Origin of the sequence: Paractinoplanes hotanensis, assembly GCF_023717965.1 — a bacterium.
In the GTDB taxonomy this organism is placed as follows: domain Bacteria; phylum Actinomycetota; class Actinomycetes; order Mycobacteriales; family Micromonosporaceae; genus Actinoplanes; species Actinoplanes polyasparticus.
Genome location: NZ_JAMQOL010000026.1, coordinates 57672 through 115342, shown reverse-complemented (window position 1 = coordinate 115342; position 57671 = coordinate 57672). Strand labels below are relative to the sequence as shown.

49 protein-coding genes (2 of these 49 cut by a window edge) are annotated in these 57671 nt (G+C 71.4%); 28 read left to right on the top strand and 21 right to left on the bottom strand.

Annotated features, from left to right (window positions below; all coding sequences use genetic code 11):
* From LXN57_RS20440 to eno, 7 genes are all read right to left on the bottom strand, one after another.
* Nucleotides 1–438 carry the 5' portion of a DUF1700 domain-containing protein gene (locus LXN57_RS20440; RefSeq protein WP_251799758.1) on the bottom strand. Its footprint begins 519 nt before the window's first position, so only the first 438 of its 957 coding nucleotides appear in the window; the start codon lies at nt 436–438; its stop codon lies off the left edge, out of view.
* Nucleotides 435–764: a PadR family transcriptional regulator gene (locus tag LXN57_RS20435; RefSeq protein ID WP_221376724.1), complete on the bottom strand. Its 330-nt coding sequence runs from the start codon at nt 762–764 to the stop codon at nt 435–437. Before LXN57_RS20435 ends, LXN57_RS20440 begins: the two co-directional genes overlap by 4 nt.
* Before the next feature lie 71 nt (nt 765–835).
* Nucleotides 836–1741: a Ppx/GppA phosphatase family protein gene (locus LXN57_RS20430; RefSeq protein WP_251799757.1), complete on the bottom strand. Its 906-nt coding sequence runs from the start codon at nt 1739–1741 to the stop codon at nt 836–838.
* Complete coding sequence (locus tag LXN57_RS20425) at nt 1738–2232, bottom strand: amino-acid N-acetyltransferase (protein WP_251799756.1); 495 nt, start codon at nt 2230–2232, stop codon at nt 1738–1740. Before LXN57_RS20425 ends, LXN57_RS20430 begins: the two co-directional genes overlap by 4 nt.
* Nucleotides 2233–2733: a DUF501 domain-containing protein gene (locus LXN57_RS20420; RefSeq protein ID WP_251799755.1), complete on the bottom strand. Its 501-nt coding sequence runs from the start codon at nt 2731–2733 to the stop codon at nt 2233–2235.
* The gene (locus tag LXN57_RS20415) at nt 2730–3302 is read right to left on the bottom strand and encodes an FtsB family cell division protein (protein ID WP_251799754.1); all 573 of its coding nucleotides are present in this window, start codon (nt 3300–3302) and stop codon (nt 2730–2732) included. The genes LXN57_RS20420 and LXN57_RS20415 overlap by 4 nt, the downstream gene beginning before the upstream one ends.
* An 89-nt stretch (nt 3303–3391) precedes the next feature.
* A complete protein-coding gene (eno, locus tag LXN57_RS20410; protein ID WP_221376729.1) occupies nt 3392–4675 on the bottom strand; it encodes a phosphopyruvate hydratase in 1284 nt (427 codons plus the stop codon).
* Nucleotides 4676–4831: 156 nt separating this feature from the next.
* Here eno and LXN57_RS20405 point away from each other — a divergent pair, with 156 nt between their 5' ends.
* The 4 genes from LXN57_RS20405 (at nt 4832) to LXN57_RS20390 (ending at nt 7254) form a co-directional block, all read left to right on the top strand.
* Entirely contained in the window at nt 4832–5461 is a 630-nt protein-coding gene (locus tag LXN57_RS20405; protein WP_251799753.1) for a PilZ domain-containing protein, read from the top strand.
* A 50-nt stretch (nt 5462–5511) separates the two neighbouring features.
* Entirely contained in the window at nt 5512–6189 is a 678-nt protein-coding gene (locus tag LXN57_RS20400) for a hypothetical protein (RefSeq protein WP_251799752.1), read from the top strand.
* Between the two features lie 115 nt (nt 6190–6304).
* Nucleotides 6305–6817, top strand: a complete 513-nt coding sequence (locus tag LXN57_RS20395; protein ID WP_251799751.1) for an RNA polymerase sigma factor — start codon at nt 6305–6307, stop codon at nt 6815–6817.
* The gene (locus tag LXN57_RS20390; RefSeq protein WP_251799750.1) at nt 6814–7254 is read left to right on the top strand and encodes a hypothetical protein; all 441 of its coding nucleotides are present in this window, start codon (nt 6814–6816) and stop codon (nt 7252–7254) included. Before LXN57_RS20395 ends, LXN57_RS20390 begins: the two co-directional genes overlap by 4 nt.
* Before the next feature lie 156 nt (nt 7255–7410).
* Here LXN57_RS20390 and LXN57_RS20385 read toward each other — a convergent pair whose 3' ends face one another.
* The 5 genes from LXN57_RS20385 to mfd all read right to left on the bottom strand — a co-directional run bounded on the left by LXN57_RS20385 (nt 7411) and on the right by mfd (nt 15538).
* Nucleotides 7411–8220, bottom strand: coding sequence for a phosphotransferase family protein (locus tag LXN57_RS20385; protein WP_251799775.1), 810 nt, complete (start codon nt 8218–8220; stop codon nt 7411–7413).
* 211 nt (nt 8221–8431) lie between these two features.
* Complete coding sequence (locus LXN57_RS20380) at nt 8432–10048, bottom strand: DUF885 domain-containing protein (RefSeq protein WP_251799749.1); 1617 nt, start codon at nt 10046–10048, stop codon at nt 8432–8434.
* 10 nt (nt 10049–10058) lie between these two features.
* Nucleotides 10059–11015 (bottom strand): nucleoside triphosphate pyrophosphohydrolase, encoded by a 957-nt coding sequence (locus LXN57_RS20375; RefSeq protein ID WP_251799748.1) that lies wholly within the window; start codon nt 11013–11015, stop codon nt 10059–10061.
* A gap of 118 nt (nt 11016–11133) precedes the next feature.
* On the bottom strand, nt 11134–11880 hold the full coding sequence (locus LXN57_RS20370) for a hypothetical protein (RefSeq protein ID WP_251799747.1): 747 nt from the start codon (nt 11878–11880) through the stop codon (nt 11134–11136).
* A gap of 34 nt (nt 11881–11914) precedes the next feature.
* Entirely contained in the window at nt 11915–15538 is a 3624-nt protein-coding gene (gene mfd / locus LXN57_RS20365) for a transcription-repair coupling factor (RefSeq protein ID WP_251799774.1), read from the bottom strand.
* 177 nt (nt 15539–15715) lie between these two features.
* Here mfd and LXN57_RS20360 point away from each other — a divergent pair, with 177 nt between their 5' ends.
* The 6 genes from LXN57_RS20360 to LXN57_RS20335 all read left to right on the top strand — a co-directional run bounded on the left by LXN57_RS20360 (nt 15716) and on the right by LXN57_RS20335 (nt 26633).
* Complete coding sequence (locus LXN57_RS20360) at nt 15716–17470, top strand: hydrogenase maturation protein (protein ID WP_251799746.1); 1755 nt, start codon at nt 15716–15718, stop codon at nt 17468–17470.
* Entirely contained in the window at nt 17470–19209 is a 1740-nt protein-coding gene (locus LXN57_RS20355) for a glycosyltransferase family 2 protein (RefSeq protein ID WP_251799745.1), read from the top strand. The genes LXN57_RS20360 and LXN57_RS20355 overlap by 1 nt, the downstream gene beginning before the upstream one ends.
* Nucleotides 19206–21155, top strand: a complete 1950-nt coding sequence (gene glxA / locus LXN57_RS20350; RefSeq protein WP_251799744.1) for a radical copper oxidase GlxA — start codon at nt 19206–19208, stop codon at nt 21153–21155. The genes LXN57_RS20355 and glxA overlap by 4 nt, the downstream gene beginning before the upstream one ends.
* Nucleotides 21155–22159 carry a glycoside hydrolase family 6 protein gene (locus LXN57_RS20345; RefSeq protein ID WP_251799743.1) on the top strand — a complete coding sequence of 335 codons (1005 nt, stop codon included), beginning with the start codon at nt 21155–21157 and terminating at the stop codon, nt 22157–22159. The genes glxA and LXN57_RS20345 overlap by 1 nt, the downstream gene beginning before the upstream one ends.
* A gap of 155 nt (nt 22160–22314) precedes the next feature.
* Nucleotides 22315–25110, top strand: coding sequence for a phosphoenolpyruvate carboxylase (gene ppc / locus LXN57_RS20340; RefSeq protein ID WP_251799773.1), 2796 nt, complete (start codon nt 22315–22317; stop codon nt 25108–25110).
* Between the two features lie 137 nt (nt 25111–25247).
* A complete protein-coding gene (locus LXN57_RS20335; protein ID WP_251799742.1) occupies nt 25248–26633 on the top strand; it encodes a cellulase family glycosylhydrolase in 1386 nt (461 codons plus the stop codon).
* 6 nt (nt 26634–26639) lie between these two features.
* Here LXN57_RS20335 and LXN57_RS20330 read toward each other — a convergent pair whose 3' ends face one another.
* The 4 genes from LXN57_RS20330 to LXN57_RS20315 form a co-directional block, all read right to left on the bottom strand.
* Entirely contained in the window at nt 26640–27434 is a 795-nt protein-coding gene (locus tag LXN57_RS20330; protein WP_251799741.1) for a hypothetical protein, read from the bottom strand.
* A gap of 39 nt (nt 27435–27473) precedes the next feature.
* Nucleotides 27474–27932, bottom strand: coding sequence for a hypothetical protein (locus tag LXN57_RS20325; RefSeq protein WP_251799740.1), 459 nt, complete (start codon nt 27930–27932; stop codon nt 27474–27476).
* Nucleotides 27929–32137 carry a polymorphic toxin-type HINT domain-containing protein gene (locus LXN57_RS20320; protein WP_251799739.1) on the bottom strand — a complete coding sequence of 1403 codons (4209 nt, stop codon included), beginning with the start codon at nt 32135–32137 and terminating at the stop codon, nt 27929–27931. The genes LXN57_RS20325 and LXN57_RS20320 overlap by 4 nt, the downstream gene beginning before the upstream one ends.
* Before the next feature lie 61 nt (nt 32138–32198).
* A complete protein-coding gene (locus LXN57_RS20315; RefSeq protein WP_251799738.1) occupies nt 32199–32699 on the bottom strand; it encodes a hypothetical protein in 501 nt (166 codons plus the stop codon).
* 175 nt (nt 32700–32874) lie between these two features.
* On the opposite strand from LXN57_RS20315, the gene LXN57_RS20310 reads away from it, so the two are divergent.
* The 5 genes from LXN57_RS20310 (at nt 32875) to LXN57_RS20290 (ending at nt 36899) form a co-directional block, all read left to right on the top strand.
* Nucleotides 32875–33789: an ABC transporter ATP-binding protein gene (locus LXN57_RS20310; protein ID WP_251799737.1), complete on the top strand. Its 915-nt coding sequence runs from the start codon at nt 32875–32877 to the stop codon at nt 33787–33789.
* Entirely contained in the window at nt 33782–34645 is an 864-nt protein-coding gene (locus tag LXN57_RS20305; protein WP_251799736.1) for an ABC transporter permease, read from the top strand. The genes LXN57_RS20310 and LXN57_RS20305 overlap by 8 nt, the downstream gene beginning before the upstream one ends.
* Nucleotides 34642–35553, top strand: a complete 912-nt coding sequence (locus tag LXN57_RS20300; protein ID WP_251799735.1) for an ABC transporter ATP-binding protein — start codon at nt 34642–34644, stop codon at nt 35551–35553. Before LXN57_RS20305 ends, LXN57_RS20300 begins: the two co-directional genes overlap by 4 nt.
* Complete coding sequence (locus LXN57_RS20295; RefSeq protein ID WP_251799734.1) at nt 35553–36263, top strand: ABC transporter permease; 711 nt, start codon at nt 35553–35555, stop codon at nt 36261–36263. Before LXN57_RS20300 ends, LXN57_RS20295 begins: the two co-directional genes overlap by 1 nt.
* Nucleotides 36264–36329: 66 nt before the next feature.
* Nucleotides 36330–36899: a DUF4352 domain-containing protein gene (locus LXN57_RS20290; protein ID WP_251799733.1), complete on the top strand. Its 570-nt coding sequence runs from the start codon at nt 36330–36332 to the stop codon at nt 36897–36899.
* A gap of 2 nt (nt 36900–36901) precedes the next feature.
* Here LXN57_RS20290 and LXN57_RS20285 read toward each other — a convergent pair whose 3' ends face one another.
* Nucleotides 36902–38239, bottom strand: a complete 1338-nt coding sequence (locus tag LXN57_RS20285; protein WP_251799732.1) for a glycoside hydrolase family 26 protein — start codon at nt 38237–38239, stop codon at nt 36902–36904.
* A gap of 131 nt (nt 38240–38370) precedes the next feature.
* Between LXN57_RS20285 and cysC the strand changes: the two genes are divergently transcribed.
* The 8 genes from cysC to LXN57_RS20245 all read left to right on the top strand — a co-directional run bounded on the left by cysC (nt 38371) and on the right by LXN57_RS20245 (nt 48512).
* Nucleotides 38371–39891 carry an adenylyl-sulfate kinase gene (gene cysC / locus LXN57_RS20280; RefSeq protein ID WP_251799731.1) on the top strand — a complete coding sequence of 507 codons (1521 nt, stop codon included), beginning with the start codon at nt 38371–38373 and terminating at the stop codon, nt 39889–39891.
* A gap of 99 nt (nt 39892–39990) precedes the next feature.
* Nucleotides 39991–41766, top strand: coding sequence for a Wzz/FepE/Etk N-terminal domain-containing protein (locus tag LXN57_RS20275; RefSeq protein ID WP_251799730.1), 1776 nt, complete (start codon nt 39991–39993; stop codon nt 41764–41766).
* A gap of 5 nt (nt 41767–41771) precedes the next feature.
* Complete coding sequence (locus LXN57_RS20270; protein WP_251799729.1) at nt 41772–43136, top strand: hypothetical protein; 1365 nt, start codon at nt 41772–41774, stop codon at nt 43134–43136.
* A complete protein-coding gene (locus tag LXN57_RS20265; RefSeq protein ID WP_251799728.1) occupies nt 43133–44362 on the top strand; it encodes a hypothetical protein in 1230 nt (409 codons plus the stop codon). The genes LXN57_RS20270 and LXN57_RS20265 overlap by 4 nt, the downstream gene beginning before the upstream one ends.
* An 11-nt stretch (nt 44363–44373) precedes the next feature.
* Entirely contained in the window at nt 44374–45249 is an 876-nt protein-coding gene (locus LXN57_RS20260) for a sulfotransferase family protein (protein ID WP_251799727.1), read from the top strand.
* On the top strand, nt 45249–46790 hold the full coding sequence (locus LXN57_RS20255; RefSeq protein WP_308206639.1) for a lipopolysaccharide biosynthesis protein: 1542 nt from the start codon (nt 45249–45251) through the stop codon (nt 46788–46790). Before LXN57_RS20260 ends, LXN57_RS20255 begins: the two co-directional genes overlap by 1 nt.
* On the top strand, nt 46787–47521 hold the full coding sequence (locus LXN57_RS20250; RefSeq protein ID WP_251799726.1) for a methyltransferase domain-containing protein: 735 nt from the start codon (nt 46787–46789) through the stop codon (nt 47519–47521). Before LXN57_RS20255 ends, LXN57_RS20250 begins: the two co-directional genes overlap by 4 nt.
* Nucleotides 47508–48512, top strand: coding sequence for a glycosyl hydrolase (locus LXN57_RS20245; RefSeq protein WP_251799725.1), 1005 nt, complete (start codon nt 47508–47510; stop codon nt 48510–48512). The genes LXN57_RS20250 and LXN57_RS20245 overlap by 14 nt, the downstream gene beginning before the upstream one ends.
* On the opposite strand, the gene LXN57_RS20240 is transcribed toward LXN57_RS20245, so the two are convergent.
* Both LXN57_RS20240 and LXN57_RS20235 read right to left on the bottom strand, forming a co-directional pair.
* Nucleotides 48502–48867 (bottom strand): VOC family protein, encoded by a 366-nt coding sequence (locus LXN57_RS20240; RefSeq protein ID WP_251799724.1) that lies wholly within the window; start codon nt 48865–48867, stop codon nt 48502–48504. The two genes, LXN57_RS20245 and LXN57_RS20240, sit on opposite strands and share 11 nt — an antisense overlap.
* 73 nt (nt 48868–48940) lie before the next feature.
* On the bottom strand, nt 48941–49753 hold the full coding sequence (locus tag LXN57_RS20235; RefSeq protein WP_251799723.1) for a WecB/TagA/CpsF family glycosyltransferase: 813 nt from the start codon (nt 49751–49753) through the stop codon (nt 48941–48943).
* A gap of 63 nt (nt 49754–49816) precedes the next feature.
* On the opposite strand from LXN57_RS20235, the gene LXN57_RS20230 reads away from it, so the two are divergent.
* From LXN57_RS20230 to galT, 4 genes are all read left to right on the top strand, one after another.
* A complete protein-coding gene (locus tag LXN57_RS20230; protein WP_251799722.1) occupies nt 49817–50749 on the top strand; it encodes a sulfotransferase in 933 nt (310 codons plus the stop codon).
* Complete coding sequence (locus LXN57_RS20225) at nt 50746–51660, top strand: glycosyltransferase family 2 protein (RefSeq protein WP_251799721.1); 915 nt, start codon at nt 50746–50748, stop codon at nt 51658–51660. Before LXN57_RS20230 ends, LXN57_RS20225 begins: the two co-directional genes overlap by 4 nt.
* Before the next feature lie 93 nt (nt 51661–51753).
* Nucleotides 51754–52530 carry a DeoR/GlpR family DNA-binding transcription regulator gene (locus LXN57_RS20220; protein ID WP_221376760.1) on the top strand — a complete coding sequence of 259 codons (777 nt, stop codon included), beginning with the start codon at nt 51754–51756 and terminating at the stop codon, nt 52528–52530.
* Complete coding sequence (galT, locus tag LXN57_RS20215; protein ID WP_251799720.1) at nt 52527–53615, top strand: galactose-1-phosphate uridylyltransferase; 1089 nt, start codon at nt 52527–52529, stop codon at nt 53613–53615. Before LXN57_RS20220 ends, galT begins: the two co-directional genes overlap by 4 nt.
* A 422-nt stretch (nt 53616–54037) precedes the next feature.
* Here the strand turns inward: galT and LXN57_RS20210 are convergent, their stop codons facing one another.
* Nucleotides 54038–55252 carry an NADP-dependent isocitrate dehydrogenase gene (locus tag LXN57_RS20210; RefSeq protein ID WP_221376762.1) on the bottom strand — a complete coding sequence of 405 codons (1215 nt, stop codon included), beginning with the start codon at nt 55250–55252 and terminating at the stop codon, nt 54038–54040.
* A 213-nt stretch (nt 55253–55465) separates the two neighbouring features.
* Between LXN57_RS20210 and LXN57_RS20205 the strand changes: the two genes are divergently transcribed.
* Nucleotides 55466–57217, top strand: a complete 1752-nt coding sequence (locus tag LXN57_RS20205; protein ID WP_251799719.1) for a SpoIIE family protein phosphatase — start codon at nt 55466–55468, stop codon at nt 57215–57217.
* Between the two features lie 119 nt (nt 57218–57336).
* On the opposite strand, the gene mdh is transcribed toward LXN57_RS20205, so the two are convergent.
* Nucleotides 57337–57671, bottom strand: the final stretch of a protein-coding gene (gene mdh / locus LXN57_RS20200; protein WP_251799718.1) for a malate dehydrogenase. 616 nt of this gene lie beyond the right edge of the window; 335 of the gene's 951 nt are visible here — the last part of the coding sequence; its start codon lies off the right edge, out of view — the gene reads right to left on this strand; it ends in the stop codon at nt 57337–57339.

Genomic DNA, 57671 nt, shown 5'->3' with positions numbered 1-57671 from the left:
CTGGGTGGACTGGCCGTCCACGAAGTAGGCCAGGGCCATCGCGGCCAGGTAGCCGCGCAGCACCCACCAGGCGGGGCGCAGCAGCTGGAGGAAGTCGCTCGCCTTGGGGTAGCCGAGCACGGGGCCGACCCGGACGTCGGCGCTGCCGAGCACCCGCATCACGTCGGCCCGGGCCGCGAGAAGGGGGTCGAACCGGCGCTTGGGCGGGTCGGGGAAGCCACCGACGAAGGCGGCCGCGGTGGCGCGCAACTCGGCCGCGTACGCCTCGGGGGCGCCCAGCCGGTCGGTCAGGGTGACCGTGTCCTCGGCGCGGATCTCGGCCAGGTGCTCGGGCAGATCTTCGAGCAGCTCGGCCCGGGTGGCCTCGGGCAGGTCGGCCAGCGCCGCGCGGACCCGCTCGACGTACTCGGTTATCTCGTCCTGTGCCGTGGAGTTCACGCCGTCTCCCGCTCGCGAAGCAGATCGTCCATGGTGGATGCGAAGCCCTGCCACACTTTGCCCGACCGCTGCAACTCGGCGTGGCCGGCGGCGTTGAGGCCGTAGTACTTGCGGTGGGGGCCCTCGTCGCTGGGTACCACATAGGTGTTCAGGAAGCCGCCGGCGAACAGGCGGCGCAGGGTGCCGTAGACCGAGGCGTCACCGACCTCGTCGAGGCCGGCGGCTCGCAGGCGGCGGAGGATGTCGTAGCCGTAGCCGTCACCGTCACGCAGGGCAGCGAGCACGGCGAGGTCCAGGACACCCTTGAGCAGCTGAGTGGTATCCACGCGAGGGACAGTACTTCGCAATGCGAAATACCGTCAAGAGCACAGTACTGCCGCCCTGGTGTGGACGAGCGTCAGGCGAGGCTGTGACAGATGCCGTCGAGGATGTCGTGCTCCGAGGCGACGACCTCGTCGTGGCCCGAGCGCTCCATGATGGTGCGCAGGATCAGCGCGCCGGCCCCGATCACGTCGGCCCGGCCCGGATGCATCACCGGCAACGCCCGCCGCTGCTCGACGGTCATGGCCAGCAGCTCGGCGGTCACCCGGGACACGTCGGCCCGGCTCACCGCGCTGTGGTGGACGCGCGTGGAGTCGTACGCGGGAAGGTGAAGAGCCAGAGCGGCGACAGTGGTGACCGAGCCGGCCAGCCCGACCAGCGTTCTGGCGTCGCGGCCGGGAACAGCGGTCAGGGCGATGTCGACCGCGGCCGTGATGTCGCGCTCCGCATTGTGGATCTCGGCCGCGCTGGGCGGGTCGCTGTGGAGGTGCCGCTCGGTCATCCGCACGCAGCCGATGTCCATCGAGATGGCGTGGTCGACCTCGGCCGCGCCGGTGACGAACTCGGTCGAGCCGCCGCCGATGTCGACCACCAGGTAGGGACGCTCGGCGGTGAGGCCGGCGACCGCGCCCGTGAAGGAGAGCCTCGCCTCCTCGTCGCCGCTGATCACCTCGGGGTCGATGCCGAGCACACCGCGGACCATGTCGCGGAACTCCTGGGCGTTCTCGGCGTCCCGCGACGCCGAGGTGGCACACATCCGCACCCGGGTCACGCCCAGTTCGGCGATCTCGGCGGCATAACCGAGCAGAGCTTTTCTCGTACGCGCCATCGCGCCCTCGGAGAGGCGGCCCGTACGGTCCACGCCCTCCCCCAGGCGCACGATCTCCATGCGACGCGCCACGTCGGTCAGACCGCCGTCACTGCTGTCGGCGATGAGCAGGCGGATCGAGTTGGTGCCGCAGTCGATCCCGGCGACCCTCATAGGTGCAGCAGCATTCGAGTGTTCCCCAGGGTGTTGGGCTTGACCCGTTCCAGGTCGAGGAATTCGGCCACACCCTCGTCGTACGAGCGCAGCAGTTGCTCGTAGACCGCGTGCGGCACGGGGGCGCCGTCGATCTCGGTGAACCCGAACGAGCCGAAGAACCGGGTCTCGAACGTCAGGCAGAAGACCCGGGCCACCCCCAGCTCGCGAGCCACGTCGAGCAGGCGCTCGACGATCCGGTGACCGATCTTCTGACCGCGGCTGGCCGGGTCGACCGCGACCGTGCGGATCTCGGCCAGGTCTTCCCACATCACGTGCAGGGCGCCACAACCGAGCACCCGGTCGTGGTCGTCGGTGGCCACCCAGAACTCCTGCACCGACTCGTACAGGGTGACCGTCGCCTTGCTGAGCAGCCGGCGGTCGGCCGTGTACTCGTCGACCAGCGACCGGATCGCCCGGATGTCCGTGGTGCGCGCGCGGCGGATCTCCACTTATTCGGCTCTTCCCACGCAGGGGCCATCGGCCCACCACGGTTCGACCGCGTCGCGGACCTCGTCCCCGAAAGGATTCACGCCCCGGCCCACAGCCAGCGCGTGCCCGAGGTGGACATGCAGACATTTCACTCGATCGGGCATGCCGCCCGCCGCCACGTGGGCGATCTCGGGCACGTCCTCGATCGCCTTGCGCCGGGCCAGGTAGTCCTCGGTGGCCTTCGCGTATTGCGCGGCCAGCTCCGGATCGGTCGACAGGCGCTCCTGCATGTCGCGCATGACGCCGGCCGACTCGAGCCGGCTGCACGCGGCGGTGGCATGCGGGCAGGTCAGATAGAACAGCGTCGGGAAGGGGGTGCCGTCGTCGAGACGCGGCGACGTCTCCACGACGTCGGGGTTGCCGCAGGGGCAGCGGTGCGCGACCGCTCGGGTGCCACGCGGACGGCGACCCAGTTGGGCCTCCACGGTGTCGAGGTCGGCCTCGGTTGGCTCTTCGCTCACTGGTTGGGGGACTCCGCGTCGGCGGCTCGGACGCTGCTCCACAGCGTGTCGTACCAGCGGTCGGGTGCGGCCGCCGGCTGTTTCTGACCGGCCTCGGCTGCCGCGCCGGCCGGATCGTTGCGCACGACGAGCGGGACCTCGCCCTCACGCACGTAGAAGAGTCTCTCCCGCGCCTGGGCCCGCAGGTATTCCGGGTCTTTCCACTTCTGCAGCTCCTGCGACTTCTGCGCGATGAGCTGCCTCTCCTCGGCCTGCTCGGCCTCGAGCTGGGCGAGTTGCGACTCCTGCGCGAGATAGACCCGCAGCGGGTAGGTGTAGGCGAGCGCCAGCGCGACGAAGACGACGATCAGCACCATCGTGCGGCCGGTGATGGCTCTCGGTCGCGGGGCGGCGGTGCGCTTGGTGGCGCCCCGGCTGCCGGTGACCGTACGCCTGTTCCGGCTGCTCTTCTTGGGCACCGACCCCGTATTGCGCACGGCCCGGGTGCGGACGGCCCCGGTGGTGCGGACACGCGACGAACCGGGGCGTCGGGCCGGGCCCTGACCGCTCGGTGCTCGTCGCTGTGTCACCCTGACCCCTCCGTCATGTGCTGTGGCGCCCGCTCGAAACCTATGCCCGTTTCGGCGGACGCCACAACTCCATGATTAGCGGGCGTTCGTCACGCCGTGCGGTAACGCGGGAAAGCGCCCGCACCGGCGTACCGGGCCGCGCTCTCCAGCTGCTCCTCGATGCGCAGGAGCTGGTTGTACTTCGCGACCCGGTCGGACCGGGCCGGGGCGCCGGTCTTGATCTGGCCGCTGCCGACCGCGACGGCCAGGTCGGCGATCGTGGTGTCCTCGGTCTCGCCCGAACGGTGGCTCATCATCGTCTTGAAGCCGGCCCGGTGGGCCAGGTCGACGGCGTCGAGCGTCTCGGTCAGCGAGCCGATCTGGTTCACCTTGACCAGCACGGCGTTGGCCGCGTTCTCGGCGATGCCCCGGCCGATGCGGGTCGGGTTGGTGACGAACAGGTCGTCGCCCACGATCTGGATCTTGTTGCCGAGCTCGGCCGTCATCGCGCTCCAACCGGCCCAGTCCTCCTCGTCGAGCGGGTCCTCGATCGAGACGATCGGGTACTCGGCGGCGAGCTTGGCGTAGTAGGCGATCATCTCGTCGGTCGACTTCGGGCTGCCCTCGAAGACGTACGCGCCGTCCTTGTGGAACTCGGTCGCCGCCACGTCCATGGCCAGCACGATGTCGCTGCCCAGGGTGAAGCCGGCGGCCTGCACGGCCTCGGCGATCAGGTCGAGGGCCGACGCGTTGGACGGCAGGCTCGGCGCGAAGCCACCCTCGTCGCCCAGGCCCGTCGAGAGGCCCTTCTTCTTCAGCACCGACTTGAGCGCGTGGTAGACCTCGGCGCCGGTGCGCAGGGCCTCGCGGAAGGTCGGGGCGCCGATCGGCGCGATCATGAACTCCTGCACGTCGACGTTCGAGTCGGCGTGGGCGCCACCGTTGAGGATGTTCATCATCGGCACCGGCAGGACGGCCGCGTTGGGGCCGCCCACGTAGCGGAACAGCGGCAGCTCGGCGGAGAGCGCGGCCGCCTTGGCCACGGCCAGCGAGACGCCGAGGATCGCGTTCGCGCCCAGCTCGCTCTTGTCGGCCGTGCCGTCCAGGTCGAGCATCTTCTGGTCGATCAGGCGCTGCTCGCTCGCCTCGTAACCGACGAGCTCGTCGGCGATCTTGTCTTCGACGTTCGAGACGGCATTCTCGACGCCCTTGCCCAGGTAGCGGCCCTTGTCGCCGTCACGCAGCTCGATCGCCTCGAAAGCGCCGGTGGAGGCGCCCGACGGTACCGCGGCGCGGCCGACCGTGCCGTCGTCGAGCCCGACCTCGACCTCGACGGTCGGGTTGCCCCGGGAGTCGAGAATCTCGCGGGCGACGATTGCTTCAATGGTGGCCATGTGTCGTGTCGCTCCCTCTGTTAAGGCTGCAGTTCACCGACCGCGACCCTGCGGCCGACCACGACACTGAGCGTATCGACCCGCGATGTCGGTCGTACGCGCGGCCGGTGAACTTCTCCTCAAGCCGGGCCGATGGCTGCCGATCTCGGAGTCACTATGAGCACACCCATGCTTCCCGCCGACGGCTCGTACATCGAGCTGACCTCGTACGGCGAAACGTTGCCCGATGTGCGAGTCGTGCAGGCCACGGCCGCGCTGATCACGCTCTCCCTGGCCCTCGACGACCTGCCGGCGGCCGACGCGGAGGTGACGCTGCGCTGGGCGGCGGCGCCGCGCGGCCGGTACGCCGTCGCGGGCAACGTGGCCGCTGTCGACGGCAACCGGGTGCGGGTGACGCTGTCCGGTGAGCCCGCGATCGAGCAGAGCCGCGGCTACGTACGCGGGGGTGGCGGCGAGCCGATCGTGCTGATCCTGCCCGGTCAGGCCGCCGCCGAGGGCACGATCCACGACCTCAGCGAAGGCGCGGTGCGAGCCCACTTCACCGACGTCGAGGTGGCCGCCGGCGATGACATCACTCTGCGTATGCAGGTGGGCGACGAGATCGTCGAGTTCCCGGCCCGCGCGGTCAAGGTGAACTCGGTGCGGCAGCAGATCCCGCGGCGCGGCCCCCTGATCGTCGAACTGGTGGCCGTCTTCACCACGGCGGACGAGCACCAGGCCCGGATCATCCGGCGCTACATCTTCTCGCAGCAACTGAAGGCCCGGGCCGCCGCCCGCGGTAGCTGAAACGGAATCTCGTTTGCTCCGGGTTGCGCCCATGGGCTTAGGTGTCAGGCGTGTCCACCGTTCCACGCCTGACGCTCGCCGGTCTCGCCGTCCTGAGTACGGCGCTGCTCGGCACGTCCGGCTGCGGTGAACTCGACGAGGCCAGCGCCGCCCCGCTGACCAGGGAAAACCTGATCACCGAGACGGCCGGCCAGCTGGCCGCGGGCGCGGCCCTCAGCTACACCGCGAAATACCAGGTGGCGGGCGGCGAGACGGCAACCGTGAGCCGGGCTCAGAAGCCGGCCCGGGCCTCGTACGTCTATCCGGGCGGCCGCCTCATCACGACGACGACGGTCACGATCCGCTGCGCCGGCAATTCCTGTACGTCGACGACGGCCGACCCGGCCGCGGCGGCCGCCCTGGCCGCGGCGCCGCTGATCTCGCCCGAGGCGGTGCAGGCGATGCTGGCGACGGCCGCCCTCGACCCGGGCGTCCAGACCGACCAGCACGACACGACGATCACCGGCCGCCATGCCACCTGCCTGACCCTGCGCCAGGTGCACGGCACGCCGACCCCGACGTTCGACCTGTGCGTGACCAACGAGGGCATCCTGGCCAGCTTCGCCGCCACGATCGACGGCGAGCGCATCGACCAGGCCCTGACCGCCTACTCGGAAACCGTCCCACCCGACGCGTTCCTGGTCCCCACGGGCGCCACCCTGGCCGACGAATCCGCGAACACGAAGTAGCTCCGCCCTCCCCCGGCGGCGGTCGCCTCGCCCCGTGAACCTTCCTTCGCCGGCGCGCGACTGGACAGGGTGAGGAGGGACGCATGAACGAGCTTTTCGACGGCGACCGGTGCGGATGAGTGACGAGCTGATCGTCGTGCGGTGCCAGCTGGGTGAGCGCGATGCCTTCGCCGAGCTGGTCGGGGTCTGGCACGGGCGGGTGGAACGCTACGTCGGCCGCATGCTCGGCCGCGCGGACGACGACGTGGTGCAGGAAGTGTGGCTGGCCGTCGTGAAGGGGCTGCCCCGGCTGCGGCAGCCCGACCGGTTCGGGCCGTGGCTGTTCGCTATCGCCCGGCGGGCCGTGATGAACCGGCTGCGCGACGCCTACGCGAGCCCCGAGCCGCCGCCGGTCGAGGACGGGCCCGACGAGGCCGCGGCCGTCGTCGACCGGGAACTGGTGGCTGTGGCGCTCTCGGCCCTGCCGCCCCGGGAGCGGGAAGTGTTGCTGCTGTTCCACCTGGAGGACCTGTCGCTCGACACGTGCGCCCAGATCTGCGCGGTGCCGGTCGGCACAGTCAAGTCGCGGCTCAACCGGGGCCGCCGGCTGTTGCGGGAAGAATTGCTGCGAAAGGGGTACGAGGGATGACGCCGGAAGACCTGCTCGGCCGGCTCGACGCCCGGCTGTCGTTCCGCAGGCGTATCGCGTACGCCGCCGTGGCCTTCGCCGGCCTGGCCGGCAGCGCCCTGATCGGTGTTCTGTGGGCGACCGAGCCGCACCTGCCGCCGCGCACCCAGGTCGCGTTCGGCGTGCTGGTGGTCATCGGGGCGGCGTGGGCGGTCTTCGGCGGTTGGGCGGTCACGCGCCGGATGCCGCTGTTCGCCCGCGACCGGGTGGTCGCCGGCTGGCTCGGACTGGCCGCATGGACGGTGTTCGCCGTAGGGGCCGCCGTGGTCGCCCCCACCGTGCCCAGCTGGCTGATCGTCATCGTGTGCACGCTCGGCGTGACGGCGGCGGCCAATCTGGCGCTGGCGCTACGGGCCCGAGCCACTCTGCTGCGCCGCCGAGCCGAACTCACCGAATGAGCCCGCCGAACTCCGCCGCGCCCCGGCGGCGCTTCGTGACGTCCGTTCCCGACCCACGCGTCTCCGATTGACAACCGCCCGCCGGCGCCCGCTGTCCACGCCCGGCCGAGTTCGGCGAGCAGGACCCGGCCGCCGGCAGTGCGCGGGCGCCGGCGGTCAGATCAGCGACGCGAGGAGCGGGCGGATCAGACGAGCGCGTTCGCGTTGCCACGGACGCAGAGTGGGATGACCGGGCGGGGCGGGCAACGTGGATCGGTAACACCACATGCCGGCCAGCGCGGCCACGAAACTGGCGGCCTCGTCCGGCAGGCCTGCAAGAATTCTGCTAGCGGATCGCAGGCCGGCCGCGGGCCCTTCACGGTGGCCGGCGCCGACGATATCCGCTGCGAGGCGGGCGCGGTCGAGCCAGGAAGCGCCCGCACACCCGAAGCTCCAGTCGACGAGCACGGCCCGACCCGCGGGGAGGTCCACCATCGCGTTGTCGGCCCGGACATCCTGATGGACCAGCGTCGTGCCGGTCGTCCACTCCGGCCACCCGGCGGCGAGGCCGGCCAGCACCGTGACGTGCCGGCGTTCCCAGTCGTCGAGCAATGCGGGCTCACCGGCGGCCAGACGCTCCCAGCCGTCGAGGTCAGTGATCAGCTGCCCGATCGGCGGCACCACAGCCGGAGCGCGCAACGAGGCGACCACCTCGCAAGCCGCATTCACCAGACGAACCCCGTCATCACTCCACGGCGGCCCGGCCGGAACCCCTTCGGCAACGGACATCACCAACGCGCACCAACCGCCGACCTCGACCGAGCCCACCAGAACCGGCGCCGGAGCCTCCGCCGGCAGCGCCGCCAAGGCAACGGCCTCCCGCCGATAAAAGCGGTACGAGGGTTCACTGGCCGTCCGCGACACGGCCTTGACGAAGACCCGCCGCCCATCGTCCAGCAAGAGAACCGCAGCCGGCCCAGGCGACATCCCACCGTGCACGTCCAGGCTGCCGACCACCGGCGCCCCGCAGACCCGCCTCACACCCACCGCCACCGCCGCAGGCACAACTCGCCACGAAGGCCGTTCCGCGAACAATGCGCATCCCTTCGAAGCCGCCCGAACTCCCACGTCGGGCCGGCTACGGCCCCGGCCGTCCCAGCGCAAGAAAGCCGCGGTTTTGAACAGCAAGCCGCCTGGGTCAGACGCCGAGGAGGGTGCGAAGGTGGCGCGGCGGTGGGGAGCCATGGGCGAGCATGGCGTCGTGCCAGGCCTTCGGGGTAGCGCCGAACGGCCGGGCGGCGGCGATGGCGGCGACTTCGGTGTAGCCGACGAAATACGTGGAGAGCTGGGTAGAGGTCAGCAGGGCGCGGCGCCACTTGCCGGCGGCCTCGCCCTTTTCCTGGAAGCCAGGGCCGGTCATCAGAGCCATGGCCTCGTGCTCTTCCATCTCTTCGCAGTGGACCAGCTGGTCGATGATGGCGTTGATGCTCATGCGCAGCTGCATCTTGAGCTGCTGGAGGCGTACGGGAAGGCCACCGAAACCGAGGTCGGCCATCGCCTCTTCGGCGTAGACGGCCCAGCCCTCGACGAACGGGCCGGACCAGCCCAGCGCGCGCACGCGGGTCGCGGCGCGGAAGCGGCGGCTGTGGGCGAGCTGGAGGAAGTGGCCGGGCATCGCCTCGTGAACGGTGAGGTCGCGGAGCATGTGGTCGTTGTATTCGCGGTAGAACGACTCGACAACTTCGGGCGACCAGTCGGACGGGGTGGGCGCGATGCAGTAGAACGTGGGCAGCTCGGCCGTCTCGAGCGGGCCCGGCGGGTCGCAGTAGGCGACGGCGACGCCGCGGGCGAACTCGGGCATCTCTTCGATGAGGCACGGGTCGTCGAGCAGGGTTACCAGGTCGTGCTTGCCGACGAAGCCGGTCGCCTCGTCCATGGTGGCCCGGGCCAGGGCGACGATGGTGTCGTTGGTGGGGTGTTGCGCGCCCAGGGTGTCGAGCGCGCGGCGGACCGTCTCGTCGGTGGCGGGGCCGCCGGTCAGCTCGGCGGCGGCCGCGCGCAGGCGCTCGCCGACGCTTTCGAGGTTGGCCCGGGCCCGGGAAAGCACCTCGGCCGCGGGGAGTTCGGTGTCGAGCGTGTGCCAGAGACGGGCCTCCCACAGGCGGCGGCCCAGGCGCGGGTCGCGGCCGGGCTCGCCGCTGTCGACCAGGGCGCGCAGCCAGCCGTCGAACTCGGTGAGCGCGGCGAGGGCGGCGGCCGACGCGGGCTCGACCCGGGCGCGCAGGCCGGGCGCCTGGTCGAGCAGGGCGGGCAGCTCGTCGCGGATCAGCGCGGCCGTGCCCGCGAACTGGCCGATCGCCGTCTCGGCGTGGATGCGGGGAACGTCGCGCAGCTGGGCCCGGGCGGTGGCGAGCGCGTCAGGGATGGCCGCGAGACGGCCGGCGAGACTGGTCAGGCGTTCGTCGACGGGGGCGAACGGGCGGGCCATCAACGCGTGCAGCAGCGGGCCGGGGTTGTGGTCGAGCGGGTTCCACTCGTGTTCGCGCACGTCGCTCAGCTCGAACAGGCCACGCTCGGCGAGGGCGCTGAGGATGGCGTGGTCGACCTGGTCTTCGGGCGGCAGCGCGTCGGCGTCGACGCCGGACAGCGCATCGGTCGCGTCGCGCAGCATGGCCAGGCGGACCTGGGTCGCGCCGGGCGACAGGTCGGGCAGGCGGTCGTCGAACCGGTGGTCACCGGTGTAGGTGGCCAGCCCGGGCGAGCTCTCGAGGATGGCGTCGACGATGCTCTCGGCGAGGGGTACGAACTCCGGCATGCCGTGAAAGTTACTCGTCCGGTCCGACATTTTTCGGCTCCGCCGCTCGCACGTCCTCCGCGTACTTCAGTGCCGCGCGACGGAGTTCCTGCTCGGCATCGCCGCCCTCGGCCACGATGCGGAGCAGGCGGGACCCGAGATCGGCGCCGGTGGGCAGCGGCACGTCGAGACCGGCTCGATGCGTACGCTGAAGGATCTTGGCTGCCAGGGCCAGGGCGGGCTGGCTCAGGGCGATGCCGTCGAGCGCCGAGTCGCGGGATTTCTCGGCCTTCTTGATGCGGTCCCAGTTCTCGGTGATCTCTTCGAGCCCGGTCACCTCGGCGCCCGCGTAGACGTGCGGGTTGCGGCGCACCATCTTGTCGACCAGCCCGCCGGCCACGTCGTCGATGGTCCACGCCTCGTCCTCGGGCAGTTCCTCGGCCAGCCGCGAGTGCAGCACGATCTGCAGCAGCACGTCGCCCAGCTCCTCGCGCAGCGCGCCGGTGTCGCCGGCCTCGATCGCGTCGTACGCCTCGTAGCTCTCCTCGAGCAGGTAGGGCGCGAGGCTGCGGTGGCTCTGTGCCCGCTTCCACGGGTCGCCGCCGGGCGAGACCAGCTGGTCCATCACCGCGACCGCGTCGAGCAGGCGGGCTCCCGGCGGGTCCCACGAGCCGTACATCAGCTCGAGCTCGGCCAGGCCGGGCTCGCGGGCCAGCCGCAGGCCGAGGCTGCGGGCGAAGCCCTCGTCGCCGGCCGGCCCGGCCAGCCAGACGACCGCCTCGCCGCTGCGAGCCAGCTCGGCCAGCAGCAGCTCGGGGTCGCTCTCGATGACCGTGACCGGCACGCCGCTGCGGCGGAGCGCTTCGGCCTGTTCGGAATCGCCGGCGGCGAAGACCGGGTACGCCCGCAGGGCGTCCCAGGCGGCGGCGGTGAGCAGGCCCGCGGGCAGGCGCGGCGACGTGACGAGCAGAACGATCCGAGCGGTCATGGTCGCAACTCTGCCAGCCCGTGAGCCACCGCCTCCCCCGCCCACCCAAGGGTGAGAGAAGGTGGCAGCACGCTATCGCCTGTCAAGCGGACGCGAGCGGGTTGTCCACAGGCAGTGGCTATGAGACGTCGGTCACCGGGTTGCCGTCGGGGGTGGCGCCCAGGGGCACGCTCACCAGCGGCTTGAGGGCGCCGTTCTGGGTCTGGAACTCGAGGACCGGGATGGTGAGCGGCTGGTAGCGCGGGTTCACCGTGATCTTCATGGCGTCGGTGGTCTCGGCCACCTCGGCCCGGACGGCCGCGGCCGTCTTCACCAGGGCCAGGTTCTCGGCCGGCAGCTGCGTCTTGAACTGATCGAACGTCGTGCCGGCGGGCACCTCTTGGGCCGAGACGAGCACGTCGAACACCTCGCGCAGGTCGTCGTCGGTCACGTCGGACGCGGCCGCCTGCACCTTGGTGCGCAGCGCCCGGATCAGCGCGTCGGACTCGGCGTAGAGCCGCACGTATTCCGCGTCCTGCGGGAGCCGCAGCTGGGTCGCGTAGTCGCCGAGCGGCAGTTCGGCCGGCGCCGCCACGGATTCGCGCTGGGCCACCTCGGTCAGCACGTTGTTGCTGACGAGCGTGCGCACGACGTCGGCCCGGGTGATCGACAGGGTCGCGGGCGGCGCGCTGGCCTCGGCCTCGGCGTTGGCCGTCTGCACTGCGGCGAACGCGTCGTCCCAGACCTCCTGCACCCGCTTCTCGGTGATCCGGGTGTCGTCGCCGACGTAGGCGGCCACGGACGGCTCGGACCGGCAGGCGGTGAGCCCGCTCAGCCCGAGGGACGCAACGACGGCGATGGATGCGAGTCGGCGAGCACGGTGCATGGCATTGACTCTCTCACGTCGGGTATGAGCGAGATCACGCGACCCCGGCGGAAGCCGGCGCCGGGACCTCGCCCAGAACATCTTTGAGGAGCTGGGCGCACCACTCGAGCAGGGCCTGGTCGCGCAGCGGTTCGCCGCCCACCCGGCGGGTGCTGGGCCGGGGCACGCTGACCTGGTCGGTGGCGTGCTTGTAGACCGAGTCGGGGTGGTAGCGCTTGAGCCGCAGCTGCTTCGAGTCGGGCAGCGGCACCGGGCTGAACCGGATGTGCTTGCCCTGCATCGACACGTCGGTGAGGCCGTACGCCCGGGCCACCTGGCGGAAGCGGGCGACCGCGATGAGGTTGGCGACCTGGGCCGGGGGCTCGCCGTAGCGGTCGGTCATCTCGGCCACGACCTCGTCGAGCTTCGCGTTGTCGCGGGCCTCGGCGAGCTTGCGGTACATCTCGAGGCGCAGGCGCTCGACCGAGATGTAGTCGACCGGCAGGTGCGCGTCGACCGGCAGATCGATCTTGACCTCGGGCTCCTCCTCGGGGCGCTCGCCCTTGAACGCCTGCACGGCCTCGCCGACCATGCGCACGTACAGGTCGAAGCCGACGCCCTCGATGTGGCCGGACTGCTCGCCGCCGAGCAGGTTGCCGGCGCCGCGGATCTCGAGGTCCTTCATCGCCACGTACATGCCGGCGCCGAGCTCGGTGTGCTGCGCGATGGTGGCCAGCCGCTCGTGGGCCTGCTCGGTGAGCGGCTTCTCGCGCGGGTACAGGAAGTAGGCGTACGCCCGCTCGCGGCCGCGGCCGACCCGGCCCCGGATCTGGTGCAGCTGGGCCAGGCCGAGCAGGTCGGCCCGCTCGACGATCAGCGTGTTCGCGTTCGGGATGTCGATGCCCGACTCGACGATGGTGGTGCAGACGAGGACGTCGTACTCCTTCTCCCAGAAGCCGACCATCACCTTCTCCAGCTGTTCCTCGCTCATCTGGCCGTGCGCCACCGCGACCCGGGCCTCGGGCACCAGCTCGCGCAGCTTGCGGGCCGCCTTGTCGATCGACTCGACCCGGTTGTGCAGATAGAACACCTGGCCGTCGCGCAGCAGCTCGCGGTGGATGGCCGCGGCCACCTGCTTGTCGTCCTGGGCGCCGACGAAGGTGAGCACCGGGTGCCGTTCCTCGGGCGGGGTGGCGATGGTGGACATCTCGCGGATGCCGGTGATCGCCATCTCGAGCGTCCGCGGGATCGGCGTGGCCGACATGGTCAGCACGTCGACCGAGGCGCGCAGGGCCTTGAGCTGTTCCTTGTGCTCGACCCCGAAGCGCTGCTCCTCGTCGACGATGATCAGGCCGACGTTCTTGAACTTGGTCGAGTTGGACAAAAGGCGGTGGGTGCCGATCACGATGTCGGCCGTGCCGTCGGCCGCCTGCTCGAGGGTCTGCTTGGCCTCGGACGGGGTCTGGAAGCGGGACAGCTGCTTGATCGTGATGGGGAACTGGCCCATCCGGTCGGTGAACGTGTTGAAGTGCTGCTGGGCCAGCAGCGTGGTCGGCACCAGCACGGCGACCTGCTTGCCGTCCTGCACCGCCTTGAACGCGGCCCGGACGGCGATCTCGGTCTTGCCGTAGCCGACGTCGCCACAGATCAGCCTGTCCATCGGGACGGACAGCTCCATGTCGTGCTTGACCTCGGAGATCGCCGACAGCTGGTCGGGCGTCTCCTGGTAGGGGAACGCGTCCTCCAGTTCGCGCTGCCACGGCGTGTCGGGGCCGAACGAGTGGCCCTTGGACGCCTGCCTGGCCGCGTAGAGCTGGATGAGCTGGGCCGCGATCTCGCGCACGGCCTTGCGGGCGCGGGCCTTGCTCTTCTGCCAGTCGGCGCCGCCCATCTTGTGCAGCGCGGGCGACTCGCCGCCGACGTAGCGGGACAGCTGGTCGAGCTGGTCGGTGGGCACATAGAGCCGGTCGCCGGGCTGGCCCCGCTTGGACGCGGCGTACTCGAGCACGATGTATTCGCGGTCGGCGCCGTTGACTGTGCGCTGCACCAGCTCGACATAGCGGCCGATGCCGTGCTGCTCGTGCACCACGAAGTCGCCCGGCTTGAGCTCGAGCGGGTCGATGGTGTTGCGCCGCCGGGACGGCATCTTGCGCATGTCCTTCGTGGACGCGCCGCGACCGCCGGTGATGTCGTTGCCGGTGATGACGGCGAGCCGCGAACCGGCGTCGATGAAGCCGTGGTTGAGCCCGCCGCAGGTGACCAGCAACTGGCCGGACTCGGGGGCGGACTCGATGGAATCAGCCGGGGTGACGCCGAGGCCTGCGTCGCGCAGCACCTCGGTGGCCCGCTGGGCGGTGCCGTGGCCCTCGAAGACCAGCGCGATGGCCCACCCGGCGGCGGCCCAGTCGTGCAGATCGGCCGCGAGCTTGGCGGTGTCGCCGTGATAGAGCGGCACGGGCTGGGCGGCCAGGGCCACCGCGTCGCCGGCATCCGGGCTCACTTCGACGGACGGCGACTCGAGCCAGGGTTGATCGTCTTCCGGCGAGGGGGAGGATTCCGCGAGGCCGAACGGCGAGATCGTCCACCACGGCTGCTTCAGGGTGGCGGCGTGCGAGCGTACGTCAGCCAGGGTCTTGAAGGCGGCGGCGCCCACGTCGATCGGCGCCTGACCACCGACGGCCGCGGCCGCCCACGACGCCTCGAGGAACTCGTCGGAGGTGCGGGTGAGGTCGTGGGCCCGGGTGCGGATGCGCTCGGGGTCGCAGAGGAGCACGTGGGTGCCGGCCGGCATGGTGTCGATCAGCAACTCCATGCTGTCGGTGCCGTCGAGCAGCGCGGGCGCCAGCGATTCCATGCCCTCGACCGGAATGCCCTCGGCCAGCTTGTCGAGGATCTCCCCGATCTCGGGGTGCTCGGCGGCCAGTTCGGCGGCACGGCGGCGCACGGCGGGGGTCAGCAACAGCTCGCGACAGGGCGGCGCCCACAGAGCGGGAACCGGGTCGATCGTGCGCTGGTCGGCGACGGCGAAGGTGCGGATCTCTTCGACCTCGTCACCCCAGAACTCGACCCGGGACGGGTGCTCGTCGGTGGGCGGGAAGACATCGAGGATGCCGCCGCGCACGGCGAACTCGCCGCGCTTGGTGACCAGGTCGACCCGGGCGTACGCCATGTCGGTGAGCCGCCGCGCGATCTCTTCCAGTTCCGCCGAGCCGCCGGTCGTCAGCTCGACCGGTTCGAGGTCGCCGAGACCCTTGAGCTGCGGCTGCAGGAGCGATCGGACGGGTGCCACGACCACCTGGACCGGCTCGGAGCCGGGGTGGGCCAGCCGGCGCAGCACCGCCAGGCGACGGCCGACCGTGTCGGAGCGCGGCGACAGGCGCTCGTGGGGCAGCGTTTCCCACGAGGGGAAGACGGCCACCCGGGACGGGCTGATCAGGCAGCCCAGCGCGTCGGCCAGGTCGTCGGCCTCGCGGCTGGTGGCGGTGACCGCGAGCACCGGCTTGCCGGCGCCGCCGAAGTCGGACGCGCCGGCCACAGCGGCCACGACGAAGGGGCGCAGCGAGGCGGGCGCGGTGAGGTCGAGCGCGTCGGACTCGGCGAAACTCTGGCGCGCCAGATCGCGGGCCCGCGCGAGACCACGGTCGCGAAGAGCGGCGGGGATGAGACCGGACAGCTGCATGAACTCAAACACCTCGTACACGTCGAAAAACCCCAAACGCCCTGAGGGGGCGGGGGTGCGTCGTCGAGTTTAGTCCGTGCCACCGACATTTATGCGCGACGCACAAATCGTCCGACATATGCATCGATACCGGGTCAATAGTGGGCAGCGGCGGAAAGCATTCCCTGGGGAGGCAACGTGCGAATCCTGCTGCTCGTTACGGCGTTCAACGGCCTGAGCCAGCGCGTCTGGTGCACGCTGCGCGAGGCCGGGCACGACGTCGGAGTGCAGCTGGCCACCAGCGCTGCCGACATGATCGAGGCGGTGCGGGCCACGAACCCCGACCTGATCCTGTGCCCGTTCCTCAAGCAGCGGGTGCCGGCCGAGGTCTGGACGAGCCGGCGCACGGTGATCATCCATCCCGGTCCGGTCGGCGACCGCGGCCCGTCCTCGCTGGACTGGGCCATCGCCGACGGCGTGCGCACCTGGGGCGTCACGGCGCTGCAGGCCGTCGAGGAGATGGACGCGGGGCCGATCTGGGCCACCCGTTCCTTCCCCTTGCCCGCCGCTCCCCCGCGCAAGTCGTCGCTCTACAACGGGCCGGTGGCCGACGCCGCGCTGGAGTGCATCCTCGAGACGGTGGCGAAGGCGGCCGACAAGAGCTTCAAGCCGGTGCCGGCCGACCAGGCGCCGACTGAGGCGCCCGGCGCCCGCCCGCGGCCGCTGATGAAGCAGGACGACCGCGCCTTCGACTGGTCCGACCCGACCGAGCAGATCCTGCGCAAGATCCGGGCGGCCGACGGCGCCCCGGGAGTGCGCACCGTGCTTGCCGGGCGGCCGGTCTTCGCGTACGACGCCACCCCCGGCCTGGCCCGGGCGGCGCGGCCGGGCCAGGTGCTCGGCCGCCGGCAGGGCGCCGTGCTCGTCGGCACCGGCGACGGCAGCATCTGGATCGGCCACCTGCGGGACGCCGAGGCCGGCATCAAGCTGCCGGCGACCACCCTGCTCGGCTCGCGGCTGCGCGGCGTGCCCAACTCGCCCCTGCCGGTCGGCGCCGAGCCCGAGTCGCCGTCCGCGTACCGCCAGGTGCGCTACCGCCGCACGGGCCGGATCGGCTGGCTGGCCTTCGACTTCTACAACGGCGCGATGGCGCCGGGGCACTGCCGGCGGCTGCTGGCCGGGTTGCGGCACGCGACCGCCCAGGACACCGAGGTGCTGGTGCTGCGCGGCGGCACCGACGCGTTCAGCAACGGCATCCACCTCAACGTGATCGAGGCGTCGACCGATCCGGCCGGCAGCGCCTGGGCCAACATCCGGGCCATCAACGACGTGTGCCGCGAGCTCGTCACCTGCACCAAGCAGGTGGTCGTGGCGGCGTACGCGGGCAGCGCGGGCGCCGGCGGCGTGATGCTCGGCCTGGGCGCCGACCTGGTGGCGGCGCGCGCGGGCATCGTGCTCAACCCCTACTACGACATGGGCCTGTACGGCTCCGAGCTGCACACCTTCACGCTGCCCCGCCGCGTCGGCGAGGAGCAGGCGCAGCGGCTGGTCGACGACAAGCTGCCGGTGAGCGCCGAGCAGGCGGCCCGGATCGGGCTGGTCGACGAGGTCGGGCCGCGCCACCCCGAGGCGTACGCGGAATGGCTGACCGCCCTGGCCGAGCGGGAGAGCGACCCCCGCACCGCCCGCCGCCGCCGTCAGGCCAAGGCGAAGCGGCTGGCCGGCGAGCGTGTGCCGCTCGAGGTCTACGAGGCCCGCGAGCTGGCCGAGATGAGCCGGGACATGTTCGGCGACCGCAGTGGGTTCGCCGCCGCGCGGCACGACTTCGTGACCAAGGCGCAGCCGGTCGAGACGCCCGAACGCCTGCGGCTGATCCCGGCCAACGTCAGCCGGATCGCGCCCAAGGAGAGCCGCCGGCTCGCGGTGCGCCCTGCTGTGCCCCTGTCCGCCTGATGAGCACGCTCCAGAAGAAGGTCCCCACCGGCCGGGTCCGGGTCAGCGCCGCGCTTCAGGCAGCCACGATGCTGCTGCCCGCGCGCTACAACTACAGCGCCTACAGCGTGCTCGCCGGTCCGGCTGATCCGCCGCCGGCCGAGGGCGAGGCCTATTCCGTACGCATGAAGCGCCTGTCCCGGCGCCGGCCGGCGCTCGCCGTCCTGATCACGTTGTTCGCGTTCGCCTTCGAGAGCACGTTCTTCGGCTGGCTGATCGCGTCGATCGAGGTCCCCGACCGGCGGCTGAACCCGGTGCTCTACGGCGGGGCCGTCGTGATGATCGGCGCGACCGCCACCATCGAGCTGTTCCGCCTGGTCAATGTGGTCACGCTCTGCCTGGCCACGTGGTGGGCGCGCGATCCGGTGCCGGTGGTGCCGGACACGCGGTTGCGGGTCGCGTTCCTGACCACGATCGTGCCCGGCAAGGAGCCGGTGGCGATGGTCGAGCGAACGCTGCGCGCGGCCCGCAACGTGCGCTACGGCGGCACGTACGCGGTGTGGCTGCTCGACGAGGGCGACGACCCCGAGGTCAAGGCCATGTGTGAGCGGCTCGGGGTGCGGCACTTCAGCCGGCGCGGCATCGAGAAGTTCAACACGCCGTCGGGCGCCTTCAAGGCGAAGACCAAGCACGGCAACTACAACTCGTGGGTCGACGTGCACGGCGACGACTACGACGTGTTCGTCTCGGTCGACCCGGACCACGTGCCGCTGCCCAACTTCTGCGAGCGGCTGCTGGGCTACTTCCGCGACCCGGCGGTGGGATTCGTGGTGGGGCCGCAGATCTACGGCAACTACGACAACCTCGTCACGCGCTGGGCGGAGTCGCAGCAGTACCTGTTCCACTCGCTGCTGCAGCGGGCCGGCAACCGGCGCGGGATCGCCATGCTGGTGGGGACGAACAACGCCGTACGCATCTCGGCCCTGAGATCCATCGGCGGCCTGCAGGACTCGATCACCGAGGACATGGCGACCAGCCTCGCGCTGCACGCCGCCGACTGGCGGTCGGTCTACACGCCGGACGTGCTGGCCGTGGGCGAGGGCCCGTCGTCCTGGACCGACTACTTCACCCAGCAGCACCGCTGGTCGCGCGGCACCGACGAGGTGGTGCTGAGCAAGTTCGCCGGGCTGGTCCGCAAGCTCGGGCCGGGCCGGGCGCTCCACTATGGCCTGTTGATGTCGTACTACCCGCTGACCGCGCTGGCCTGGCTGCTCGGCGCGCTGAACGCGTTCTGCTACCTCGCGCTCGGCGCCCAGGGCGTGCACGTGCCGCAGGAGGTGTGGCTGATGCTCTACATCGACGCCGCGCTCTTCCAGGTAGGGCTGTACGTCTTCAACCGGCGGCACAACACGAGCCCGCACGAGGAGGCCGGCTCGTCCGGGCTGACCGGCATGGTGGCGTCCACCCTCTCGACGCCGATCTACGTCTCGTCCTTCGTGGGCGCGGTGCTGCGCCGCAAGGCCGGCTTCGTGGTCACGCCGAAGGGCGACTCGACCAGTCCGGACCGGCTCGCCACGTTCGCGCCCGGCCTGCGCTGGGCGGTGTTCTTCGTCGCGCTGCTGATCGTCGCCGAGGTCACCGGGCACGTCGACAACGCGATGTTCGTCTGGCCCGCGCTCAACCTGCTCATCTGCCTGACCCCGCCGGCGCTCTGGTTCGTCCTGCGCCGCCGAAGTAGACCCGAGGAGTTCACCGTATGAAGCCCCGCCCCCGCCCCAGTCTCGCGCGCCGGATGGCCAGCGGAACAGTCGCGGTGGTGGTGCTCGCCGTGGTCGCTTTCGCGAACCGCCCGGTCCTCGCGGCCGGATCCGAGGCGCTGCACAACTACTCGATCAACCGGCAGTCCTACAAGGAGAAGTTCGGGCACTGGGCCCGGTTGCCGGTGCCGTCCGGCTTCAAGGTCAACGCCATCCACGCCGCCCTGCTCAGCACGGGCAAGGTGCTGATCGTGGCGGGCAGCGGCAACAACCGCGACCAGTTCGAGGCGGGCACCTTCCGGACGGTGCTCTACGACCCCCGCACCGACAAGTTCAGCGAGGTGCCGACGCCGACCGACGTGTTCTGCGCCGGGCACAGCTTCCTGCCCAGCGGCAACCTGCTGATCGCCGGGGGCACCAAGTCGTACGAGGTGCTCGAGAAGGACGTGCGGCGGGCCGGCGGCGTCATGAAGGTCAAGAACGAGTCGCCCGATCACGGCCCGCGCGCCTTCGGCAAGGGCACCGTGTTCCGCTCGGCAGCCGGGCACGAGTACGCCAGCCGCACCGCGTTCACGGTTCCGGCCGCCCGCAAGGTGGTGCACGGTCCGCACGTCGCGGTCACGGCGGGCGAGGTCGAGGTCTGGGTCGACGCCGTACGCCCGGGGGACGCCGCCGTCGTCCGCGCGGGTGCGCAATATCGGATCGCCGGTCTGACCGGCCCCGACGGCAATAACGTCTACGGCGTGGCCGACAAGATCACGCGGGAGAAGCAGGAGTACGGCGGCGACAAGACGTCGTACGAGTTCGACCCCCGCACCGAGCGCTATCACAAGACCGGTGACCTCAAGGAGCACCGCTGGTACCCGACGCTGGTGACGCTGACCGACGGCGACGTGCTCGCGGTCTCGGGCCTGGACGAGTTCGGCCGGATCATCCCCGGACGCAACGAGGTCTACGACTCCAGCACGCGCACCTGGTCGGCCGCGCCCCAGTTCCAGCGCTACTTCCCGACCTATCCGAGCCTGCACGGGATGGCCGACGGCCGCCTGTTCTACTCCGGCGCCAACAGCGGCTACGGCTCGGACAAGGAGGGCCGTACGCCCGGGATCTGGAACCTGGACGGCAACCGCTTCCAGCCCGTGCCGGGTCTGCGGCAGCCGGAACTCAACGAGACGGCCACCTCGGTCATGCTGCCGCCGGTGCAGAACCAGCAGGTGATGATCTTCGGTGGCGGCGGGGTCGGTGACTCGCCGGTCTCGACGGCCCGCACCGACATCGTCGACCTGCGCGACAAGAAGCCGGTCTACCGCCCCGGCCCCGACCTGCCGAAGCCGGCACGCTACCTGTCGACCGTCGTGCTGCCCGACGACACCGTCTTCACCAGCGGTGGCTCGTCCGGCTACCGCGGTGGCCCCTACCACGGCGCGAAGCAGAGTGACCTGTTCAACGCGCAGTTCTACGTGCCCTCGTCGAACTCGTTCCGCACCGCCGCCGAGTCGACGGTCGGGCGCAACTACCACTCCGAGGCGATCCTGCTGCCCGACGGCCGGGTCATCACGATGGGCAGCGACCCGCTCTACGACCGCACGGGCCGGGCGCCGGGCACGTTCGAGCAGCGCATCGAGGTCTACAGCCCGCCCTACCTGTTCCGGGGCAAGCGACCCGCGATCGGCCACGCGCCGGGCGAGGTCGCGCGGGGCAGCGTCTTCGGAGTGGGCTCGCCCGACGCGGCCCGGGTGGCCTCGGCCCGGCTGGTCCGCCCCAGTTCGGTCACCCACGGCACCGACACGGACCAGCGCTCGGTCGCCTTGGGCCTGACCCGGAAGGGCGGCCGCCTCGAACTGCGGGTGCCCGAGCAGGCCGGGGTCGCGCCCTCCGGCTGGTACATGCTCTTCCTCGTCGACGACCGAGGGCTGCCGTCGGTGGCCCGCTGGATCCGGGTCCGGTGATGGCCCGCCGCATCCGGGTGTCCCTGATCGTCTCGGCCGCCCTCGTCGGCCTCGGCACCGTCGCCGTTGCCGCCGGGGCCCGCGAGCGCGACCCGGAGTTGCTGACCCCGCCACCGCCGCGCGCCGTCAGCCCGCACCTCTACGTCGACCCGTCGGGCGCGGCGGTAGCGGCTGCCCGCGCGCTGGAGCGGGCCGGCCGACGGCCCGAGGCGACGATCATCCGGCGCATCGCCGACCAGCCGGCCGCGGTCTGGTTCACCGACGACTCGCCGGGCTACGCCGACCGGGCGCGACGGCTGGCCGCGGCGGCCACGGCGGCCCGGCGGATGGCCGTTCTGACGCTGTACTTCATTCCACACCGGGACTGCTCGGGGCACTCGGCGGGCGGGGCGGCCGACGCCGTCGCGTACCGGAGGTGGGTGACCGCGCTGGCCGGGGCCCTGCGCGGCCACCGCGCCATCGTGGTGCTCGAGCCCGACGCGGTGGCCCAGGCCGTACGCGGGTGCCTGACCCCGGCCCGCCGCACCGAGCGCCTGGCCCTGCTGCGGCACGCCATCGCGACCCTGCGGACCGCGCCCGGGGTGCGCGTCTATCTGGACGCCGGCAACCCGACCTGGATCCCGGCCGCTGAGATCGGGCCGGCGCTGCGCACGGCCGGGGTGGGCGCGGCAGCCGGGTTCGCGCTCAACGTGGCCAACTTCGAGACCACGGGCGACAACGTGCGGTACGGGCTGACCGTGTCGCGGACGGTCGGCGGCAAGCACTTCGTCGTCGACACCAGCCGCAACGGGAACGGGCCGGCCCAGCGCGGCGCGGGCGACCGGCACTGGTGCAACCCGCCCGGGCGCAGGCTGGGGCCGGTGCCGACCCTTTCCACCGGCTTCTCACTGGTCGACGCGTACCTGTGGGTGAAACGTCCCGGGGAGTCCGATGGCGCCTGCGCCCCGGGGCAGCCGCCGGCCGGTCGGTGGTTCCCGGCGTACGCCCTGGGTCTCGCTCGGTGAGGTCGGGTCTCGCTCGGTGAGTGCGGTAGGTGAGACTTAACTCAAAGTCCCCCTCAGTGGGGGTACGCCGATACGATCGGCGAAGTCGGGACAGCGCTGTCCTGGAGCACCTTTGAGGCGAAGGAGCGCCCCCGATAATGAGCGCGCAACAGCATATGCCCGACCAGCACGGCCAGCTCGACCCCGACGGCCCCGATGCCGCTCTGCGCGCAGATATCCGGCGTATCGGCACGTTGCTCGGGCAGACGCTGGCCCGCCAGGAAGGCCGCCCCCTCCTCGACCTGGTCGAGGAGATCCGCGCCCTGGTCCGGCAGGACCCGCAGGCCGCGGCCGACCGCCTGGCCGCCATGGACGTCACGACCGGCACCAAGCTGGCCCGCGCGTTCTCCACCTATTTCCAGCTGGCCAACATCACCGAGCAGGTGCACCGCTCGCGCGACCTGCGCCGGCGGCGTGCCCACGACGGCGGCTGGCTCGACCAGGCGGCCAAGCTGATCGCGGAGCGCGGGGTGCCGGCCGACGAGATCGCCGCGGCCGCCCGCCGCCTCGCCGTCCGCCCGGTCTTCACCGCCCACCCGACCGAGGCGTCCCGCCGCTCGATCCTGTCGAAGCTGCGCCAGCTGGCCGACGCGCTCGACGCCGAGGCGGCCGCCGCCGTGCTCTACGGCCAGGCCGACACCACCGCCTCGACGCGCAAGTTCGCCGAGCTCATCGATCTGCTGTGGCAGACCGACGAACTGCGGCTGGACCGGCCGGAACCGACCGATGAGGCGCGCAACGCCGTCTACTACCTGCGCGACCTGTACGCCGAGGCCGCCCCGCAGGTGCTGGCCGACCTGGCCGAGACGCTGCGTCAGCTCGGGGTCGAGACCGCGCCCACGGCGCGTCCGCTGACCTTCGGGTCGTGGATCGGCGGCGACCGCGACGGCAACCCGTTCGTCACGCCGGCCGTCACCCGGGACGTGCTGATGATCCAGCACGAGCACGGCATCCAGGCCACCGAGGCCGCGATGGACCAGCTCATCGACATGCTGTCGGTGTCGCGGCGGCTGCGCGGGGTCTCGCTCGACCTGTCGGCGTCGCTGGCCAAGGATCTCGACAACCTGCCCGAGGTGGCGCCGCGGTTCCGCCGCACGAACGCCGAGGAGCCGTACCGGCTCAAGGTGCGGGCGATCAAGGCGAAGCTGGCCAGTACCCGGTCCCGGCTGCGCAACGGCACCGCCCACGTGCCCGGCCGCGACTACCTGGGCAGCGACGAGCTGATCAGCGACCTCGAGCTGATCCGGGCCTCGCTGGCCCGCAACTCGGGTCAGCTCACGGCGGTCGGCGTGGTGGCTTCGGCGATCCGTACGGTGTCGGCCTTCGGCCTGCAGCTGGCCACGCTGGATGTGCGGGAGCATGCCGAGAAGCACCACGAGGTGCTGCAGCAGATGTACACGCAGGTCGGCGAGGTGGACGACTACGCCGTGCTCGACCGGGCCGACCGCACCAAGCTGCTGGCCACCGAGCTGACCGGGCGGCGGCCGCTGAGCAGCGCCGACACCCCGCTCACGGACTCGGCCCGCAAGACGTTCGACGTGTTCAACACGATCCGCGACGTGCAGGACAGGTTCGGCGCCGACGTCATCGAGACGTACATCATCTCGATGACCCTGGGCGTCGACGACGTGCTGGCGGCGGCCGTGCTGGCCCGCGAGGCCGGCCTGGTCGACATCCACACCGGGCGCGCCCGGGTCAACATCGTGCCGCTGCTGGAGACGCCGGCCGAGCTCGACGCGGGCGGCGACCTGCTCGACGAGATGCTGTCGCTGCCGGCCTACCGCGAGATCGTGCGGGCCCGGGGCGACGTGCAGGAGGTCATGCTCGGCTACTCCGACTCCAACAAGGAAGCCGGCATCACCACCAGCCAGTGGCGGATCCACAAGGCGCAGCGCTCGCTGCGTGACGTGGCGGCCCGGCACGGCGTACGGCTGCGGCTCTTCCACGGCCGCGGCGGCACCGTCGGCCGGGGCGGCGGCCCCACCCACGAGGCGATCCTGGCCCAGCCGTACGGCACGCTGGACGGCGCCATCAAGGTGACCGAGCAGGGTGAGGTCATCTCCGACAAGTACACGCTGCCCGCCCTGGCCCGCGAGAACCTCGAGCTGACGGTGGCCGCCGTGCTGCAGGCGACGCTGCTGCACACGTCGCCCTCGGTCGACCTCGAGCGGCTGGCCCGCTGGGACGCCACGATGGACTCGGCCTCGGACGCGGCGTTCACGCAGTACCGCACGCTGGTCGAGAACCCGGACCTGGCGGCCTACTTCTGGGCGGCCACCCCGACCGAGTTGCTGGGCGCGCTGAACATCGGCTCCCGCCCGGCCAAGCGGCCCAACGCCGACGCCGGTCTGGGCGGACTGCGGGCCATCCCGTGGGTGTTCGGCTGGACCCAGACGCGGCAGATCGTGCCGGGCTGGTTCGGCGTCGGCACCGGCCTCAAGGCGGCTCGCGAGGCCGGCCACACCGGGACGCTCCAGGAGATGTACGGCAACTGGCAGTTCTTCCAGACGTTCGTGTCGAACGTCGAGATGATGCTGACCAAGACCGACCTGACCATCGCCCGGCGCTACGTCGAGACCCTGGTGCCGGAACACCTCCGCCCGATCTTCGCCACCATCGAGGCGGAGTACGAGCTGACGGTGCGCGAGATCCTGGCCGTCACCGGCACGTCCGAGCTGCTGCAGAACCAGCCGGAGCTCAAGCGCACCCTCGACGTGCGGGACACGTACCTCGAGCCGCTGCACCACCTGCAGGTGGCGCTGCTGCGGCAGTACCGCGAAGCGGGCGAGGCCGACCGGCAGAGCGTGGTGGCGCCGGGCTCGCGGCGGGTGGTGTCCGACTCGACGGCGCTCGAGCGGGCCCTGCTCACCTCGGTCAACGGTATTGCCGCGGGGATGCGCAACACCGGCTGATTTGGTCCACTTTGAACGGGTCCGGGAGCTGATCCCGGGCCCGTTCAGTGTTTGCGGAGCCATCGAGAGACGGCTATGGTGCGACGTGGGAGCGCTCCCACATCCCCTTTCCCCTCCCCGATGGAGCCCCGATCCCCATGCGCAGATGGAGACTTGCCGCCGGCGTCGCAGTCGCGATCGCCGCCGCCTCGGTGGCCACGGTCATCGCCCAGCCGGCCAACGCCGAGACCGCCGCCTTCACGGTGACGGGCTCGTGGAGCAACGGCTACCAGGGCCAGGTCGAGGTCCGGAACAACACGTCGTCCACGATCAACACCTGGCGGGTGCAGCTCACCCTGCCCGCCGGCACCACGATCGTCAATTCCTGGAGCGCCACGCAGTCGGCGTCCGGCTCGACCTGGACGTTCACGCCGGCCGGCTGGAACGGCACGCTGGCCGCGGGCGCCTCCACCTCGTTCGGCTTCATCGCCAGCGGCACCGGGCGGCCGACCTCGTGCTCGGTCAACGGCGCCAGCTGTGACGGCTCGTCCGGCCCGACCACCCCGCCCGTCACAACACCGCCAACCACGCCGCCCACCACTCCCCCGACGGGCACCACCCCCGTCGCGCAGAACGGGCAGCTGCGGGTCTGCGGCGTGAAGCTGTGCAACGCGGCCGGCAAGGCGATCCAGCTGCGCGGCATGAGCACGCACGGCCTGCAGTGGTTCGCCGACTGCTACAACGACGCCTCGCTCGACGCGCTGGCCGACGACTGGAAGGCTGACCTGCTGCGGGTCTCGATGTACGTGCAGGAGGGCGGCTACGAGACCAACCCGGCCGGCTTCACCGCGCAGGTCAACAACCTGGTCGAGGAGGCCACCCAGCGCGGGCTCTACTCCATCATCGACTTCCACACGCTGACCCCGGGCGACCCGAACTACAACCTGGCCCGGGCCAAGACGTTCTTCGCCGAGGTCTCGGCCCGGCACGCTTCGAAGAACAACGTCATCTACGAGATCGCCAACGAGCCCAACGGCGTCAGCTGGGCCGGCATCAAGAGCTACGCCGAGCAGGTCATCCCCGTGATCCGGGCCAACGACCCGGACGCCGTGGTCATCGTCGGCTCGCGCGGCTGGTCCTCGCTGGGTGTCTCGGAGGGCGCGACCTCGAGTGAGATCACCGCCAACCCGGTCAACGCGTCCAACATCATGTACGCGTTCCACTTCTACGCCGCTTCGCACAAGGACAACTACCGCGCCGAGGTGCAGCGCGCCGCGGCCTCGCTCCCGCTGTTCGTCACGGAGTTCGGCACGGTGACCTACACCGGCGGCGGCCAGGTCGACCTGGCCAGCACCGCCACCTGGCTCGACCTGCTCGACCGCCTGCAGATCGGCTACGCCAACTGGACGTACTCCGACGCCGACGAGAGCAGCGCCGCCTTCCGCCCCGGCACGTGCGGCGGCCCGACCTACGCCGGCACGGGTGTCCTCACCGAGTCCGGCACCTACCTGCGCAGCCGCATCAGGACCGCCGACAACTTCTGATCGGCCTCAGACCACGTGCGCCCCGGGCTTCCCACCAGGCCCGGGGCGCACGTGTTCCCGGATCAGCCGCTCGCCGATCACGATGGACGGCCTGGTCCAGGCGGCCAGCAGGGCGTCGAGGTCGGGGGTCTCGGTCAGGAACCACCCGGAGTAGAAGGTGCCGGTCGTCCACTCCCGCACCTGGGACAGCCGGGCCACCTGGTTGAGCCGGGCGCCGAGGCCGAGCCGCCGCGACACGTAGACGTCGGTGCCGAGCTGCTGCCCGCCGGCGAGCGCGGCCGGCGTCGGGGTCGAACCCTCGGAGTGCAGGACGGCGTAGGCCGGGTCGAGCGCCGCGCAGCAAGCCTCGAAATAGCGCAGCACGACCTCCTCGCGCACCTCGGCGGCGGCCCGCTCCCGCTCGTCCCAGATTGATCGCGGCAGGGCGAAGGCGCCCGCCTCGACCGTGACGTCCACCGGGTGCCGCCCGGCCGGAAGCTCCTCACCGGGCGTCGCCTCGAACGAGACCGCAGCCTGCCCCACGCCGGGCAGGTTCATGGCCACCCGGTACGCGCACCCGTCGCGCAGACCGCGGCGCACCTCCCGGGCCGACCGAGCCCCGGCGTACGAGATGCCCGGCGCATCCGGCACCCGCGAGAACGCGAGCCCGGTCGGGCCGAAGAACATCGCGCCGCTGTAGGTCCCGCCGCACTGCTCCAGGACGTCGGCGACCGCGGCCAGGGCGGGCTCGTCCAGATCCCGCCCCGGCCAGAGCCCGAACGAGAGGAAGACCCCACCCGGCCACATAGACGTATGCCCCATGTGTTGAGGAACGCTTCGACCGCCGTCGAGGATGTGGGTTCAGCCCGGGCTGCTGCCCCACGGCAAGCCGGCCACCCGCGCGTGTTCCTCGACGCAGGCGGTGAAGCTCGGCCATTCGGCCGCGACGCCGGCGTCCCCCTCCTCGTACAGCTGCACCGGTGGATCGTCGAGCGCCGCGTCGGTCAGCCAGTGGACGGCGTAACCACCGTGGATGCCGATGACGACGGCGGTGTCCGGCAGAAGTTCCGGGTGGCCCTCGGACTCCAGCAGCGCCCGCGCCTCGTCCTTGAGCTCGACGAGGTACGGATAGCTCTCGATGCCGGCGATCAGGCTGAAGCTCTTCGGCCCGCCGAGGAACCTCAGGTATTCCTCGTACCTCGCCGGGAGCCGGTCGAGGCCCTGACCCAGGGTGATCTCGCGGATCTCGTCAGCGGTCAGACCGCTGACTCGTCCGCCCGTCTCGATGATCACCCGGGCCAGGGCTTCGAACGACGTCACTTGGGCTTTCGCTTGTCCCTCAGTGCCTTCTGCATCTCTTCCGGAGTCTCCCAGGTGTACGAGATGTCGAGCTTGATGTGGGGGTACTTGTTCTTGAACTGCTGGATGACCGACGAACAACTCGGACAGGGCGCAGCCTCGGTGTAGAGCTTGATCGTGCCACGCGCGTCGGCCGGCAGGAACGACGCGTAGTGCTCCAGGATCTGAGCCTCGGAGTCCCACTCCTTGCCGGGCGGGGTCGAGAACTGGCGCGCCGCCGGCGCGTCGACGGTGCCCGGGTTCCGGTGCTTCCCGCTCACGCTGTAGAGCGTGTCCATCTCGCCGAACAGGTCGTGCTGGGCCACGGCGATGTTGCGGTTGATGCCGGCGCCGTTGTTCTGGTTCGCCCGGTAGGCGGCGGCGAGGTCGCTTCCCTGGCAGTTGTGGACGAGAACCGGGGTGGCGCCGGCCTTCACGTAGTAGGTCGGGATGCCCGCGACGCTCAGGTTGTAGACCCGCGCCTCGGCCGTCCGCGCCTCGACCGCCTCGACCTGGGCCCACGTCCCGCTCGCGGTGCGCAGCCACTGGCCCGCCTCGAGGGAGCCGGCCGGCACCCAGGCCCGCAGGTCGGCCACCCAGAACGGGTGGTTCGACGTCGCCGTGACTGCGCCGCCACCGGCGACCTTCACGGCCACCAGGCTCTTGGTCCCCGAGCCGACGATGGTGTCGGTGACCGGCCGGGCCCCGCTCCGCCCCGTCTCGGGGTCGGTGGCCAGCACCTCGTCGCCCTTCTCGACCTCGTCGATGGGCTGCTCGGTGCCGTCGGCCATGACGACCGGCGTGTCCTCGGTGAAGCTGTTCTTACATCCGCCCATCAGCGTGCGCACGATGTTCTTGATGTTGCGCAGCTTGTCGGAGTTCTTGAGCATCTTGGCGCCCGAGGCCAGCCAGCCGAAGACCGGCACGGCCGCACCGACCGACAGCAGGCCACCCAGGACGTCGCCGCGTCCGAAGGAGATCGCCGCGTCCGCCGCGTCGCACGCCTCGCCGACGCCCGGAACCATCCCGCACAGGCCGAGGACGAACTGGAGCATGTCCATCAGCAGGTCGGGGTTGTCCTGCACGAAGGTGTTGAGGTCCTTCAGCATGTCGCAGCCGAGGTTGCGCTCGGTCGTCGAGGCGCACTGCTGCGGGTTGACCAGCGCCTTGGCGAAGTCCTTGTAGACCCCGACGCAGTTGGCGCTCAGCGCGTCCGTGGAGGCGAGACAGCCCCACGACTTGTGCTCGTCGAGCGCGGCGCCGTCGCCCCCGAACGCGGTGCCCGCCTGCGTGCTGCGCCGCAGGGCCTCGTCCTCCTTGAGCGCCTGCGTGTAGATCGCGGACGCTTCCTTGGCGGCCTGGTCAGCCGCGGCGGCGTCCCGGCCGGCCGCGAGGGCCGACTGCTTCGCGTCGTACGCCGCGTTGGCCGCGTTCCGCGCGTCGCCGGCCGCCCGGCGGGAGGCCGCGGTGGCCGTCGCCGCCGATCGCGCGGCGCTCTCGGCGCTGGCCTGGGCACGGTTCGCCGCCGACTTGGCGGTCTCGGCCGACTGGGCCGCCTGGTTGGCCGACGCCTTGGCCGCGTTGGCCGACTGACGGGCGTCCTCGGCGTACTCCCCGGCCTTCGTCGCCGATGCGGCCGCCTTCTGCCGCCACGACTCGGCCTCGGCCGACGCCTTGCGGGCCACCGCCGCGACCCGGCTGGCCTCGGCCGCGTCGGCGAGCGCGGTCTCGGCGTACTGCTGGGCCTGGACGATCAGCGCCCGCACGGTGCTGACGTGCGCCGCCTGCTCGGCGTCCCGCTGTGCCGCCTTGTAGCGCGTCACGTTCAGGAAGTACGAGATGTACGAGACCGGCCCCGCCAGCGCCACCTGTCCGGCCGCCTGGACCTCCGGGCCGCCGGTCTCCATGACGCGGTAGACCTCGAACCGCTCGTCGGCCGCGCGTGCCGCGAACTGGCCGCTGCGCAGGAACTGGTGCAAGTCGGCGCTGGTGCCGCCGAGCGCCCGCTCCCCCGCGGCCTTGACGTTGCCGTCGGCCGTCTCGAGGATCCGGTAGATCTCGGCTCGGTCCTTGACGGTCTTGCCCGCGTAGCTGCGGGTGCGCAGGAAGCGGTCGACGGTGGCGTCATCCCCGGCCAGCGCGGTGCGGGCCGCGGTCTTCTCGGCGCCGTCGGGCAGTGTGTCGATCAGGCGCCAGGCGCGGGCCCGGTCGTCCTGGCCGGAGGCGAGCCGGCGGCCCTCGGTGAGCCACGAGCGCATCTCGACCTCGCCGCCGGACAGCACGTCCTGCGCGGCGATCTTCGACCAGTCGCCGCCGGTCTTCGTCAGGTCGAGGGCGGCCCGGCGACCGTGCTCCATCATCACCGCGGTCGGCGCGCCGACCGCGCTCGCCGTGGTCAGCAGCGCCCGGGTGGCCGGGCTGACCCGGTCCTCCTCGGGGGTGTCCCAGGTCAGGTTCCGGTTCCACTCGGCGATCTCGCCGCCCACGGCCTTCGCCGCCTGATCGGCCGCGAGCGCGTCCTCCGCGGCCTCGACACCCTGCTCGGTCGCCTCCGCGAGGCGGGCGATGTCCTCCTGGCGGGCCAGCTTCTCGAGCTCCACCGCCTGGTTGGCCGCCTGCACGGCCGTGTTGGAGGCCTCGATGGCCGCCGCGGCGTGCCGGGTCGACTCGGCCGCCGCCTTCGAGGCGTCGTAGGCCGAGTCGGCCGCTTCCATGGCCGCGGCTGCGGCCCGTTCGGCGTGCTGGGCCGCGGACTCGGCGAAGCGGAACGCCTCGTCGGAGGCCTTGGCGGCGGCCCGCGCGAGCGAGATCGCCCGGTCGGCGGCGCGACCGGCCGCGGCCGCCTGCCGGCGTGCCCGCTCGGCGGCGTCCCGGGCCCGCTGGGCCTGGGCGGCCGAGACGCCGGACTGGTTGCCGGCTTCGGCGGCGGCGGTGGCCGCGGCCGCCGCCTGCCCGCTCGCGTCCTTCGACGCCTGCCCGGCGGCCTCGGCCTGGGCCAGCGCCCGGTCCCGTTCGGCCTTGATCTGGTCGAGCTGCCGCGCCTTGGCGGCCGCGTCCCGGGCCTGCTGCGCGGCCTGCCGGGCGGCCGCGGCCTTGCTCGCGTCGGTGCGCGCCAGGGCCGCCGCCTGCTGTGCCCGGGCCGCCGCCTGCGCCGTCAGCGAGGCGGCGGTGGTCGCCTTGCGGGCCGCGTCGGACGCGATCCGGGCCGCCCGCATGGCCGCGTTGGACGCGCTGACCGCTTCCCGTGCCGCCTCGGCGGCTCCGGCGGCCGCGTCCGCGGCTCGTCCGGCCGCGGCCGAGGCCTTCGCCGCGTCCCGGCCGGCCGCCTTGGTCTCGGCCGCGGCCACCTGGGCCTGCTTCTTGGCCTCGGCCGCGGCGTTGACGGCCCGCGTCGAGGCCTCCTGAGCGGCCAGCGACTCGCGGGCCGTCGTCTCGCCGGCCTCCTTGGCCTGCTCGGTGAGCTTGGTGACGGACGCGAGCTCCGCGTCGCGGGCCCGGGCCACGAACTGGCCCGTCGCCAGGAATTCGGTCAGGTCCTCGGCGGCGCCGGCGAGCGCGCGCTGGGCCGCCTGGTCGAGGATCGGCCCGCTGTTGTTGCTGCCGCCGGTCAGCATCCGCGTCGCGGCCAGGCGGTCGTCGGCATGCTCGGCCGACTCGCGGCCGGACGACAGGAACTGATTGAGCTCCTCCGGCGTGCCGGCCAGCGCTCGCTGGGCCGCGGCCCTGGTCGTCGGGCCGCCGGACTCGGCGACCCGGAAGACGCGGACGCGCTCGTCCGCCTTCCAGGCAGCGTCGTAGCCGCCCTGCACAAAGGCCCGGATGTCGTCGACGTCGCCCGACAGCGCCTGCAGCGCCGCCGCCCGCGTCGACGGGCCGTCCATGCCGGCCAGCACCTCGGCGCCGGCCCGCAGGTCGGCCTCGACCGCCGCTTCGCGGGCGCCGTCCTGGTAGGCCTGGAACTCGGCGTCACCGCCGAGCAGGACGGCCTCGGCCGCCCGGCTCAGTGACGGGCCGCCGTCCATCATGTCGTCGACGACGACGGAACGGTCGTACCGCGGCTCGTCGGCCCAGGCGGGCGCCTGGGCCGTCAGCAGCTGCGCGGCCATGGTCAGGGCGGCCACCGAGGCGATCCGGCGCAGCCAGGAAGCTCCCGCGCGCCGGGCGCGCGGGAGTGCGACGTCATTCATGAATTCCCCCGTGGAAATCATCACCGGGCGAAAGGACCCGGGAACTACTCGGTGCGGTCGATCAGCCGTTCAGACGGAGTTCGACGAGGACCGCCTGCGGCAGTTCGTCGTCCGTGCCCGGATAGATCGGGACGGGCCGGTTGGCCGGCACGTCGTACGTCTTCTCGCCCTCGGGCGTCGAAGCCGTCGCCTCGACCGGGACGTTGCCGGCGCGGACGCCGAACGTGCTCGGCACCTCGAGCGTGAGGAAGCCGCTGGTGCCGATGGTCTTGAAGCAGTACAGGTAGCTGTACGGGTCGACGTCGACCATCTGCTCGATCTGGATCTCGGCCGTGGCGCACTGGCCGTCGACGTCGATGTTCTTGCGCTCGGTGAACATGATGTGGCCGTCGCCCTTGAAGACCTTGAGCCCGTACTGCGCGAGGATCTGCTCGCTGCCCGGGTGCACGTAGTCCTCGACCAGTGACGGCGGTTCGTCCGCCGCCTGCGCGAGGTTGCCGGTGACCAGGACGCCCGCGGCGACGGCAACCGTCGCCGCGCCGACCCAGGGAAGGATCCGCATTTTCTTTTACCCCCGTCGATCTATCAAGCCGGGAGCAATTTATCGACTACGAGCGATGGATACAACACCGGGCCCCGCCCCGGCGCGAAAGCTGAGAGGAAGCTGAGAGAGCCTGAGAGTGTCTCAGGGTTTCGCCGGATCCGATCGGGTGCGCCGACTTCCTAGGCTGAGTGCCGTGACCATCATCGCGACACAGTCGCTCACGAAGACGTACGGCGGCGGGGTGACCGCCTTGAGCGAGCTCACCGTCGACGTCGAAGCGGGCGTGATCGGGCTGGTCGGCGCCAACGGGGCCGGCAAGAGCACGTTTATCAAGATCATGCTGGGCCTGACCGCGCCCACCAGCGGGGACGTGCGGGTGTTCGGGCTCGACCCGGTGACCGAGACCGACCAGGTGCGGGCGCGGGTCGGTTACATGCCCGAGAACGACTGCCTGCCTCCGGACGTGTCGGCCGCCGAGTTCGTGACCCACCTCGGCCGGCTCAGCGGGCTGCCGAAGACGGCCGCGCGTGAACGGGCCTCCGAGGCGCTGCGCCACGTCGGCCTCTATGAGGAGAGGTACCGCCAGATCGGCGGCTACTCGACCGGCATGAAGCAGCGTGTGAAGCTCGCCCAGGCCCTGGTGCACGACCCCGACCTGCTGCTGCTCGACGAGCCCACCAACGGCCTCGACCCGGCCGGCCGCGACGCCATGCTCAGCCTGGTGCACCGCATCGGCAACGAGTTCGGCATCTCCGTGGTCGTCTGCTCCCACCTGCTCGGCGAGGTGGAGCGCATCTGTGACTCGCTGATCGCGATCGAGGCCGGCCGCCTGCTGCGGGCCGACCGGATCTCGGCCATGACGGGCGCCTCCGACGTGCTGGCGGTCGAGGTCAGCGAGGGCACGGACGAACTGGCCGAGGCGCTGACCCAGCTGCAGCTCACGGTGACCCGCGAGGGCCGCCTGCTGCTGGTGCCGCTCACGGCGCAATCGGACTACGACGCCATCCTGCGTGCCGTGGCGGAGCTCGACCTGCCGTTGCACCGCCTCGACCAGCGACGCCACCGGGTGGCCGAGCTCTTCACCGCGAAGGAGACGGCCGATGTCTGACGCCGGCGTCATCCATGACATCGGGTACCAGCGCTACGAGGGCCCCCGCCTGGGCCGCACCGCGGTGTTCGGAGCGATCTACCAGCACGGGCTGCGCGCCTCGTTCGGACTGGGCCGCTCGGCCAAGGCCAAGATCTTCCCGTGGCTGGTGGCGGGCATCGTCCTGCTGGTCGCGGTGATCAACGCCGCGGTGAAGGCCCAGGCCAACATCATTCTGTTCGACTACTTCTCGTTCGACGACACGATGAGCTGGCTGGTGATCTTCTTCGTCGCCATCGTGGCGCCGGAGCTGGTGTCACGGGACATGCGCTCGGGCGTGCTGCCGCTCTACTTCAGCCGGCCGCTGCGCGCCTTCGACTACATCGGGGCCAAGTTCGTCGCGCTCGCCACCGCGGTGTTCCTGCTGCTCGGGGTGCCTCAGCTGATCATGTTCCTGGGCGGGGCGTTCACCACCGACGACGGCGCCAAGGGCGTGTGGAACGAGTTCCTCGACCTGCTGCCCGGCTGGGGTTACAGCCTGCTGTGGGCCGTGCTGTTCGCCTCGATCAGCCTGCTGATCGCCTCGGTCACCGGCAAGCGGGCCTTCGCGGCCGGTGGCGTCGTCGCGTTCTTCCTGATGACCACGCCGGTCGTCGGCGTCCTGAGCATCCTGCCCTCGACCACCGCCCAGCACCTGGCCGGCCTGGCCAGCCCGATGTCGCTGCTCGCCGGCGTGCAGTCGTGGCTGCGCGGCCAGAACAGCATGGACCTGGACATCGGCGAGTTCGGCGTGATCTACGGCATCGAGCTGTTCTGCCTGGTCCTCGCGGCCATGCTGTTGTTGCTGGCCCGCTACCGGAAGGTGGCCTCGCTGTGAGCGTCGTCCAACTCGAGAACGTCTCCCGCTGGTACGGCAACGTCGTCGCGGTCAACGACATCAGCATGACCCTGGAGCCGGGCGTGACCGGCCTGCTCGGCCCGAACGGCGCCGGCAAGACCACGGTGCTGCACATGATGGCCGGCTTCCTCGCCCCGTCCAAGGGCTCGGTCACCATCGACAACGCGCCGACCTGGCGCAACCCCGGGATCTACCGCACCCTGGGCCTGGTCGCCGAGCGCGAGGCCGTGCACGGGTTCCTCACCGCGTACGAGTTCGTGCTGGCCTGCGCCAAGATGCAGAAGCTGCCCGACCCGGCCGCGGCCACCCGGCGCGCCCTGGAACTGGTCGAGATGACCAGCGCGCAGGACAGGCGGATCGGCACCTTCTCCAAGGGCATGCGGCAGCGCACCCGGGTCGCCGCCTCGCTGGTCCACGAGCCGCAGGTGCTGCTGCTCGACGAGCCCTTCAACGGCATGGACCCGCGCCAGCGCGTGCACATGATGGAACTGCTGCACCGGCTCGGCGACGAGGGCCACACGATCCTGTTCAGCTCGCACATCCTGGAAGAGGTCGAGCAGCTCTCCGGCCTGGTCCAGGTGATCGTGGCCGGCCGGCTCGCGGCCTCGGGCGACTACCGGCGCATCCGGCGGCTGATGACCAACCGGCCGCACGTGTTCGCCGTGCAGAGCTCCGACGACCGGCGGCTCGCGGTCGCGCTGATCGGCGAGAAGTCGGTGAGCGGCATCGAGGTCGAGGCGACCGGCCTGACCGTGCGAGCGTCGGACTACGGCAGCTTCACCCGCGCGCTGCCGCGCATCGCGCTCGGCGAGGGCATCCGGCTGCGCAAGCTGCTGCCGTCCGACGAATCCCTGGAGAGCGTCTTCTCCTACCTGCTGGAGGCATGATGTCCACGGTCGCCTACATCACCGCGCGCGGTCTGTTCGGCCGCCGCCGGGTGCTTCTGCTGCTGCCCCTGCCGTTGCTGCTGATCGGCTTGGCCGCTATCTGCAAGGCGTACGACGTCAGCCCCGACCAGTGGGGGCAGCCGGTCGTCGTGGGGCTCGGCCTGGCCGTCGTGCTGCCGGTCATCTCGCTGATCGTCGGCACCGGCGTGCTCGGCTCCGAGGTCGACGACGGCACGATCGTGCACATCCTGACCAAGCCGCTGGCCCGCCGCGACATCATCCTGGCCAAGCTGCTGGTGGCGGCCGGGGTCAGCGCGGTCACGGCGGCGGTGCCGCTGTTCGTCGTCGGGGCCCTGGCCAACTCCGTGCGCTTCGGCCTGGCCCTCGCGGTCGGCGCGGTGGCCGGCGCCATCGCCTACTCGGCCCTCTTCCTGCTGCTGAGCCTGGTCTCCCGCCGCCCGGTGCTGCTCGGGCTCGCGTACATCCTGGTGTGGGAGGGTTTGCTCGGCCGGTTCGTCAGCGGCACCCGGGTGCTCTCGATCGAGCAGTACGTCATCACGATCGCCGACAAGATCGCGCCGACCGGCATGCTCGACGGCAAGGTCTCGGTGCCCGTCGCCATCGTGATGAGCGCGATCTTCGCCCTGGGCGGGACGATCTACGCGATCAACCGGCTGGGCTCGTTCAGCGTGGCCGGGGAAACCAGCTAGAAATCTTAGTCACTTCTGGCCGATCGGCCTGCTGCGGACAGTGACGGGGATGGCTTGGATTCCCTCATGACGCTGCCCGCGCAAGCACCGCTCGCAGACGAGGAAACGCCGGCCCACCCGCGGCCCAGCCGATGGCCGTGGGTGGCCGGCGTTCTTGTCGTCCTGCTGGCTGCGGCGGGCGTCTACTGGTTCGTGCTGCGGGACGGCGGCGACGTGCAGCAGACCGTGGCGACCACCGGCGGCGAGCTCAACAAGGCGGTCCCGGACGGCACGTTCGCCTTCACCGTCTCGGCCGTCCGCTGCGGCGTGCCCAAGGTCGGCGACGAGTTCGTCGGCCTCGAGCCGCAGGGCTCCTACTGCCTGGTCGACGTGCTGGTGAAGAACGGCGGGACGACGCCCGAGTACTTCGACAGCACGTCCCAGAAGGCGTACGACGGGGCGGGCGCCGAGTTCGACACCGACATGCAGGCCGAGGTCTTCGTCAACACCAACGCGCAGAACTTCCTCGATCAGATCAATCCGGGCAGCCAGGTCAAGGGGACGCTGGTCTTCGACGTGCCGGCGGGAACCACCCTCGCGTCGATGGTGCTGCACGAGTCGCCCTCGTCGCCCGGCGCCCGGATCGCGCTGAAGTAGCCCTACCGGCGCGGCGTGACCGCGACCTGGAAGATGGGCAGCCGGCCGAGCTTGCGGTAGGCGTCGAGCGCCGCCGGCGTGCTGTCGACCGACGAGTCCTGCCCCTTCTGGTTGCTCGGCGTCTCGAACTGCACCATCGCCTTGATCCGCGGGAACTCCCGGATCTCGCTGCCCATCCGGCGGTAGAACTCGGCCTTGTACCTCGGGTTCCGCTTGGACGACCAGACGCCCCACTCGGCGAGCATGAGCGGCTTGCCGGGATGCCGGCGCGACGCCCAGTTGTAGAACCCGGGCCAGGCCCGCTTGCCCTCGAGCCGGCGGTTGAAGACCTCGGAGAACCGGCCGTGGCCGTAGCCGGGATCGCTGTAGGCGTACGTGTCGAGGCCGATCCAGTCGACCACGTCGTCGCCCGGGTACATCTGGCTGAACCAGCTCTTCTGGGCGTGCGGCACGTAGGTCATGTGCACCAGCACGCTCACGACGTTGTCGGCCCCCTTGGCCCGCAGCCGCTTGATGACGTGCCGGTACATCGCGGCGTAGTCGCGCGCGGTGTAGCCGGAGCCGGCCTTCTCGCGAACGTCGTTCTCACCCTCGTGGTGCACGGCGAAGAAGAACTGCTCGGGGAAGTTCTTCTTGATGTGCGCGGCGAGCCGGTCGATGAAGGCGTCGGTCCGCCGGTCGCCCTTGGCGATCTTGGCCCAGGAGGCCGACTCCGGCTTCCAGTTGAGGAACAGGATGCGCCGCTGGCCCGGCTGGTGGGCGATCTTGATCTCCTGCTCGGTCGGGAAGAGCTGGCGCGTCCCGCCGTGGTAGGCGTGGTAGATCGCCTGGTGCCGGCCGGTCTTGCGCTCGAAGCGGGCCAGGGCCGAGGCGCCGCGGCTCTCGGTGTGCGCGCCGGGCGCGACTCCCCACAGGACGCCGCAGGTGGGCACCAGGTTGTGGCCGGTGTAGCAGCGGCCCCCGCGCCGCTGCTGAAGGTCGGGCTGGGTAACGGTCGCGGCCCGGCGGGCCAGCGACGGGCTGGTCGGAGCGGCCGGTGAACCGGGGACGGCAGCGCTCGGCGCCACCACCACCGGCGCGCCCGGGGCCGCCGGGGAGCCGGGCGCCGAGGAGGACGACCGGCGCGCCGGGGCCAGGATGTCCGGGACTCCGGGCTGCTGCGCCGACGGCGACAGCACGGGGACGGACACCGTCGGGTCACCGAACGTCCCGACCGGAAGTCCGATCTGATCCACGCCGCCGGTCCAGGCCCAGGCGAGCGTGGTGGCGACGGAAAGTGCGAAGGCCGTGGGAACGGCGGCTATCTGGAGAAGCCGGAAACGGCGGGGACGTGGACTCACGATCAGCCAGTATTGTGACAAAGGTCCGTTTTGTCTAATACCTGACGGGAAATGATGGAGGGGCACCCGTCTCGACCGCGATCAGCGGGACTGAGAAACTGTCCCCTAATCGGCCGCAGGGGGATACGGAAGTGAATGGTTCGGTGCTGCCCGAGGATGTGCTGCGCGACGCCCCGTCGTACACCCCGCACCCGCACGAGCTCGCGGATCTGGAACTCCTGCTCTCCGGCGCGTACGCGCCGCTGACCGGTTTTCTGGGTCGCGCCGATCTCCATGCGCTGCGCCGGCGTGGACGGCTCGCCGACAACACTCCGTGGCCGGTTGCGGTCACCTTGGAGATTCCCGACGAGATCGCGACGCGGCTGGTGCTGGAGGACCCGCTGCATCGCACGATCGTCCTGACCGACCCCGAGGGCGCGCCGGTGGCCGCGCTCGAGGTCACCGACGCCTGGCCGACGGCCGAGCGCCGCTACGGCGTCGGCGGCACGGTGCGCCCGATGGGCGACGGCGGGCACGGCCCGTTCCAGCGCTTGCGGCGTACGCCCGAAGAGGTCCGGGCCCTGCTGCCACCGGGCCGGGTGCTCGGGGTGATCGCCGACCGGCCGCTGCACCGCCCGCAGCTGGCTCAGATCGCGCACGCGGCCCGCACCCTGGGCGCCCATCTGCTGATCATGATTCCGGTCAGCGGTCCCGGTCCCGACGGCCTGCCGCCCGAGGCGCTGGTCCGGGCGATCTTCGCGGCCCGCGACCGGATGCCCCCGGCCACGATCGTCGCCGTCCCGTTGCTGACCCGCGGCGACGAGATGCGCGACGCCCTGCTGCGGGCCCGGGTCGCCGGCTCCTACGGTGTGACGCACGTGCTGTCCACAGGCGACATGCTCTCGGGCGGGAACGTCCGGGTGCTGGTGCCGCGCGATCTCGCGTACGACAACCGTGACGGCCAGTGGCGCGGGCGCGACGACATCCCGCCGCGCAACCGCCGCCTGGCCATGACCCCGGCCGAGGTCGACGACCTGCTCGACCGGGGCTTCCCGCTGCCCGAGTGGCACACGCCCCCGGCCGTGGCCAAGGAACTGGTCCGCGCTCGTCCGCCCCGCCGCCACCGCGGCCTGGTCGTCTTCTTCACCGGCTATTCCGGCTCGGGCAAGTCGACGATCGCCCGCGGGCTGGCCGACTCCCTGCGCGAGTCCGGCGAGCGCACGATCACCCTGCTCGACGGCGACGTGGTGCGCCGCGAGCTCTCGGCCGGGCTGGGCTTCAGCAAGGCCGACCGGGACGCCAACGTCCGGCGGATCGGCTGGGTGGCGGCCGAGGTGGGCCGGCACCGGGGCATGGCCGTCGCCTGCCCCATCGCGCCCTACGAGAACGCGCGGGCCGCCGTCCGGGCCATGGCCGTCGAGGCCGGCGCGGGCTTCGTGCTGGTGCACGTCAACACCCCGCTCGAGGTATGTGAGCAGCGTGACCGCAAGGGCCTCTACGCCCGGGCCCGGGCCGGTCAGCTGCGCGGCATGACCGGCATCGACGACCCGTACGAGGAGCCCGCGGACGCCGAACTGGCCATCGACACGACGACCATCACGGTCCCCGAGGCCATCGAGATCGTTGTTTCGCATCTCATCGAGCACGGGTGGGTGGAGCCGAAAATCCAGTAAGCCATCACGTTGGCGGGAGTGAGCCGTTTACCCCCTCGGGGGCGAAACGCCCGATTGCTAGCACCCTTCTCACTCCACCCCCGAAAGGGCCGCCAACCGATGGAAGCGTCTCGCCCGGCCGATGTCTCGCACTATCTCGGCGTGTTCCGCCGCCACTGGTGGATCGCGCTCCTCGCGACGGGCGCCGGGCTGGGGGCGGGCGCCGGCCTGACCTCGGCCATGCCGAAGGTCTACCAGTCCTCCACCGCCGTGCTCGTGCAGGCCGTCGACCAGGACACCAACGCCCAGGGCGGCCGCACCAAGGGCATGGTCAACCTGGACACCGAGGCCCAGCTGGTCGGCTCGGGCGCCGTCGCGGCCAAGGCGGCCACGCTGCTGCGCAGCCCCCGCTCCCCGATCGAGCTGGCCCGGGACGTGTCGGTCGAGGTGCCGGCCAACACCACGGTCCTCATGGTCACGTTCAAGGCCGGGAAGCCCGAGGAGGCTCAGGCCGGGTCGCACGCGTTCGCCGAGGCGTACCTGCGCAACCGCGAGGAGACCGCCCAGAACGGTCTGAACCAGCAGATCAAGACGCTCTCCGCGAAGATCCGGCAGCTCACCACCACGCTCGGCGGGATCAACGCCCGGCTCGCCCGCGCCACCCGGGGCAGCTCCGACGAGAGCAACCTGATGAGCCTGCGGCAGAACTCGCAGAACCAGCTCAACGGCATGACCGGCAAGCTCAACGAGCTCACCACGACCACGATCGGCGCGGGCAGCATCATCAGCGACGCGCGGCTGCCCGACGAGCCGGTCAGCCCCAATCCCATGATCAACCTGGCCACCGGGGGCATGCTCGGCCTGCTGCTCGGGCTCGGCCTCGCGTTCCTGCGCGAGCGGTACGACCGCCGGCTGCGCTCGGCCGCCGACGTGCGCGACCGCGGTCGCATGCACGTGCTGGCCGCCCTCGACGAGCGCACCACCCCGCACTTCGACGACGTGCTGCAGCCCTACGGCGCCGGCGGCCGGGTCTTCAACCGGCTGCGCAACGAGGTGCTGGCCACCATGCCCCAGGGCGACCAGATCATCGTGGTCACCGGGGCCAGCCGCGGTTCGGCCAGCACGCTGGTCGCCGCCAACCTGGCCGCTGCCCTGGCCCGTACCGGCAGTGACGTCGTGCTGATCGGCGCGCACCTGCCGGACAGCGTGATCGACGCCGCGCCGCTCGCCCGCATGTTCGGCGTATCGGCCGTGCCGGGCCTCTCCGACCTGCTGGCGGGCCGGGTCGGCCTGGCCCGCGCGCTCCAGCGCACCCCGCGCATTCCCTCGCTGCGGGTCATCACCACGGGCGGCGCGGCCACCGCGGCCGGGCTGATGCAGTCGCAGCGGTTGAAGGACACGCTCGAGGCGTTGCGCCGGCAGGGCGGGTACGTGGTGATCGAGGCGCCGTCCACGGCCAGCAGCGCCGACGCGCAGAGCCTGGCCAGCCTGGCCGACGCGGCGATCCTCGCCGTCGAGCTGCGCCGCGCCCGCCGTCCCGCCCTGCTCGACGCGGCCGAGCAGCTTCGCCGCGTCGGCACCCCACTGCTGGGCGCCGTCGTGCTGCCCCGCCTGTCGAACCTGCGGCCCGCCGAGCCGGTCGGCCCGGCCGTCACCCTGAGCCCGCCGTCGAAGACCCCGTCGCCGGGGCCGCGGCCGGACGAGACCGCGGTGCTCGACCGTGACGTGATGCAGCCTCAGCGCTTCCCGACCAACACCGTGTCGAGCAGCGAGAAGGCCGCCCAGCAGGTGCGCCAGCGGGTCGCCGACAGCGCCGAGGAGATCACCGCGGTGATCGACATGTCCGGCCTGGACAGCTCCGAGGTGACCCAGGCGCAGGACGGCGACAAGAAGTGACCCCGGTGTCCCAGGCCCCGACGGTTGCCGTCGGAGGCCCGGCACACGGCGTGCGCAAGAATCCGGCCCTGCCGGCCTGGCCGGTGGCGAGCATCCTGGCGTTCTACCCGATCTGGTGGGCGCTCGGCCTCGGCGTGCTGATCTTCGCGCTGATGGCCGGGCCGATGCTGTTCCTGCTGATCCGCCGGCGCGCCGCCGGTCGCCTGCTGCGCCTGCCGCCCGGGTTCGCGTGGTGGGTCGTCTTCCTGGTGGCCGTGGTGGTCAGCATCGGCGCGCTCGGCGCCGACCCGGCCGGCACGGTGGCCGGGCACGCCACGGGCCGCCTGCTGCCGGCCGGGTACAAGGCCCTGATGTACGCGTCGCTCACCGTCCTGCTGGTCTACGCCGGCAACCTGACCGAGGCCGAGCTGCCCAAGCGCCGCCTGGTCAAGCTGCTCGGCTGGCTGTTCGTGGTGACCGTCCTGGGTGGGCTGCTGGGCATGGTGGCCGGGAACTTCGAGTTCACCTCGCCGGTCGAGTGGCTGCTGCCCGGCAGTGTGCGCAACAAGGGCTTCGTCCAGTCCCTGGTCCATCCGTACGCGGCTCAGATCATGGACATCGTCGGCGACAGCCAACCAAGGCCGGCCGCGCCGTGGGGTTACACCAACACGTGGGGCAACAACTTCTGCCTGCTGGCCGGCTGGCTCGTCGTGGCCGCCTGGCAGTACGGCGGCGGCAAGGCGAAGTTCTGGGCCGTCGTCTGCCTCGTCGTCTCGGTCGCGCCCGCGGTGTTCTCGCTCAACCGCGGTCTGTGGATCGGCATCGGCGTGCTCGTCGTCTACGTCGCGGTCCGCTATGTGCTCGCCGGCAAGCTGTGGATCCTGGGCGCGGTCGTGGTGGCCGGGGCGTTGCTGGCCGTGTCGCTGGTGGCCACGCCGCTCGGCACGGTCGTCGGCGCGCGGCTCGACAACGGCAAGTCCAACGGTGTGCGCTCGTTCCTCATCGAGCGCGCCCTGGACGGCTTCCAGGGCTCCCCGGTGATCGGCTACGGCGGCACGCGCAACACGCTGGGCGGCCGGAACTCCATCACGGTGGGCGAGAGCGCGAGCTGCGAGCGCTGCGGCAACTTCACCGTCGGCGGCAACGGCCAGCTGTGGCAGTTGCTCTTCGCCCACGGCGCGGTGGGCACGGCCGGTTATCTGGGCTTTTTCGCGTACGGCCTGTGGCGGTTCCGCCGCGACCGGAGTGCCGTCGGGGTAGCCGCGTCGGGCGCGATCGTCACGTCGTTCTCGGCCATGCTCTGGTACAACTCGCTGGTCACCCCGCTGGCCTTCATGGTTCTGGCGTTTGCGCTGCTCTGGCGCAACTCATCCGAGGGGGAAACGACATGAGTCCGGTGCGGACCGCGCCCGCCGAACTGACCGCGAAGGACGCCGAGCTGCGCACGCGGTACCTGACCGAGGTGCTGGACCTCCTCTACCCGCCGCCGTGCCGCACCGACGGCTCGCCCGGTACGCCCATCGCCGAGTATCTGGTGGTGCCGGACGCACGCCGCCCCCGGCTGCTCGTGCCGTCGGGCTCGCGCCGGGTGGCTGCGGCCGCCGTCCGCCGGTACGCCGAGCCGCAGTCGCGGGCGGCCCGGCTCAAGCGCGAGGCGGTGGTCGCCGCGCTTCGCACCGGCGCCTCGAATGTGCTGCTGCGCGACCGGGTGCGGGTCACCGGGCCGTTCTCGCAGAGCATCGACGGGCACCTGAGCGAGGCGCTCGGCCGAGAGCTGTCGATCAGCGTCCACATCGGACCGGCGCGGGCCAACCGCAAGCCGGTGCTGCAGCTGATCGGCCCGGACGGCGACACGTTCGGCTTCGGCAAGCTCGGCACCGGGCCGCTCACCCGGCAGCTCGTGCGGGCCGAGACGGCCGCGCTGGCCTCGCTGGCCGGCAGCGGGCTGACCAAACTGACCGTGCCCCGGGTGCTGCATTCCGGTCAGTGGCGCGAGCTCGAGGTGCTGGTGCAGTCGGCGCTGCCGGTCTGGCTGCCCCGGGCCCCGCTGAGCCGGCGCCGGCTGGTGGCCGCGATGCTCGACATCGCCGGTTGCTGCGGCTACCGCACGGGTTCGCTCGCCGGCAGCACGTACTGGCACGAGCTGCGCGGACGCCTGGCGGCGGTCAACGACCGGGCCGAGGGCGCCGGGCTCGCGGCCGCGGCCGAACTGCTCGTACGGCGGGCCGGCGACATCGTCTTCCGGTACGGCTCGTGGCACGGCGACTGGGCCCCCTGGAACATGGCCAACATCGCCGACACGCTGCTGGTCTGGGACTGGGAGCGGTTCGCCAGCGGGGTGCCGCTGGGCTTCGACGCCGTGCATCACGAGTTGCAGAAGCGCATCCAGGAGACGGCCGACGCCAAGGAAGCAGTCGAGGCGACGGTGCGGGGTGCGGCCGAACTGCTGGCGCCGTTCGGGGTGCCGGTGGACGGCCGCGAGGTGACCGCCCTGCTCTACCTGGTCGACCTGGCCACCCGATACCTGACCGATCGCCAGGCCGAAGCCGGCGCCCGCCTGGGCGTGCTCGGCACCTGGCTGCTGCCGGTGCTGATCCGGCGGGTCGAGGAGCTTTGAGGAGACCAACCATGGACGTACGCAACCTGCCGGCGCCGATGAAACGCGTCGTGCACCTGGGTTCCCGCTCCTACGGCCGGCTGACCGCGCCGGGCCGGATGACGCCGGCCTTCCTGATCTGCGGTGGTCAGCGCTGCGGCACCACCTCGCTCTACCGCGCCCTGGCCGGGCACCCGGTGGTGCTCAAGGCCGTGCTGCACAAGGGCGTGCACTACTTCGACACCAATTACCACCGCGGAATGGCCTGGTACAAGGGCCACTTCCCGCTCCTGCGCAGCGCCGAGAAGGTCGGCGAGCGGTACGGGGTGACGCCGCAGACGTTCGAGTCGAGCCCCTACTACATGTACCACCCGCAGGCCGCGGCCCGGATCGCCCGCGACCTGCCGCAGGCCAAGCTGCTCGTGCTGGTGCGCGACCCGGTCGAGCGGGCCTATTCGCAGCACCACCACGAGGTCGCCCGCGGCTTCGAGACCGAGCGCGACTTCTCCTCGGCGCTGGCACTGGAGCCGGCCCGCCTGCACAAGCAGGAGGAGAAGCTGGCCGAGGACCCGGAGTTCTACAGTTTCAGCCACCAGCACCACGCCTACCGGGCGCGCGGCGAGTACGCCCGCTACCTGGGCGTGATGGCTCAGCACGTCGGCCGCGAGCGCATCCACGTGGTGGAGAGCGAGCGGTTCTTCAGCGACCCCGAGCCGGTCTACGACGAGGTGTGCGAATTCCTCGGCCTGCCCAGCTATCTGGAGCGGCCGGCGTTCGAGCGGCACAACGCCCGTCCCCGGCAGAGCGACATGGATCCCGACCTGCGGCGCGAACTGACCGACTACTACCTGCCTCACGACGAGGCACTCTCGCGCTGGCTGGGGCGCATGCCGGTATGGCGGTCTTAGTGCCTGTTTCGGAACAGGCACTAGACAAGCCCGTTGCCGGCACCCGTGGCGCCGCCCGGGGCGGGCTGGCCAACATGGCCGGCTCGGTGCTGGCCGGCGGCGCGGGCGTGGCGGTCACGTGGGTGGTGGCCCGATCGCTCGGCGCCGAACAGGCGGGCGCGTTCTTCGCCGCCACGGCCGTCTTCGTGCTCGTCGGCGGGCTGGCCAAGCTGGGCACCCAGACCGGGCTCGTCTACTGGCCGGCCCGGCTGCGCGCCACCGGCCGGGACCACCTGCTCGGCGCCTGCCTGCGCGCCGGGCTGGGCCCGGTCGTCGTGCTGTCGGCGGTGCTGGCGGTCGCGATGTGGCTGGCTGCGCCGGCGATCGCCGAGGTGACCGCGCGCGAGGCGGCCCACGTGGTCGACGCGCACACTGCGGGATTGCGCGTGCTGGCCGCGTTCCTGCCGTTGCAGGCGATGACCGACGCGCTGCTCACGGCGACCCGCGGCTACCGGGCGATGCGCCCGACGGTGATGCTCGACCGGATTCTGCGCAGCGCGCTGCAGTTGCTTCTGGTGGGTGCGGCCGGTGTCGCCACACTGTGGACGGTCGGCACGCTGCCCGCGTTCGCGCTGGCCTGGGCGGCGCCCTACCTGCCGGTGACGGTGCTTTCGGCGTACGCGCTGCGGAAGGTCTATCGCACGGGCAAACCGCCCGGGGTGACCACCCACCGGGCCGAACGCCGCGAGTTGCGGCGCGAGTTCTGGCGGTTCACCGGCCCGCGCGCCGTGGCCAGCGTGGCCCAGCTGGCTCTGCAACGCATCGACGTGCTGCTCGTGGCCGCGCTCGGCGGCCTCGCCCCGGCTGCCGTCTATGCCGTCGCGGGCCGGTTCGTCGTCCTGATCCAGTTCGCCAACCAGGGCATCTCGCAGTCGGTCCAGCCCCGGCTGGCCGAGGCGCTCGCCGTCGGCGACCGGCGGACCGCGAACCACCTCTACCAGACCGCGACTGGCTGGCTCGTGCTCGTGACCTGGCCGGTCACTTTGCTGGTGATCTTCTTAGCGCCGCTCTGGCTGCGGCTGTTCGGCGACCGCTACGCCGCCGAGGGCGCCCCCGTGGTGACCGTGCTGGCCGCCGCGATGCTGGTCGCGACCGGCTGCGGCATGGTCGACATGGTGCTGGCGATGGCCGGGCGCACCTCCTGGAACCTGGTGAACGTGCTGGTCGCGCTGGCCGTCACCGTCGTGCTCGACCTGCTGCTCATCCCGGCCCACGGGGCTCTGGGCGCGGCGATCGGGCTGGCCTGCGCGATGGTCGTCAACAACGTGCTGCCGCTGATCCAGGTGGGGCGGTCGGCCGGGCTGCACCCGTTCGGACCGGGCACGCGGGCGGCCGCGCTGCTGTCGGTCGCCTGTTTCGGCGCACTCCCGTGGGCTCTGACCACCGTGACCGGCCGGACTTTCGCCGTGCTCGCCGCCGTGCCCGCGTTTCTGGCCGGCGCTTGGCTGTTGCGCGTTCCGCTCGCACTGGGCGCGTTCAAACCGAAGAGGAGGACGAGTTGACCACCGACTACACCAAGGTGTTCCAGGACAGCGATGCCGTCGAGAAGTACGAGAACATCACGTACGCGCCGGACAGCTACGCTTCGCAGATCAACGAACGGCAGCAGGACTACCTGCGCACGTTGGTGCGGCGCGAGTTCGGCCCGCTGGCGCCGGTGCAGCACGACTTCGCCTGCGGCACCGGCCGGGCCATCCGCACGCTGCACGGCCTGGTGCGCGAGGCGCACGGCTACGACACGTCGGCCGAGATGATGGCCAAGGCGGCCGAGGTCGGCTCGCGGGCCACCTGGCACCAGGTGGCCGAGGACGGGCCGGTGCCGCATCCGGAGCCGGCCGGCTTCCCGGCCATCGTGACGATGTTCCGCCTGCTGCTCAACGTGGACGAGTCCGTCCGCGACCGGGCTCTGGCCTTCGCCGCCCGCGCGCTGCCCACCGCCGACTCGGGCGTCCTGGTCGTCGAGAACCACGGCAACGCCGGTTCCGTACGCCATCTGCGGGCCCGCCGGCACAAGGGCGAGCGCTGGTTCGCCGAGCTCTCCCACGAAGAGGTGGCCACCCTGCTCGACCGGCACGGCTTCGTGATCGTCGAGCGCCGCGGCTTCTCGATGATCACGCCGTCGCTGCACGGCAACCCGGTCGCCCGCGCGGCCGACGCGGCCATGCGCCGGATGCCGGGCAGCGACGCGTACGCCGTCAACGTTCTCTACACCGCGCGTCGTGTCCACGCGTAAGCGTTTCGCGGCCGCGCTGGTCGCGGCGGTGCTGCTGCTGGCCGGTTGCTCGTTCGGCAAGGACGAGAAGCCGGCCCCGCCGCCCGCGCCCGACCTGACCCGGGCCCCCGGGGCGGTGGCCGTGAACAAGGGCCCGTTCCAGTCCGGCCCGGTCAAGGCGCCGGCGCGGGGCGCGCTGTTCGGGGCGTGGATCAAGCCGGACCACCTCACCCACGTGGGCCGGCTGGCGGCGGTCGACAGCCTGCAGGCCGACCTGGGCCGGTCGCTGACCATCGTCAACACCTACCGCCGCTTCGAGCAGATGGTCGGCACCCCGTCCGACAAGGAGTTCCTGGCCCGGGGCGCGACGCTCATGGTGAGCTGGGCGACCGGCGACAACCGGTCCATCCTGGACGGCGAGCACGACGACCTCATCCGCAAACAGGCCAAGGCCATCCGGAAGATCAAGAAGCCGGTGCTGCTGCGGATGCGCTGGGAGATGGACCGGCCCAACCTGCGCGCGACGATGTGGTCGGGCCCCGACTACGTCGCGGCCTGGAAGTACGTACGCGAGATCTTCCGCCAGGAACGGGCGAAGAACGTCTCGTGGGTGTGGTGTCCGACCGCTGAGGGTTTCATCCGCGGCGACGCGCCGGCGTTCTATCCGGGCGACGACCAGGTCGACTGGACGTGCGTGGACGTCTACGCGGGCGAGCGCTTCGAACCCATCGGCACCCTGATGGGCCCGTTCCTGACGTGGGCCGCGCAGCGCCCCAAGCCGATCGTCATCGGCGAGTTCGGCGTGGCCAGGGCGTGGGGCTCGGCCGGCCGGGCGGCGTGGCTCAAGGACGCGCGGCGGACGTTCAAGGCGAACCCCCAGATCAAGGCGATCACCTACTTCGAGTCGAACCCCGAGGGCAACGGCCCGAAGAAACAGTTCCAGCTGACCGGCGACCCCCCGGCTTTCCAGGAGTTCGAGGCGATGGTCCGGGACCCGTACTTCAATCCGTGAGCGGCTCGAGGAACTCGAGCCGGTTGCCATGGTCGTCCTGCGAGTAGAACCGCCGGTGGCCCGGGAAGTGGGGATCCCACTGCACCGGGCGGCCGGCGGTCTCCAGCATCCCGGCCAACTCGTCGAGACCGTTCACGAGCACACCCGGGTGCGCCCGCGTCTGCGGCACGAAGCCCTCGACCGGGCTGACGTGCACCTCCCAGCCCCCGCCCCGGAACCAGCAGCCGCCGCGAGCCGCCAGCGCGGCCGGCTTGGCCAACTCCGTCATCCCCAGCACGCCACCGTAGAAGGCACGGGCCTGCTCTTCCCCGCCCGGCGGGCACAGCACTTGCACGTGATGCAGACGCTCGAACATGCCGCCTATTAAACCGTACGTACGTCTTGGTTTCCAGCGGCGACGATCTGGAGATCGCCGCTTGTCACGCGCCCTATTCCGGCAAGTAGGAGCGTGAGCGGGCGCGCTGGGCCGGAGCCTGGGCGAGCAGGCGCAGGGCGTACGGGGCGTCGTGGCGCAGGTAGCGGCCGGCCAGGCGGCGGGGCTCGGTGCCGAGGCGGTGGGCCCATTCGAGGCCGGTGCGCTGCATCCAGCGGGGGGCGCGCTCGATGTCGCCGGCCACGAAGTTGACCGCCGCGCCGCAGCCCAGGAACCAGGTCTGGGGCAGGCCGGCCCGCAACCGCGTGATCATGCGCTCCTGCTTGGGATAGCCCAGCCCGACGAAGACCAGGTCGGGACGGGCGTCGACGACCTTCGCGCAGAAGTCGGCGTACGCCAGCGGGTCCTGGTCGAAGCCGAACGGCGGGCAGGTCGTGCCGGCCAGGCGCAGGCCCGGATACGCGGCGAGGAGCTTGTCGGCGGCTCGGGTGGCACCGTCCGGAGTGGAGTCGTCGGTGGCGGGGACGCCGCCGAGCACGTAGATCGAGCGGCCGTCCAGGCCCAGGCCGGCCGACAGCGAATGGATGAGGCTGCTGCCCGCCACCCGCTCGGGCAGCGGTGACCCGCTCAGCCTGCTCGCCCAGACCAGCGGCATGCCGTCGGCGACGATCAGATCGGCGTCGGCCAGGTGGCGTCGGCACTCGTCGTCGCGCTGGGCGCGGCGCAGGATGTCGACGTTCGGCGTGAGGATGCGTCCGCCCCGGCCGTGCGCGAGCGCGTCCCGGACGACGGCTACCACCTCGGCCTCGGTGATCCGGTCGATCCCGGTTCCGTCGAGCTGGACCCGGTCGAATGCATCGACTGGCACTTCGACGCCTCCTTCACTGTTGTTGGCTCGTTATACGAGCGAAACGAGCGAAGGTGGGCCAAAGTGGCACGAGTGCTATTTCTGGGTGGATTAGGACGAAGCGGCACAACGCTCGTCGAGCGCCTGCTAGGCGAACTGCCCGGGGTGTGCGCACTCGGCGAGATCGTGCACCTGTGGCAGCGCGACATCCGCGACGACGAGCGCTGCGGCTGCGGCGCCCGCTTCTCGGCCTGCACGTTCTGGCGCCGGGTCGGGCAGCACGCGTTCGGCGGCTGGCACAACGTCGACGTCGACCGGGTGCACGCGCTGCGCGACGCCGTCGAGCGCACCCGGCACATCCCCCGGTTGGCCACCGCCGTCGAGGCGCCCGACGAGGTGCACGAATACGCGCATTTCTACGCACGGGTGTACGCCGCCGCGGCGGAGGTCGCCGGCGCGCGGGTGGTGGTCGACTCGTCCAAGCACTCGGCGCTGGCCCACGTGCTGCGGTGGGCGCCCGACATCGATCTGCGCGTGGTGCATGTGGTTCGCGATGCCCGCGGGGTGGCGTACTCCTGGACCAAGACGGTGACCCGGCCCGAGACCGACGGCGCCGACGAGATGACCCGCTACTCGCCCGGGCGCTCGGCACTGTTGTGGAACGCTCACAACGCCGCTTTCGGACTACTCGCGAAGCGCGGCGTGGCTGTGCACCGGCTGCGCTACGAGGAGTTCCTGGCCCACCCGCGTGCGGCGCTCTTGTCCGTCGGCGACTTCGCCGGGCTGCGGGTCCGGCCCGAGGATCTGGCGTTCCTGGGCGACGGTTACGCCGACCTGAAGGTCGGGCACAGCGCGGCCGGCAACCCGATGCGGTTCACCGTCGGCCGGCTGCCGTTGCGCCGCGACGACGCCTGGAAACGCTCACTACCCCGCAACCAGAGGCGCCTGGTCGGCACGGTCTGCGCTCCCATGCTGCGGGCCTACGGATACCCGCTCTCAGTAGAGGAGTCTCGATGAACTGGCCGTCCGTCGGCGTCGTCATCCCCACCCGCAACCGTCCCGAGCTGGTCCGCAAGGCGATCGGCGCGGTCCGCGACCAGCGCTACCCGGGCGAGGTCAAGGTACTGGTGGTCTATGACCAGACCGAGCCCGACTACCTGCTCGCCTCGACCGGGGACGTGCAGGTGCTGGTGCTCACCAACTGGCGCACGTCGGGCCTGGCCGGCGCGCGCAACACCGGCATCCTGGCCCTCGATACCGAGTTCGTGGCGTTCTGCGACGACGACGACCAGTGGCAGCCGGACAAGCTCCGCCGCCAGGTCGCGGCGCTGATGGCCGAGCCCGACGCCGAGTTCGCGACGTGTGCGATCGAGGTCGAGTACGACGGCAAGCGCACACCACGGCTGGCCGGCCGGTCCCGGGTCACCGTCGACGACCTCGCCCGGTCCCGGATGGCCATGCTGCACTCGTCGTCGTTCCTGATCCGCCGGGCGGCGCTCGACAACGACGCGATCGGCCTGGTGGCCGAGGACGCCCCGGGCAGCCAGAACGAGGACTGGGACCTGCTGCTGCGGGCCGCCCGCCGGGCCCCGATCGTGCACCTGGACGAGCCGCTCGTGCGCGTCCTCTGGGGCCGCACCTCGCACTACGCGTACGAGTACGCCACCAAGATCAGCTCGCTGCGCTGGATGATGCAACGGCACCCCGAGATCAGCGGCTGCCGCCCCGGCGCGGCCCGCGTCTACGGTCAGCTGGCCTGCTGGTCGGCCGCCACTGGCAACCGCAGTCAGGCGTGGCAGTTCAGCAAGGAAGCCGTGCGGGCGAACTGGAAGGAACCGCGCACCGCGATCGCCCTTGCGGCGATGACCGGAGCAGTGAAGGTTGAGAACGTTCTCTCAGCTCTTCACAAGCGCGGACGCGGGATCTAACGGATACGCCACTCCGCTCTTTCGGTCACGCCTGCTCACAAGGTAGTGTTCGGGCGTGTTCGAATTAGTGCGGTTCCCGGCGGCGGTCCGCTGATGCTCGCGCAGCAGCGACAGGCCGCGATCCTTGACCGAGTCCGGGCCGCCGGCGGCGTCCGGGTGAGCGAGCTCGCCTCGGAATACGGCGTCTCCGACATGACCATCCGCCGCGACCTCGAGTCCCTGGCCGACCGGGGCCTGCTGGCGAAGGTACACGGCGGCGCCACCACCGTGAGCCCGGGCTCGGCCCACGAGCCCGGCTTCGCGGCCAAGAGTGTGCGCCAGCGCGACGAGAAGGCGGCCATGGCGATGCGCGCGGCCGCGCTCGTCTCCCCGGGCGACGCCATCGCGCTGTCGGCCGGCACGACGACCGCCGGCCTCGCCCAGCGCCTGGTCGACGTGCCCTCACTGACCGTGGTGACCAACTCGATCCCGGTCGCCGACATCTTCTACCGCGCCGGCCGCCCCGACCAGACCGTGGTGCTGACCGGCGGCACCCGTACGCCCTCCGATGCCCTCGTCGGCCCGGTCGCGGTGGCCGCGATCGGCACGCTGCACCTCGACATGCTGTTCCTGGGCGTGCACGGCATGAGCGAGCGCGCCGGCTACACGACCCCCAATCTCATGGAGGCCGACGTCAACCGGGCCCTCGTCGAGGCGGCCGAGCGCCTCGTCGTGCTGGCCGACCACACCAAATGGGGCACGGTCGGCATCTCCTCGATCGTCCCGCTCGACCGTGCGGACGTACTGATCACCGATGACGGGCTGGACGAGCCGGCCCGCGCGCTTCTGTCCGAAACGGTCCGAGATCTTGTTGTGGTGACTGCGCAATGACCTTCAAGAGCCGCGAGGCGATCCGCCTGTCCGACGGGCGCGAGCTGATCTATTTCAACGAGGAGCCGGCCGACTGGGCGGCCTACCCCGACACCCGGCGCCTGCCGCCTCCGCCGCCCACCTCGCAGCTCCGGTACGACCCGCTGATCGACGAATGGGTGGCCGTCGCGGCGCACCGCCAGACCCGCACGTTCATGCCGCCGGCCGACGCCTGTCCACTGTGCGCGACCACGTCGACGTTCGCCGGCGAGATCCCGGCCCCCGACTACGACGTGGTCGTGTTCGAGAACCAGTTCCCGTCCTTCAGCGACCGCGTTCAAGAGGGCGAGATCACCGAGGTCACGGGCCTGGTTCCGGTACGGCCGGGGATCGGCCGATGCGAGGTCGTGTGCTTCACCAGCGACCACAACAGCGCCTTCGTCGAGCTGCCGCCCTCGCGTGTGCGCACCGTCATCGACGCGCTGGCCGACCGCACCGCTGAGATGTCGCGCCTGCCCGGCGTCGAGCAGGTCTTCCCGTTCGAGAACCGCGGCGTCGAGATCGGCGTGACCCTGCAACACCCACACGGGCAGATCTACGCCTTCCCGACCGTGCCCCCGCGCACCAAGCTGATGCTGGCCGCGGCCGGGCGCTACCTCGCCCGTACGGGAAACGATCTCTACACCGACGTGCTGGCAGCCGAGCGGGCCGACGGCGCCCGGGTGGTCGGCTCCAACGAGCACTGGACGGCGTACGTGCCCGCAGCCGCGCGCTGGCCGTTCGAGGTGCATCTGGCCCCGCACCGCAAGGTGCCCGACCTGCCCGCGCTCTCCGACCAGGAACGGGACGCGTTCGGGCCGCTCTACCTCGACCTGCTGCGCCGCTTCGACGGCCTGTTCGGCCGGCCGATGCCGTACATCTCGGCCTGGCACCAGGCGGTGGTCGGCGCGGGCCGCGAGCTGGGCTACCTGCACCTACAGCTGTTCAGCATCCGCCGCGCCGCCGACAAGCTGAAATACCTGGCCGGCTCCGAGTCCGCAATGGGCTTCTTCGTGAACGACATAGTCCCCGAAAAAGCCGCCCAACTCCTCCGCGAAGCAGCCTGACCCACCCAGGTCACACTCCGCACCCGGTCGACCTGATCCCCAACCAAGTCGCACTCCGCCCCGTCGACGTCGAGGGCGCCGAAAAGTGCTAGGCGAAGCCGAGGTGCTTTTCGGTGTCCTCGGCGTCGACCTCCCAGGGGCGAAGTGCCGCCGAGCAAAGCGAGGCCATAGGTAGAGCGGAGGGGTCCGGGACAGGACCCCTCCGCAGGGGAAGGGGACGGGCAGCCGTCGAGAGAGCCGGTCGGCGCCCGGGACAAGGCGGCCGGACCGGCGGGCGACCCCTCGGCGTCGCGACCGTCATCCGTTCTGCCATGAAGAACGAGGTGGGTAACCACTGGTTACGGAATTAAACATGCAAGCCGACGCATGTCTCAAGGACGAAAAAGGCCGCCGGTCGCTGACCGGCGGCCTTTCTGTGAAGATCAGGCGAGCTTGCGCGCCAGGTTCTCGTCGAGCGCGTTCATGAACTCGTCGGTCGACAGCCACGGGGCGTCGCGCGAGATGAGCAGCGCGAGGTCCTTGGTCATCTGACCGCCCTCGACCGTCTCGACGCAGACCTTCTCGAGCGTCTCGGCGAACTCGGTCACCGCGGGGGTGCTGTCGAGGATGCCGCGGTGCTTGAGGCCACCGGTCCAGGCGAAGATCGACGCGATCGGGTTGGTCGACGTCTTCTCGCCCTTCTGCCACTGGCGGTAGTGCCGGGTGACCGTGCCGTGCGCGGCCTCGGCCTCGACGGTCTTGCCGTCGGGGGTCATCAGCACCGAGGTCATCAGGCCGAGCGAGCCGAAGCCCTGGGCCACGGTGTCGGACTGCACGTCACCGTCGTAGTTCTTGCAAGCCCAGACGTAGCCGCCCTCCCACTTCATGGCGGCGGCGACCATGTCGTCGATCAGCCGGTGCTCGTAGGTGAGGCCGGCCGCCTTGAACTGATCGGCGAACTCGCTCTCGAAGACCTCGGCGAACAGGTCCTTGAACCGGCCGTCGTACGCCTTGAGGATCGTGTTCTTCGTCGACAGGTACACCGGGTAGTTGCGGGCCAGGCCGTACCGGAACGAAGCGCGCGCGAAGTCGCGGATCGAGTCGTCGTAGTTGTACATGCCCATGCCGACGCCGCCGGCCGGGAAGTCGGCCACGTGGAACTCGATCGGCTCCGAGCCGTCCGCGGGCGTGAAGGTCATCGTGAACTTGCCGGCGCTGGGCGCGACGAAGTCGGTGGCCTTGTACTGGTCGCCGTGGGCGTGGCGGCCGATGATGATCGGCTTGGTCCAGCCCGGCACCAGCCGCGGCACGTTCTGCATGATGATCGGCTCGCGGAAGACGACGCCGCCGAGGATGTTACGGATGGTGCCGTTGGGCGACCGCCACATCTTCTTCAGCCCGAACTCTTCGACGCGGGCCTCGTCCGGCGTGATCGTCGCGCACTTCACGCCGACGCCGTGCTGCTTGATGGCGTTGGCCGCGTCGATCGTCACCTGGTCGTCGGTCTCGTCGCGGTACTGGATCGACAGGTCGTAGTACTCGAGCGGGACGTCCAGGTAGGGCAGGATCAGCTGCTCCCGGATCTGCTTCCAGATGATCCGGGTCATCTCGTCGCCGTCGAGCTCCACCACCGGGTTTGTGACCTTGATTTTCGCCATGCGGCCGACGCTCCTCTCCCGAAAACCATGCTTAGCAGTACGAGCGTACTGCAGGACCGTTCGTGTTCGCCGGGCGACCCCGGGCCGGTGTTGGCCATATCGCCCACACCAGTCTGGCCGCCTTTCCCGCGAGCAGGGGCTTTTCGGCCCCTGTCCGGTCGGTCGCGGCGATGGCATCATGTGGAGCGGCCGGGGAGAACGACGAGGGGGCAAGTGACCGGATCGATGGGTGGTTCGCCCGGCAGCGCCCTGTCCCGGCCCGCGCGGCTCGACGCCCTGCTGCGCACGAGGCTCGATGCCGTCGCCGACCCGGCGCTCGACCGATTCGCCGAGATGGTCCGCGTCGTGCTGCACGTGCCCGTGGCGCTCGTGACGCTGGTCGGCGCCGACCGGCAGTACTTCCCCGGCGCCTGCGGCCTCGGTGAGCCCTGGCTCGGGCGCCGCCAGACGCCGCTGTCGCACTCGTTCTGCCAGCACGTCGTGACCACGGCCGAGCCGCTGATCGTCACCGACGCCCGCCTCGACCGCCGGGTGCGCGACAACCTCGCCATCGAGGATCTCGGCGTCGTCGGCTACGCCGGGATGCCGCTGACCGACGCCGGCGGCGAGGTTCTCGGGTCGCTCTGCGCGATCGACCACGCTCCGCGGACCTGGACCGACGCCGAGTTGAGCCTGCTGGCCGAGCTGGCTGCCAGCTGCTCGGACAGCCTGCGGTTGCGCATCTCCAGCTACCGGGCCGAGTTCGCCTCCGAGCACAGCCGCCTGCTGCTGAGCGCCAGCACGGCGCTGGCCGGCACCAGCACGGTCGACGAGGTGGTCGACACGGTGCGCGACCTGGTCACCGGCGCACTCGACCCGGCGTACGTCGGGTTCTCGCTGCTGGACGACGCGGGGCAGCTGTCCCTGGCCTCCAGCCGCCTGCTGCCGAACGCCGTAGCCCACCGGTGGCAGCGCTACGCGAAGCTGCGCTCGACACCGTCCGCCCTGGCCGCCGGCACGGGGCTTCCGGTGTTGCTTCCCGACCGTACGGCGGTCGGCGAGCGCACCCCCGACGCAGCCGCCACCTTCGACGAGATGGGCTGGAACGCCGCGGCCAGCCTGCCCCTGCCCGGTCCCGACGGGCCGATCGGCGCGCTCACCTTCGTCTGGAAGCAACCGCACCTGGTCGACGAGGACGAACAGGCGACGCTGGCCACCCTCGCCGGTTACGTGTCGCAGACCCTCACCCGCGTCCAGCTGCTGGAGGATCGCCGCACCGCCGCCGCCACGATGCAGAAGGCGCTGCTCACCGCGGTGCCCCGGCACGAGAGTCTGCGGATGGCAGCGCGCTACCGGCCAGCTCACCACGAGGACCACGTCGGCGGCGACTGGTACGACGCCGTCAGCCTCGACGAGGGCCGGCTGGCCCTGGTGATCGGCGACGTCGCGGGGCACAGCATCGACGCCGCGGCGAAGATGAGCGAATACCGCAGCATGCTGCGAACCCTGCTCATCGACCGGCACGAGCCGCCCTCGGCGCTGCTGCGACGGCTGGAACACACGGGCCGCACCCTGGGGCTGGACGGCATAGCCACCGTGCTGCTGGCCTATCTGGACCCCACAGCCGCCGGTGAACACGTCCTCACCTGGTCCAATGCCGGCCACCCGCCACCGTCGCTGCTCACCGGGGGCGAGGTGTCGCTGCTCGAAGGACGTGATCCGCTGCTGGGCGCCGGCCGCCGCGTCTCCCGCCGCAATCACACGCGTCTCCTGCCCGCCGGCGCCACGCTGGTGCTGCACACCGACGGGCTGGTCGAGACCCGGACGGCCCCGATCGACGACGGGATCCGCCGGCTGCACCAGACTCTGCTCGCCCACGCCGGCCTCGAGCCGGGCGAGCTGGCCGACGCCATTCTCGCCGGCAGCGCCACCGCCGGCGCCGGCGAGGACGACGTCGCGGTCCTGGTGGTGACCACGCCGGGCTGACGCTCCGGTCACAACTCTGTCGGTCTCGCTGGTGAGCGCCGCCGCGCCGAAGGGCTGCGATGGCGCGTACAAAAAAAAGACCGGGACCACAACGGCCCCGGTCTTTCTCACGAGCAGACTCAGAGGCTGGCGACGTCCGCCTGCTTGGCCCGGACGGCCTCGGCCGCCTCCTTGAGGCCGGACAGCTCGGTGTCGGTCAGCTTGTCCTCCACGACCTTCTTGATGCCCTCGGCGCCGATCTGGGCCTCGACGCCCAGGTAGACGCCGGAGATGCCGTACTCGCCGTCGACCCAGGCGCAGACCGGCAGGACAGCACCGGAGTCCTCGACCACGGCCTTGGCCATGCGGGCGGCCGCGGCGGACGGGGCGTAGTAGGCCGAACCGGTCTTGAGCAGCGCGACCACCTCGGCGCCGCCGTTGCGGGTACGGACGACGAGCTCCTCGATCTTCTCGG

What these genes read in the sequence shown, in the direction of transcription:
- LXN57_RS20430 (WP_251799757.1), bottom strand. Translation starts at nt 1,741, where the DNA reads ATGAGGGTCGCCGGGATCGACTGCGGCACCAACTCGATCCGCCTGCTC.
- eno (WP_221376729.1), bottom strand. Translation starts at nt 4,675, where the DNA reads ATGGCCACCATTGAAGCAATCGTCGCCCGCGAGATTCTCGACTCCCGG.
- LXN57_RS20405 (WP_251799753.1), top strand. Translation starts at nt 4,832, where the DNA reads ATGAGCACACCCATGCTTCCCGCCGACGGCTCGTACATCGAGCTGACC.
- LXN57_RS20395 (WP_251799751.1), top strand. Translation starts at nt 6,305, where the DNA reads ATGAGTGACGAGCTGATCGTCGTGCGGTGCCAGCTGGGTGAGCGCGAT.
- LXN57_RS20390 (WP_251799750.1), top strand. Translation starts at nt 6,814, where the DNA reads ATGACGCCGGAAGACCTGCTCGGCCGGCTCGACGCCCGGCTGTCGTTC.
- LXN57_RS20385 (WP_251799775.1), bottom strand. Translation starts at nt 8,220, where the DNA reads ATGTCGCCTGGGCCGGCTGCGGTTCTCTTGCTGGACGATGGGCGGCGG.
- LXN57_RS20380 (WP_251799749.1), bottom strand. Translation starts at nt 10,048, where the DNA reads ATGCCGGAGTTCGTACCCCTCGCCGAGAGCATCGTCGACGCCATCCTC.
- LXN57_RS20375 (WP_251799748.1), bottom strand. Translation starts at nt 11,015, where the DNA reads ATGACCGCTCGGATCGTTCTGCTCGTCACGTCGCCGCGCCTGCCCGCG.
- LXN57_RS20370 (WP_251799747.1), bottom strand. Translation starts at nt 11,880, where the DNA reads ATGCACCGTGCTCGCCGACTCGCATCCATCGCCGTCGTTGCGTCCCTC.
- mfd (WP_251799774.1), bottom strand. Translation starts at nt 15,538, where the DNA reads ATGCAGCTGTCCGGTCTCATCCCCGCCGCTCTTCGCGACCGTGGTCTC.
- LXN57_RS20355 (WP_251799745.1), top strand. Translation starts at nt 17,470, where the DNA reads ATGAGCACGCTCCAGAAGAAGGTCCCCACCGGCCGGGTCCGGGTCAGC.
- glxA (WP_251799744.1), top strand. Translation starts at nt 19,206, where the DNA reads ATGAAGCCCCGCCCCCGCCCCAGTCTCGCGCGCCGGATGGCCAGCGGA.
- LXN57_RS20345 (WP_251799743.1), top strand. Translation starts at nt 21,155, where the DNA reads ATGGCCCGCCGCATCCGGGTGTCCCTGATCGTCTCGGCCGCCCTCGTC.
- ppc (WP_251799773.1), top strand. Translation starts at nt 22,315, where the DNA reads ATGCCCGACCAGCACGGCCAGCTCGACCCCGACGGCCCCGATGCCGCT.
- LXN57_RS20335 (WP_251799742.1), top strand. Translation starts at nt 25,248, where the DNA reads ATGCGCAGATGGAGACTTGCCGCCGGCGTCGCAGTCGCGATCGCCGCC.
- LXN57_RS20330 (WP_251799741.1), bottom strand. Translation starts at nt 27,434, where the DNA reads ATGGGGCATACGTCTATGTGGCCGGGTGGGGTCTTCCTCTCGTTCGGG.
- LXN57_RS20320 (WP_251799739.1), bottom strand. Translation starts at nt 32,137, where the DNA reads ATGAATGACGTCGCACTCCCGCGCGCCCGGCGCGCGGGAGCTTCCTGG.
- LXN57_RS20315 (WP_251799738.1), bottom strand. Translation starts at nt 32,699, where the DNA reads ATGCGGATCCTTCCCTGGGTCGGCGCGGCGACGGTTGCCGTCGCCGCG.
- LXN57_RS20305 (WP_251799736.1), top strand. Translation starts at nt 33,782, where the DNA reads ATGTCTGACGCCGGCGTCATCCATGACATCGGGTACCAGCGCTACGAG.
- LXN57_RS20295 (WP_251799734.1), top strand. Translation starts at nt 35,553, where the DNA reads ATGTCCACGGTCGCCTACATCACCGCGCGCGGTCTGTTCGGCCGCCGC.
- LXN57_RS20290 (WP_251799733.1), top strand. Translation starts at nt 36,330, where the DNA reads ATGACGCTGCCCGCGCAAGCACCGCTCGCAGACGAGGAAACGCCGGCC.
- LXN57_RS20275 (WP_251799730.1), top strand. Translation starts at nt 39,991, where the DNA reads ATGGAAGCGTCTCGCCCGGCCGATGTCTCGCACTATCTCGGCGTGTTC.
- LXN57_RS20265 (WP_251799728.1), top strand. Translation starts at nt 43,133, where the DNA reads ATGAGTCCGGTGCGGACCGCGCCCGCCGAACTGACCGCGAAGGACGCC.
- LXN57_RS20260 (WP_251799727.1), top strand. Translation starts at nt 44,374, where the DNA reads ATGGACGTACGCAACCTGCCGGCGCCGATGAAACGCGTCGTGCACCTG.
- LXN57_RS20240 (WP_251799724.1), bottom strand. Translation starts at nt 48,867, where the DNA reads ATGTTCGAGCGTCTGCATCACGTGCAAGTGCTGTGCCCGCCGGGCGGG.
- LXN57_RS20225 (WP_251799721.1), top strand. Translation starts at nt 50,746, where the DNA reads ATGAACTGGCCGTCCGTCGGCGTCGTCATCCCCACCCGCAACCGTCCC.
- LXN57_RS20220 (WP_221376760.1), top strand. Translation starts at nt 51,754, where the DNA reads ATGCTCGCGCAGCAGCGACAGGCCGCGATCCTTGACCGAGTCCGGGCC.
- galT (WP_251799720.1), top strand. Translation starts at nt 52,527, where the DNA reads ATGACCTTCAAGAGCCGCGAGGCGATCCGCCTGTCCGACGGGCGCGAG.
- LXN57_RS20210 (WP_221376762.1), bottom strand. Translation starts at nt 55,252, where the DNA reads ATGGCGAAAATCAAGGTCACAAACCCGGTGGTGGAGCTCGACGGCGAC.